The organism is Nonomuraea sp. NPDC005692, assembly GCF_040631115.1.
GTDB lineage: Bacteria > Actinomycetota > Actinomycetes > Streptosporangiales > Streptosporangiaceae > Nonomuraea.
Map to the genome: position 1 here is coordinate 114889 of NZ_JBEXYU010000020.1, position 57671 is coordinate 172559.

At 74.1% G+C, this 57671-nt stretch carries 38 protein-coding genes and 1 pseudogene (2 of these 39 only partly in view); 19 read left to right on the forward strand and 20 right to left on the reverse strand.

Annotated features, from left to right (window positions below; genetic code table 11):
- Window positions 1-1321, reverse strand: partial view of an amino acid adenylation domain-containing protein gene (locus tag ABZ459_RS33085; protein WP_357978816.1) — the 5' end (the start) only. 10883 nt of this gene lie to the left of the window's left edge; the window shows 1321 of its 12204 coding nt (coding positions 1-1321); it begins with the start codon at window positions 1319-1321; its stop codon lies off the left edge, out of view.
- Window positions 1322-1419: 98 nt separating this feature from the next.
- Here ABZ459_RS33085 and ABZ459_RS33090 point away from each other — a divergent pair, with 98 nt between their 5' ends.
- Window positions 1420-2154, forward strand: coding sequence for an alpha/beta fold hydrolase (locus ABZ459_RS33090; protein WP_357978818.1), 735 nt, complete (start codon window positions 1420-1422; stop codon window positions 2152-2154).
- Here the strand turns inward: ABZ459_RS33090 and fabD are convergent.
- Genes fabD through ABZ459_RS33110 form a run of 4 tightly spaced genes read right to left on the reverse strand, consistent with a single transcriptional unit; the run spans window position 2151 to window position 7183 of the window.
- A complete protein-coding gene (gene fabD, locus ABZ459_RS33095; protein WP_357978820.1) occupies window positions 2151-4400 on the reverse strand; it encodes an ACP S-malonyltransferase in 2250 nt (749 codons plus the stop codon). The genes ABZ459_RS33090 and fabD overlap by 4 nt on opposite strands.
- A 15-nt stretch (window positions 4401-4415) precedes the next feature.
- Window positions 4416-5138, reverse strand: coding sequence for an enoyl-CoA hydratase-related protein (locus ABZ459_RS33100; RefSeq protein ID WP_357978822.1), 723 nt, complete (start codon window positions 5136-5138; stop codon window positions 4416-4418).
- A complete protein-coding gene (locus tag ABZ459_RS33105; RefSeq protein ID WP_357978824.1) occupies window positions 5129-6346 on the reverse strand; it encodes a hydroxymethylglutaryl-CoA synthase in 1218 nt (405 codons plus the stop codon). The genes ABZ459_RS33100 and ABZ459_RS33105 overlap by 10 nt, the downstream gene beginning before the upstream one ends.
- 3 nt (window positions 6347-6349) lie before the next feature.
- On the reverse strand, window positions 6350-7183 hold the full coding sequence (locus ABZ459_RS33110) for a DUF6039 family protein (protein WP_357978826.1): 834 nt from the start codon (window positions 7181-7183) through the stop codon (window positions 6350-6352).
- A 134-nt stretch (window positions 7184-7317) separates the two neighbouring features.
- Here ABZ459_RS33110 and ABZ459_RS33115 point away from each other — a divergent pair, with 134 nt between their 5' ends.
- On the forward strand, window positions 7318-8601 hold the full coding sequence (locus ABZ459_RS33115) for a cation:proton antiporter (RefSeq protein ID WP_357978828.1): 1284 nt from the start codon (window positions 7318-7320) through the stop codon (window positions 8599-8601).
- Window positions 8602-8603: 2 nt separating this feature from the next.
- On the opposite strand, the gene ABZ459_RS33120 is transcribed toward ABZ459_RS33115, so the two are convergent.
- Both ABZ459_RS33120 and ABZ459_RS33125 read right to left on the reverse strand, forming a co-directional pair.
- Entirely contained in the window at window positions 8604-9242 is a 639-nt protein-coding gene (locus ABZ459_RS33120) for a 4'-phosphopantetheinyl transferase superfamily protein (RefSeq protein ID WP_357978830.1), read from the reverse strand.
- 59 nt (window positions 9243-9301) lie between these two features.
- On the reverse strand, window positions 9302-10222 hold the full coding sequence (locus ABZ459_RS33125; RefSeq protein WP_357978832.1) for a nitroreductase/quinone reductase family protein: 921 nt from the start codon (window positions 10220-10222) through the stop codon (window positions 9302-9304).
- A 168-nt stretch (window positions 10223-10390) separates the two neighbouring features.
- Here ABZ459_RS33125 and ABZ459_RS33130 point away from each other — a divergent pair, with 168 nt between their 5' ends.
- The 3 genes from ABZ459_RS33130 (at window position 10391) to ABZ459_RS33140 (ending at window position 14149) form a co-directional block, all read left to right on the forward strand.
- Complete coding sequence (locus ABZ459_RS33130) at window positions 10391-11797, forward strand: MFS transporter (protein WP_357978834.1); 1407 nt, start codon at window positions 10391-10393, stop codon at window positions 11795-11797.
- A gap of 39 nt (window positions 11798-11836) precedes the next feature.
- Window positions 11837-12901: an alkene reductase gene (locus tag ABZ459_RS33135; RefSeq protein WP_357978836.1), complete on the forward strand. Its 1065-nt coding sequence runs from the start codon at window positions 11837-11839 to the stop codon at window positions 12899-12901.
- Window positions 12902-13414: 513 nt separating this feature from the next.
- The gene (locus ABZ459_RS33140; protein ID WP_357978838.1) at window positions 13415-14149 is read left to right on the forward strand and encodes a glyoxalase; all 735 of its coding nucleotides are present in this window, start codon (window positions 13415-13417) and stop codon (window positions 14147-14149) included.
- Window positions 14150-14179: 30 nt separating this feature from the next.
- Here the strand turns inward: ABZ459_RS33140 and ABZ459_RS33145 are convergent, their stop codons facing one another.
- From ABZ459_RS33145 to ABZ459_RS33165, 5 genes are read right to left on the reverse strand one after another with little or no spacing between them, the layout of a single operon-like run.
- A complete protein-coding gene (locus tag ABZ459_RS33145; RefSeq protein ID WP_357978840.1) occupies window positions 14180-15478 on the reverse strand; it encodes a hypothetical protein in 1299 nt (432 codons plus the stop codon).
- The gene (locus ABZ459_RS33150; protein ID WP_357978842.1) at window positions 15475-16686 is read right to left on the reverse strand and encodes a hypothetical protein; all 1212 of its coding nucleotides are present in this window, start codon (window positions 16684-16686) and stop codon (window positions 15475-15477) included. The genes ABZ459_RS33145 and ABZ459_RS33150 overlap by 4 nt, the downstream gene beginning before the upstream one ends.
- A complete protein-coding gene (locus tag ABZ459_RS33155; protein WP_357978844.1) occupies window positions 16683-17966 on the reverse strand; it encodes a hypothetical protein in 1284 nt (427 codons plus the stop codon). The genes ABZ459_RS33150 and ABZ459_RS33155 overlap by 4 nt, the downstream gene beginning before the upstream one ends.
- The gene (locus tag ABZ459_RS33160) at window positions 17963-19165 is read right to left on the reverse strand and encodes an ATP-grasp domain-containing protein (protein ID WP_357978846.1); all 1203 of its coding nucleotides are present in this window, start codon (window positions 19163-19165) and stop codon (window positions 17963-17965) included. The genes ABZ459_RS33155 and ABZ459_RS33160 overlap by 4 nt, the downstream gene beginning before the upstream one ends.
- A complete protein-coding gene (locus ABZ459_RS33165) occupies window positions 19162-20103 on the reverse strand; it encodes a glycosyltransferase family 2 protein (RefSeq protein WP_357978848.1) in 942 nt (313 codons plus the stop codon). The genes ABZ459_RS33160 and ABZ459_RS33165 overlap by 4 nt, the downstream gene beginning before the upstream one ends.
- Window positions 20104-20302: 199 nt before the next feature.
- Here ABZ459_RS33165 and ABZ459_RS33170 point away from each other — a divergent pair, with 199 nt between their 5' ends.
- From ABZ459_RS33170 to ABZ459_RS33190, 5 genes are all read left to right on the forward strand, one after another.
- Entirely contained in the window at window positions 20303-22099 is a 1797-nt protein-coding gene (locus ABZ459_RS33170; protein WP_357978850.1) for a carbamoyltransferase C-terminal domain-containing protein, read from the forward strand.
- Complete coding sequence (locus ABZ459_RS33175) at window positions 22096-22734, forward strand: hypothetical protein (RefSeq protein WP_357978852.1); 639 nt, start codon at window positions 22096-22098, stop codon at window positions 22732-22734. The genes ABZ459_RS33170 and ABZ459_RS33175 overlap by 4 nt, the downstream gene beginning before the upstream one ends.
- Window positions 22731-23879 (forward strand): UDP-galactopyranose mutase, encoded by a 1149-nt coding sequence (gene glf / locus ABZ459_RS33180; protein ID WP_357978854.1) that lies wholly within the window; start codon window positions 22731-22733, stop codon window positions 23877-23879. Before ABZ459_RS33175 ends, glf begins: the two co-directional genes overlap by 4 nt.
- A 67-nt stretch (window positions 23880-23946) precedes the next feature.
- Window positions 23947-24321 carry a hypothetical protein gene (locus ABZ459_RS33185; RefSeq protein ID WP_357978856.1) on the forward strand — a complete coding sequence of 125 codons (375 nt, stop codon included), beginning with the start codon at window positions 23947-23949 and terminating at the stop codon, window positions 24319-24321.
- A complete protein-coding gene (locus tag ABZ459_RS33190) occupies window positions 24318-26534 on the forward strand; it encodes an Hsp70 family protein (RefSeq protein WP_357978858.1) in 2217 nt (738 codons plus the stop codon). Before ABZ459_RS33185 ends, ABZ459_RS33190 begins: the two co-directional genes overlap by 4 nt.
- Before the next feature lie 44 nt (window positions 26535-26578).
- Here ABZ459_RS33190 and ABZ459_RS33195 read toward each other — a convergent pair whose 3' ends face one another.
- Genes ABZ459_RS33195 through ABZ459_RS33215 form a run of 5 tightly spaced genes read right to left on the reverse strand, consistent with a single transcriptional unit; the run spans window position 26579 to window position 39062 of the window.
- Window positions 26579-28591: a hypothetical protein gene (locus ABZ459_RS33195; RefSeq protein ID WP_357978860.1), complete on the reverse strand. Its 2013-nt coding sequence runs from the start codon at window positions 28589-28591 to the stop codon at window positions 26579-26581.
- The gene (locus ABZ459_RS33200) at window positions 28588-32130 is read right to left on the reverse strand and encodes a DUF5682 family protein (protein ID WP_357978862.1); all 3543 of its coding nucleotides are present in this window, start codon (window positions 32128-32130) and stop codon (window positions 28588-28590) included. The genes ABZ459_RS33195 and ABZ459_RS33200 overlap by 4 nt, the downstream gene beginning before the upstream one ends.
- On the reverse strand, window positions 32127-33278 hold the full coding sequence (locus ABZ459_RS33205; RefSeq protein WP_357978864.1) for an AAA family ATPase: 1152 nt from the start codon (window positions 33276-33278) through the stop codon (window positions 32127-32129). The genes ABZ459_RS33200 and ABZ459_RS33205 overlap by 4 nt, the downstream gene beginning before the upstream one ends.
- Before the next feature lie 34 nt (window positions 33279-33312).
- Complete coding sequence (locus ABZ459_RS33210) at window positions 33313-38169, reverse strand: DNA-binding protein (RefSeq protein ID WP_357978866.1); 4857 nt, start codon at window positions 38167-38169, stop codon at window positions 33313-33315.
- A complete protein-coding gene (locus tag ABZ459_RS33215; protein WP_357978868.1) occupies window positions 38166-39062 on the reverse strand; it encodes a DUF4132 domain-containing protein in 897 nt (298 codons plus the stop codon). Before ABZ459_RS33215 ends, ABZ459_RS33210 begins: the two co-directional genes overlap by 4 nt.
- Before the next feature lie 308 nt (window positions 39063-39370).
- On the opposite strand from ABZ459_RS33215, the gene ABZ459_RS33220 reads away from it, so the two are divergent.
- The 5 genes from ABZ459_RS33220 (at window position 39371) to ABZ459_RS33240 (ending at window position 49604) form a co-directional block, all read left to right on the forward strand.
- The gene (locus tag ABZ459_RS33220) at window positions 39371-40966 is read left to right on the forward strand and encodes an FAD-dependent oxidoreductase (protein ID WP_357978870.1); all 1596 of its coding nucleotides are present in this window, start codon (window positions 39371-39373) and stop codon (window positions 40964-40966) included.
- Between the two features lie 31 nt (window positions 40967-40997).
- Complete coding sequence (locus ABZ459_RS33225; protein WP_357978872.1) at window positions 40998-42209, forward strand: cytochrome P450; 1212 nt, start codon at window positions 40998-41000, stop codon at window positions 42207-42209.
- 217 nt (window positions 42210-42426) lie between these two features.
- Complete coding sequence (locus ABZ459_RS33230) at window positions 42427-45258, forward strand: AAA family ATPase (RefSeq protein WP_357978874.1); 2832 nt, start codon at window positions 42427-42429, stop codon at window positions 45256-45258.
- A gap of 72 nt (window positions 45259-45330) precedes the next feature.
- Window positions 45331-45453: a hypothetical protein gene (locus ABZ459_RS33235; RefSeq protein WP_357978876.1), complete on the forward strand. Its 123-nt coding sequence runs from the start codon at window positions 45331-45333 to the stop codon at window positions 45451-45453.
- A 110-nt stretch (window positions 45454-45563) separates the two neighbouring features.
- On the forward strand, window positions 45564-49604 hold the full coding sequence (locus ABZ459_RS33240) for a S8 family serine peptidase (protein WP_357978878.1): 4041 nt from the start codon (window positions 45564-45566) through the stop codon (window positions 49602-49604).
- A 135-nt stretch (window positions 49605-49739) separates the two neighbouring features.
- On the opposite strand, the pseudogene ABZ459_RS33245 reads toward ABZ459_RS33240, so the two are convergent.
- Window positions 49740-49919, reverse strand: a pseudogene (locus ABZ459_RS33245) (NUDIX hydrolase); the annotation flags it as partial.
- 82 nt (window positions 49920-50001) lie between these two features.
- On the opposite strand from ABZ459_RS33245, the gene ABZ459_RS33250 reads away from it, so the two are divergent.
- Both ABZ459_RS33250 and kstD read left to right on the forward strand, forming a co-directional pair.
- A complete protein-coding gene (locus ABZ459_RS33250) occupies window positions 50002-50892 on the forward strand; it encodes a YihY/virulence factor BrkB family protein (protein WP_357978880.1) in 891 nt (296 codons plus the stop codon).
- Between the two features lie 74 nt (window positions 50893-50966).
- Window positions 50967-52724, forward strand: a complete 1758-nt coding sequence (kstD, locus tag ABZ459_RS33255; protein WP_357978882.1) for a 3-oxosteroid 1-dehydrogenase — start codon at window positions 50967-50969, stop codon at window positions 52722-52724.
- Window positions 52725-52727: 3 nt separating this feature from the next.
- On the opposite strand, the gene ABZ459_RS33260 is transcribed toward kstD, so the two are convergent.
- Window positions 52728-53357 (reverse strand): hypothetical protein, encoded by a 630-nt coding sequence (locus tag ABZ459_RS33260; RefSeq protein ID WP_357978883.1) that lies wholly within the window; start codon window positions 53355-53357, stop codon window positions 52728-52730.
- 292 nt (window positions 53358-53649) lie between these two features.
- Between ABZ459_RS33260 and ABZ459_RS33265 the strand changes: the two genes are divergently transcribed.
- Both ABZ459_RS33265 and ABZ459_RS33270 read left to right on the forward strand, forming a co-directional pair.
- On the forward strand, window positions 53650-55050 hold the full coding sequence (locus tag ABZ459_RS33265; RefSeq protein ID WP_357978885.1) for an APC family permease: 1401 nt from the start codon (window positions 53650-53652) through the stop codon (window positions 55048-55050).
- Between the two features lie 76 nt (window positions 55051-55126).
- A complete protein-coding gene (locus tag ABZ459_RS33270; protein WP_357978887.1) occupies window positions 55127-55690 on the forward strand; it encodes a dihydrofolate reductase family protein in 564 nt (187 codons plus the stop codon).
- A gap of 165 nt (window positions 55691-55855) precedes the next feature.
- On the opposite strand, the gene ABZ459_RS33275 is transcribed toward ABZ459_RS33270, so the two are convergent.
- Window positions 55856-57671 carry the 3' portion of an ABC transporter ATP-binding protein gene (locus tag ABZ459_RS33275; RefSeq protein WP_357978889.1) on the reverse strand. The gene runs 137 nt beyond the window's last position, so 1816 of the gene's 1953 nt are visible here — the last part of the coding sequence; the start codon falls outside the window, past its right edge — the gene reads right to left on this strand; its stop codon occupies window positions 55856-55858.

Here is a 57671-nt window from a genome sequence, read left to right on the forward strand (position 1 = left end):
CGGAGGTCTGGCTCAGCGCGTACGTCACCGGCGGCACGGCCTCGTCGGGCCGGGCGTCCAGCAGGCTGGTGAAGACGACGGGCAGCGCCGTGCGCTCGCGCAGCTCCCGCATGACGGTCACGCCGGGGACGCCCGCGTGGCCGAGGTCGCGCCACAGCCGCCGGTGCACCTCCTGGACCGCCTCCGGGAGCGGCTCGCCGAGCGTGCTCTCGGCGGCGAACACGGCGGTGCCGGTGAACGGCCCGACCACCTCGTCCACCTCACGCGGCAGCCAGGCGCGGCCGGTCGTGGTCACGGCCAGGGAGCAGTCCTCCCCCCTGCCGACCGTCTCGGCGAACAGGGTCAGCACCAGGGCGGTCGGCGAGACGTCCAGCTCGGCGGCCCTGGTGCGCAGGGCGCCCCACTGGGCGGCGGTCAGCGAACCGGTCAGCGCGGAGCGCGGCGACCCGTCCGGCACGCCGGCGGCGGGGCCGGGCGGCAGGTCGGCCAGGCGTTCCCGCCAGTAGTCCAGGTCCTCCTGGTGGCGGGGGCCGCGCCGCTGGGCGTCCAGCGCCAGCAGGCAGTCGCGGACGGACAGGTCGCTGTCCTCCAGCACGTGGCCGGGGTCGCGGTAACAGCGCCACCAGTCGCGCAGCAGCACGTCGAGCCCGCGGCCGTCGGTCACGCTCGCGTCGATGCCGAAGTGCACGGTCCCGGGCGTGGTGACCTCGACGGCGAACGGCGGCCAGACGCCCGGCTCGTAACGCCGGTGCGCGAGGCGTTCGCGGGCGCCGGGCTCGTCCACCGGCAGGTCCCAGGAGGGGGCCCGCTCCAGGATCCGCTGGGTGCCGTCCTCGCCCAGCTCCAGGCGCAGGGCGTCGTGGTGGTCGACGACGCGTTGCCAGGCCGCGCGCAGGCGGGCGGGGTCCACGCCGGGCACCTCGAACTCGCGGTACACCTGGCAGCCGACCGGGTCGGGGGTGGCGTCCTCGTCCGCGCCCATGACGTACGCCTGTTGCAGGGGCGTCAGGGGGAACGGCTCGTGCCGCTCGCCGGGGGCCGGGCTGATCGCCGCCCCGGTCGCGGGGGTGTCGTGCTCCGCCGTCCCGGCCAGCTCGGCGATCCGCGCGGCCAGCTCGGCCGGCGTGGCGCAGCCGCCCAGCCGCTCGACGGGGAAGTCCAGCGAGAACTCCCGCTGGATCTCGAACCACACCCGTACCGCGGAGATCGAGTCGAGTCCGCTGTCCTTGAGTGAAGCGTCGGGGGTCAGCTCCGCACCGCCGGGCAGCACCTCGGCCAGCAGGCGGATGACCGTCTCCGTCACGCGCTCGTCGTGCTCCATGGGCCTCCTCCCTCACTGCGACGCTAGTGAGGACGGCGCGCGCTGCCTGCTCAAGACTGAGCAGGCAGCGCAAGGCGATCGGCCGTAACTTTCTGACCATGCCTGGTTCCTGGATAGCGGGCGGCGAGCCCAGACCCGACGCCCGCATCAGACTGTTCTGCTTCGCGCACGCGGGAGGCGGGTCGGCGCTGTTCCGCAAATGGGACGACCACCTGTCGCCGGACGTCGACGTCTGCCCGGTGGTGCTGCCGGGGCGCGAGTCACGCCTGCGCGAGCGGCCCTACAACCGCATGGAGCAGCTCGTGGGGCCGCTGTCGGAGGCCATCGAGCCGTACACCGACCGGCCGTTCGCGCTGTTCGGGCACAGCATGGGGGCCGTGGTGGCCTGGGAGACGGCCCGCCGCTTTTCGCCCGCGGTGCTGTTCGTGTCCGGACGCCGCGCGCCGCACCTGCCGACCCGCCGCCGCCGCTTCAGCGACCTGTCGGAGGACGAGCTGCTGAGCGAGATGGGCAAGCTGAACGGCACGCCGTCGGAGGTGATGGACCAGCGCAGCCTGCTGGAGGTGTTCCTGCCGGGCCTGCGCGCCGACTTCGAGCTGAACGAGTCGTACACGCCGCTGCCCGGCCCGCGTCCTGACTGCCCGATCTCGGCGCTGACCGGCGACGCCGACCCGGAGGTCGACCCGGACGAGATCAGCGCCTGGGCCGACGCCACCGGCGGCGGTTTCACGCTGCGCGTGTTCGGCGGCGACCACTTCTACCTCAAGGGCCCGCGGCCCGAGGTGCTGACGGCGGTCCAGGAGGACCTGAACCGCCATCTGCTCAACGTCTAACCGTCCTTGGACAGGTCGCGCAGCCGGGCTTCGAGCAGCCCGGCGGCGGCCTCCATCAGCCGGTCGGCGATGACGTCCACGTGCCTGGCCCGCCAGTCGGCCAGCTCCGTGCCCGCCACCCACCGGTTGAACGCGCCCATCGCCGGCCCGCAGTGGACCTGGTAGTCCACCTGCCGCCCGGCCTCGCCGCGCAGCGCCAGCCTGATCGTGTGCACGAAGTACCAGCGGAAGACGAGCGCCATCCGGTGCTTGGGGTCGCGCTCGGCGCGGGCCAGCTCGGCCGGCCGGCGCGCGGCCAGGAACGCCCGCGTCTCCTCCCACACCTCCTCGAAGGAGCGGCGGAAGAACTTGTCCTGGATCGTCCGCCTGGTCCGCTCGTCGATCTCCTCCAGCGAGCCGTACTGGCGGTAGAGCTGGTAGAGCTTGTTGGCGCGGGCCGGGAACAGCGTGCCCTTCCTGGCGACCTGCACCTGCGCGCCCATCTCGAACATGTCGCCGGCCGGGGCGTAGGCGGTGTCCTGCACGTCGAGCCCGGCGAGCAGGTCCTTGACGGCGTCGGACGTGCCGGCCTCAGGAGTGCACTGGTTGACGCTGCCGGTGACGATGAAGTCGGCGCCGAGCACGAACGCGGCGGCGGCCGCCTCCGGGGCGCCGATGCCGCCGGACGCGCCGACCCTGATGCGCCGGGCGTAGCCGTGGGCGGCCATCTCCTCGTCGCGCAGCCGCAGGATCGCCGGCATCAGCGCGTACGGCGAGCGCCCGTCGGTGTGCCCGGCCGAGTCGGCCTCGACGCAGACGTCCGCGCTGACCGGCAGCTCCGCGGCGACCTCCGCCTCGGCCGCGGTCAGCGCCCCCTCCCGGACGAGCCGGTCCAGGACGGCCTGCGGGGCGGGCCGCATGAAGGCGGCGGCGACCTCGGGCCTGGAGACCTTGGCCACCACGTGCCGGACGGCGACCGGCCGCCCGGCCGGGTCGCGGTGCGCGCCGCTGCAGCGGTAGCGGACGAGGGGCGCGGTGATGTGCGGGTAGGCGGCTGCCTCGACGTACCGCACGTCGCGGCGGAGCAGCAGGTCGACCGTCTCGCGCTCCAGGCCCTCCTCGTCGAAGCCGTAGAGCAGGTTCACGCCGTAGGCGCCGTCCGGGCCGAGGGCGGACTGGACGGTGTCGAGCGCGTCGGCGATCTGGTCCAGGGTGAGGCCGCCGGCGCCGAGGAAGCCCATCAGCCCGGCCCGGCCCATCCTGATCACGAGCTCGGGCGAGGCGATGCCCTTGAACATCGACCCGGCCAGGTAGGCGTGGCGGACGCGGTAGTCGGCGCGGAACTCGGCCGAGCCGAGCACGATCCCGGCCTCCCGGACAGCGGGCGCCTCGACCGGCTCCCGGACGGCGGGCATCTCGGCCGGTTCCCGGACGGCAGGGGGCTCGGGCGGGTGGCGGCGGGTGACCGTCCACAGCTTGGTGAGCACGTCGCCGGGGCCGATCTCCGCCAGCTCGGACACGCCCTGGTCCATCAGGTAGCGCAGGCCGTCCACCCACCGCACCGGGTTGCAGATCTGGCGGCGCAGCAGCTCGGCCGCCTCGCCGGCCCGGTACGGGCGTCCGGTCACGTTGGAGATGACGGGCACCCGCGGCTCCTCGATGCGGACGCCGTCCAGCACCTCGGCGAAGGCGTCGGCGGCCGGTTCCATGTAGCGCGAGTGCGAGGGCACGCTCACGCTCAGCGGCACCCACTTGCCGGGGCCGCCGCGGCTGAGCGCGTCCAGCTCGTCCTTGGGCCCGGCCAGGACGACCTGTTCCGGGGAGTTGTAGTTGGCGATGTCGACGCCGGTGCCCGCCAGCAGCTCCTCCAGCCGTTCCGGGTCGGCGCCGAGCACCGCCGCCATGGCGCCGCCGCCCGCCTCGGACATCAGCTCGCCGCGCCGCTTGACCAGGCCGAGCGCGGTCTCGAAGTCGAAGCAGCCGGCCGCGAACAGCGCCGCGTACTCGCCCAGGCTGTGCCCGGCCAGGTAGTCGGGCCGGCCGCCCTCGTCCTGCCGGGCGAGGAAGCTCAGCGCGTTGACCGTGAACAGGGCGGGCTGCACGTAGCGGGTCTCACGCAGCCGCCTGGGGTCGTCGCACAGCTCGGCGACGGAGTAGCCGAGGATCTCGTCGGCGCGGGCGCACAGGTCGGGGTACCGCTCCAGGACGCCCGCGCCCATGCCCTTGCGCTGCGACCCCTGCCCGGGGAAAACCCACACGACGGACATCAGGCGCGTTCCTCTCTAGCGTTCCCAGGGGAATCTCTTCTCGGTCGCGTAGTCGACGAGCCTGCGGCGCACCTCGAGGCTGGACATGAGCCGGCCGAACTCCTTGACCGCCACCTGCTCGGTCTCGTCCGACAGGATCCACAGCTCGCGGAAGTAGCGCTTCATGTCCGTGACGATCGACCGGTCCAGCTTGGTCAGCCGGTAGGCCAGCCGCCGCACGAGCGCCTCCGGGTCGTCCGACACCTCGTCCACCAGGTGGAAGGCGGCGGCCTCCGCGGCGCTCACCGGCTGGGTGCTCAGCGTCATCGCGTACGCCTTCTGGAAGCCCGTGCGCCGGATCAGGAACGGCAGCACGCAGCACGGCAGCAGCCCCCACAGCGCCTCGGGCAGGCTGAAGGTGCTGCGCTCGCTGGCGAAGACGAAGTCGCTGGCCGCGGCCAGGCCGACGCCGCCGCCGGCCACCCGGCCGTCCACCCGGGCCACCACCGTCACGGGCGTCTCGGTGAAGCGGCGCAGCAGGCCGTAGAACGCCCGGCCGCCGTCGGCGACGTCACTGCCGGCCGCCTCCTCCAGGTCCATGCCGGTGCAGAAGACGCCGTCGCCGCCCTCCAGCAGCAGGATGCGGCAGCCGGGCGCGCGCTCGGCCTCGTCCAGGGCGGCGCCCAGCTCGTCGATGGCGCGGTCGTCGATCGTGCGGCTGCGCAGCCGGTGCCGCAGGGTCGCCGAGGTCAGCTCCATCTGTACTCCCGGTGGAAGTCCGCGATGCGGTCCAGCACCAGCAGGCCGCGACCGCCGAAGGCGTCCTCGTACAGGTCGCCGTACGGTTTGGGGTCCAGCACCGCGTCCCGCACGCCGAAGGCGCGGTCGGCGCTCAGCTCGGTCAGCGCGTCCAGCTCCGCGACGCCGATCTCGCGCCGCTCGTCCAGCGCCCGGCCGATGCCGCTGCGCCCCTGTGCCGGGATCACGCCGCTGTAGAACTCCGACGCGCAGCCCGACCCGTACGAGAACAGCCCCGCCCGCCTCGGCGCGTCGAACGCGCCGTGGTCGATGAGCGAGCACAGCGCCAGGTAGAGCGCGGCCGAGTAGGTGTTGCCCACCCGCACGCCGTAGGCCAGGGACGGCGCGACCCGCGCCGCGAAGTCGGCCTCGATCTCCGCCGCCCCCATGCCCTTGAGCTTGCGCAGCAACATCCGGTGCGCGCCCTTCACCATCCCGGCGAACGGCGTGTGCAGCGCCAGGTAGTCGAAGGTGTCCACGATGTCGGCGCCGGCCACCCGCCGCCCGTAGGCCGCGAAGCACTCCTCGGCGCAGCGCATGTAGGCCAGCAGCGACAGGTCGGGATCGACCGCGTCGGTGTCGTGGCGCGGCCGGGCCGTGTCCATCACCTCGAAGGTGTGGTAGCCGCTGGCGCCCGGGTCGAGCCGCAGCACCCGCGCGTCCTCGCCGACCAGCATGGCCACCGCACCGGCGCCCTCGGAGGGCTCCCAGTAGGTGGACTTGGCGGTGCCGCTGGCCGCGTCCGTGGCGATGGCCAGCGCCTTCACGCCGGGGATCGGGCTCGCGCCGACGACGGCGGCGGCGCACTGCAGCGCGGCCGTCCCGCCGTAGCAGGCGTGCTTGACCTCGAACGAGCGGCACGCCGGGTTCAGCCCGAGGTGGTGGTGGATGTAGGTGCTGATCGGCTTGCCGAAGTCGAGCCCCGACTCCGTGCCCACGACCAGCAGCTCGATCCGGTCCTTCTCCTCCGGGGTGAGCGCGTCCAGCAGCGGCCGGGCGGCGTTGACCGCGTTGGTGACCGGGTCCTCGCAGGGCAGGTTGACCGAGCGCTGCTCCATCATCAGGTTGCCGAAGCGGTTGACGTCCAGGCCGCGCGCGTCGAACAGCGCGCGGACGTCCGTGTACGCCCTGCCGACGTAAGCGTTGATCGCCTCGATCCCGAGAGCCATGGCCTAGGGCACCATCAGGACGTCGTGGATGCTGGTCGGCACGAACAGCCGGTCCCACTGCCCGCCGCCGTGCCGTTCCGGGACCCGTTCCACGTCGTAGACCTCCTTGCGCATGCCCTCGCCGCGGTCCAGCTCCCGCACGGCCTGGTAGTCGTCCAGCTCGCGCAGGTGGATGAGGGCGTGCAGGCGGTCCTGCCGGCCCCACGTCTGCTCGTAGATGAAGGCGGTGGCGCGGCCCTCGAGGTTGGCGTTGAGGTAGCGGGACCAGTCGTAGAGGAACTGCCGTCCCTCCTCGCGCAGCTCGTAGCGCGCGTCGGCGGTGCGCAGCACGATCGCCCCGGCGGTCGCCGAGTTGAGCTGCTCCCGCTGCGCGGTCTGGTGCGTCGCGGGCGGCACGAACGTGCCGGGCACGTCGTGCACGTCGTCGGTGAACCCGTGCTGCGGGCACATGACGGTCTCCTGGAGACTGCCGTGGACGAACATCTTCTCCCAGTTGCCGCCGCCCTTCTTGGGCAGCCGGTCCTTGAGCGAGATCTGCTGGAACGCCTCGTCGTGGTCCACCATCTCGATGAGCTTGCTGTACTTCTCGGGGGACTTCATGTGCACGAACCAGTGCAGCCGCTCGCGGACGCCGAAGACCTCCTCGTAGCAGAAGGTCGTGGCGACGCCGGCCTGGGCGCGGTTCATGTAGTCGAGCAGGTCCACGCTGAAGTCGCGGCCCTCGCGGGCCATGCCGTACTCCAGCATCCCCACACGGTGGATGATCAGGCCCGCGTTGCCCGAGTGCAGCAACTGGTCGGGGGGCAGGGTGGTCTGATACTGCGCCGGCTTCGTCATGCCCCGAATGTCGCCCACGGGCGCGGGAACCTCCGCTCAATATTGAGCAGGCCCCCCAGGGGCCCGACGCCCGCGGGCTCAATATTGAGCAGCAGGACGACGGCCCGATCGGCCTAGCCTCTCATGTGCCTGACATGCCTCTGGGAGCCCACGAACTGCTGGTCTTCATGCTGCAGCTGGGCCTGCTCCTCGGTCTCGCCGTCCTGCTCGGCCGGCTGGCCGTGCGCCTGCGCATGCCCGCCATCGTCGGCGAGCTGACCGTGGGCGTGCTGCTCGGCCCGTCGCTGCTGAACCACCTCGCCCCCGCCCTGAAGTTCACCCAGCTCCACCTGCTGGACGCGGTGGGCCAGGTCGGCGTGCTGCTGCTGGTCGCCATCACCGGCATCCAGCTCGACTTCGGCCTGGTCCGCCGGCGCGGCGCGACGGCCGTCAAGGTGAGCGTCGCCGGTCTGGTCGTGCCGCTGGGGCTCGGCGTGGCCGCCGGTTTCCTGCTGCCCGCCTCCCTGCTCGTCGAGGGCACCAGCGTGACCGTCTTCGCGCTGTTCCTGGGCGTGGCCACGTGCGTCAGCGCCATCCCGGTGATCGCCAAGACGCTGACGGACATGAAGCTGCTGCACCGCGACGTCGGCCAGCTCTGCCTGACGGCGGGGATGGTGGACGACGCGTTCGGCTGGTTCATGCTCTCGGTCGTCTCGGCCATGGCGACCACGGGCGTGCGCACCGGGCAGATCGTGTTGTCGCTGGTCTACCTGGCCGCGCTGGTGCCGTTCGCGCTCTGGGTGGGCCGGCCGCTGGTCCGCTGGACGATGCGGGCCGCCACCCGCTCGGACGAGCCGGGCCCGGCCGTTGCCGTCGCCGTGGTGCTGGTGCTGCTGGCCGCCGCCGGCACGCACGCGCTCGGCCTGGAGGCCATCCTGGGCGCGTTCGTCTGCGGCGCGCTCATCGGGCGGTCCGGCCACGCCGACGCCGCGTGGCTGGCCCCGTTGCGCACGATCGTCCTCAGCGTGCTCGCTCCCCTGTTCTTCGCGACGGCCGGCCTGCGCATGGACCTCACGCTGCTGGCCAGGCCGGACGTGCTGGCGGCGGCGGGGGCCGTGCTGGGGGTGGCGATCGTCGGCAAGTTCCTGGGCGCCTACCTGGGGGCGCTGCTGAGCCGGTTGAGCGCGTGGGAGGCGTTCGCGCTGGGGGCCGGCATGAACGCGCGCGGCGTCATCGAGGTGATCGTGGCGATGGTCGGCCTGCGCATCGGCATCATCGACACGGCGATGTACACGATCGTGATCGTCGTCGCGATCGTCACCTCGCTCATGGCGCCGCCGATCCTGCGCGTCGCGATGAGACGCGTCGAGCTCACCGCCGAGGAACGCCTGCGCCGGGCCGAGCACGAGCAGCTCGTCGAGCCCGGCCGGCGCGGCTGACCCTATCGGGGGACGACGATCGCCGTGGCCAGCAGCCCGGGGGCGGCCGTCCAGCGGCCCGCGAACTCCGCCAGGGGCGCGTCCGGCGGCAGCAGCCTGGCGCGGAAGCGGCCGTCGAGGGAGAAGGCGAGGGAACCGTCGTGGAACCCCAGCCACTCGCCGGTCAGCGGGAACCACGCCTTGTAGACCGACTCCTTGGCGCTGAACAGCAGCCGGTCCCAGCAGGTGCCGGGACGCAGGTCGCGCAGCTCGCGCACCATCGCGGCCTCCTCGGGCCGGGCCACCATGCGGAAGACGCCTTCGGGGAGGGGTTCGTGCGGTTCGGCGTCGATGCCGATGCTGCGCACGTCGCCGGCGTCGGCCACGGCCGCCGCGCGGAACCCGGCGCAGTGCGTCATGCTGCCCACCGCGCCCGCCGGCCAGCGGGGCGCGCCGCGCCGGCCGGGGACGATGGGCGCGGGCGGGATGCCGAGGGCCGCCAGCGCCTCGCGAGCGCAGTGGCGGACGGTGGCGAACTCGCGCCGGCGTTTGGCGACCGCCTTCCTGACGGCGTGCCGCTCCTCGGGGAAGAGCCGCACGCCGGGCGGGTCGCCGTACGCGGTGGAGACGGCGACGTTGTCCGGGACGAGCGTCTCGATCATCGAGTGTCCCTCCTCCTGGGCCGGCGCGTGCCCCTGCGTCTACCCACAGGCCGCCGTCGTCACCTCTCGCCGGTGAGCGGTTCGAGGACGAAGACCGGGATCCGGCGCTCGGTCCTGGTCTGGTAGTCGGCGTAGTCGGGGTAGGCCGCCACCGCCCGCCGCCACCAGACGTCCTTCTCCTCCCCCGACACCTCGCGCGCCCGGTACACGCCCGTGACCGTGCCGTCCTGGAGCTCGACGACGGGCTCGGCGAGCACGCTGGCGTACCACTGGGGGTTGACCGGGGCGCCGCCCAGGGACGCGACGGCCGCGTAGCGCCCCTCGTGCTCGACCCGCATGACCGGCGTCCTGCGCAGTTTGCCGGTCTTCGCGCCCCGGTAGGTCATCAGCACGACGGGCAGGTCCTTGATCGTGACGCCGTCGGTCGTGCCGGTGCGCATGATCTGCTCGACGTGCTCGCGGACCCAGTCCGACGCGCTGGGCTCGTACTCGCCGGTCGGGGCCTGCGTGGCCTGCCGGGCCGCCTCCGCCGGGCCGTGCCGCCGGCCGGGGCGCCTGTCCACGTTGTCGGTGAGGGTGTTGATCAGGGCGGGCAGCCCGGCCACCGTCTCGGCCGGCAGGCCGGCCACGGTCTCCTCGGCCAGGTCGACCCAGAGCCGCTTGACCTGCTCGGCCAGCGCCCGGCCGCTGTCGGTGAGCTCGACCACGCTGGCCCGCTTGTCGGACGGCGCCGGCGTGCGGCGGATGTGGCCGGAGGCCTCCAGCTTGCGGCTCATGAGCGTCACGCTGGGCGGCTCGCATCCCAGCGCCTCGCTGAGCTGCGCCTGGATCCTCGGCCCGGTGCGGGCGAGTTCGAGCAGCAGCGCCTCCTGCCCGGGATGCAGGCCAAGCGGGGCGAGCAGGGCGGCGGCCCTGGCGCGGTGGCGCAGGCTCAGCAGGCGGATCGCCTGGTTGACGGCGTCGGCTTGCGCGAAGTCCATGATCGCTCCTTGACGAAAATTAGTTATCTGCATAATAGTTATTCGCGTAACCAAATCCTACACGGCCGGGCAGCGCCCGCCGAAGCCGGGATCGCGAAGAGGGCCCCCTGACGCGGCGCCCGCACGCCGCACGTCCGCGACGCGAATCAGACAAGAACGGAACCACTCATGACGAGCATCGGCACCGCCGCCCGGCGGGCCACCCCACGGACCATCCCGTCCTGGCTGGTCCTGGCGCTGGCCTGCGCCGGCCAGTTCATGGTCATCCTGGACGCCTCCATCGTCAACGTCGCCCTCCCCGCGATCCGCGCGGAGCTCGGCTTCACCCCCACCGGGCTCGCCTGGGTGGTGAACGGCTACCTGCTCGCCTTCGCCGGCTTCATGCTGCTGGGCGGCCGGGCCGCCGACCTGTTCGGCCCGCGCCGGACGCTGGTCGCCGGGCTGCTGCTGTTCTCCGCCGCCAGCCTGGCCGCCGGCCTGGCGACCGCGGCGGAGGTCCTGGTCGCGGCCCGCGTGGCGCAGGGCGCCGGGGCCGCCATGATGGCCCCGGCCACGCTGGCCGTGATCAACACGTACTTCACCGAGCCGGGCGCGCGCGCCAGGGCGTTCGGCGCCTGGTCCTCCGCGGGCGGCGTCGGCGGGATGATCGGCGCGGTGGCCGGCGGCGCGATCACCACCGGCCTGTCGTGGCGCTGGGTCTTCCTGATCAACGTGCCGGTCGGCGCGCTGCTGATCGCCGTGGCCCTCTCGGCGCTGGTCACCGTGCGGAGCGCGCGGCGCGAGCCGCTCGACCTGGCCGGCGCGGTCACCGGCACGGCCGGCCTGGCGGCGCTGGTCTACGGGGTCATGCAGAGCGCCGACCACGCCTGGTCGTCCGGACGGGTGCTCGTGCCGGTGCTCGCCGGGCTGCTGCTGCTCGCCGTCTTCGTCGTGGTCGAGGCGCGCTTCGCCGGCCGGCCCATGCTGCCCCTGCGGCTGCTCCGGATCCGGGGGGTGGCCGTCGGGAACGGCATGCTGCTGCTGTTCGGCGGGATCACCATCGCGATGTGGTACTTCACGTCGCTGTTCCTGCAGAACGTCCTGGGCTTCAGCGCGCTGCTCGCCGGGCTCGGGCAGACGCCGGCGGCGGTGACGTTCATGCTGGTCGCCCGGGTGTCCGCGGCCCTGCTGCCGCGGGCCGGGGCGCGTCCGCTGGTGCTCGGCGGCGGCGCGCTCTTCGTGGCCGGGTTCGGCTGGCTGTCCCTGGCCGAGGCCGGCAGCGGTTACCTTCCCGCCGTCCTCGGGCCCACGCTGCTCGTCGCGGCCGGCATCGGGCTGACCTTCCCCACCCTCATGGCCGCGGCGACCGCCGAGGCGCCAGAAGGCGCGGCGGGCGTCGTCGGGGGCCTGGCCAACACCACCAGCCAGGTGGGCTCGTCGATCGGCCTGGCGGTCCTCGCCACGGCCGCCGGCGCCGGCGGCGCCGCGGGCTCCCCTGAAGCCCTCGCCGACGGCTACGGCCTGGTCTTCCTCATCGCGGCCGGGCTCGGCCTGGCCCTCGCGGCGGGCGGCTTCCTGCTGCCGCGCCGCGTCTGATCCACCCGCAACCCCACCCCTTCCAGCAAGGAGACCTCCATGTCCATCGCCTTCGATCCGATCGCCGTGGGCGGCACGAAGCTGGCCAACCGGATCGTCATGGCCCCGATGACCCGCAGCCGCGCCCGCGACGGCCTGGTGACGAGCCTGACCGCGCAGTACTACGCCCAGCGCGCCTCCGCCGGGCTGATCGTCACGGAGGGCGTCCAGCCGTCGGTGATCGGCCAGGGCTATCCCTTCACGCCCGGCCTGCACAGCGCCGCGCAGGTCGCCGCCTGGCGCGAGGTCACCGGCGCGGTGCACGCGGCGGGCGGGAAGATCTTCGCCCAGCTCCTGCACACCGGCCGGATCGGCCATCCGGTGCTGCTGCCCGAGGGGGCGGTCCCCGTCGCGCCGTCGCCGGTGGCCGCGCGCGGGCAGCTCTTCACCCCCGACGGCGTCAAGGAGTTCGTCACCCCGCGCGAGCTGACGGAGCCCGAGATCGAGCGGACCGTCGCCGACTTCGCGGACGCCGCCCGCAACGCCGTCGAGGCCGGCTTCGACGGCGTGGAGGTGCACGGCGCCAACGGCTACCTGATCCACCAGTTCCTCGCCCCCGGCACCAACCGGCGCACCGACGGCTGGGGTGGCTCGGCGGCCGGGCACGCCCGGTTCGCCGTGGCGGTCGTCTCCGCCGTGGCCGGCGCGATCGGCGGCGACCGCACCGCGTTGCGGATCTCGCCCGGGATGCCGAACAACGACATGCACGAGCCCGACCCGCGGCCGGTCTACGAGGAGCTGCTGGGCCGGACGTCCGGGCTGGGGCTGGCGTACCTGCACGTCATGGAGGCCGCCGACCGGGAGCTGACGCGCGCCCTGCGGCGGCTCTTCCCCGGCCCGCTCGTCCTCAACCCGCACACCGGCGACCGCCCGACCGGCCCGGAGGACCTCGCGCTGATCGAGGACGGCACCGCGGACCTGATCGCCTTCGGCCGGCTCTTCCTCGCCAACCCCGACCTGCCCCGCCGTCTGGCGACCGGCGCGCCGCTCAACGCCCCGGACGCGGCCACCTTCTACGGCGGCGACGCCGCGGGCTACACCGACTACCCGGCCCTGCCCGTCTGACCGGCCGGTCGTGGGGGGGGCGGACCTGATCAGGCGACGCCGTCCTTTTTGATCTTCAAGGATGCGTCCGGCCGGAATTTCGGTCGGCCGATAAAGTGGCCTCCATGCGGAGAAGGCCGTCGGAGGCGGTGTCAAGGAAGGTCCGCCCCCCACGCTCCGGCGGCGATTCGCCGGGACATCCGCGAACGGGACTCCACCAGGCTCGATGCGCGCCTCCACCCGCCGGAGTCACCGAAACGTGATCGGCGCTTCTTTTCCCGGAGCGGACCCGCTTATTCTTTGTCCCGCGCATGAACCAAGGGAAACAATTCTTCGGCGAATTCGGGGCGGGCGGACCGCCGGAAATTAACCTCCGCCCGGCCGCTATTCGAATAAGCCGGGAAAAGCGCATTGTTCGGTCAATCCCGCACCGGTATTCAGGCGGGTGGGGTCGCGGAACCGTCGTGGAACGATCCACATGCGAGAGGCCGTCATGGATGCCAGCATCGTCGGATGACCCGAAAGGTGGAATCCATGTCCGAGCCCGCGATCCGTCCCAACGAGACGACGGTTCCGGTGCTGCCCTGCCCCGCTCCCGAGCAGACCCTGGAGTTCTTCGAGGCGCTCGGGTTCACCGTCACCCACCGGCAGACCCGTCCCTACGTCTACCTGGCGATGCGCTGGAGCGGATTCGACCTGCATTTCGGCCCCGCGCCGAAGGGGCTCGACCCCGCCCGGGAGGCGACCGGGGCGTGCCTGGTCCTGGTCGACGCCGTGGCGCCGTACCACGCCGCGCTGGTCGCGGCCATGCGCCGGGCCTACGGCAAGGTGCTGAGCTCGGGCCTGCCGCGGATCACCCGCTACCGGCCCGGCGCGTCCAGGTTCACGCTGATGGACCCGTCCGGGAACTCGATCATGTTCATCCAGCGGGACGAGCCGGCCGAGCTGGAGTACGGCGGCTCCACGAAGCTGACGGGGCTGGCCAAGGCGCTCGACAACGCCCGGATCCTGCGCGAGTTCAAGAACGACGACCTGCAGGCCTACCGGGCGCTCAAGTCGGCCGTGCGCAGGCACGGCCCGCAGGCTCCGGCGGCCGAGCGGGCCATCGCCCTGTGCCACCTGGCCGATCTCGCCACGGCGCTCGGCGAGCCGGCCGAGCCGTGGCTGGCCGACCTGCGCGGCACCGAGCTCACCCCCGACGACAGGCGGCGCGTCGAGTCCGAACTCGGCCACCTCGCCGACCTGCGCGAATGGCTCGGACCGAGCTGACGGCGGAAGACCCGCGGCGAACGGCCGCCGTCAGGAGGCGGGGGTGTTGTGCATGATCTTGACCATCCGCACCTTGCCGTTGGGCTCCGGGGTGATGCTGTCCACCGTGCGCGCGGTCACCTCGAAGTCCGTGGCGACGGCGGCCACGGCGTCGCGGATCCGCCCGGCCAGGTCGGCGGGGGCCGACGGCGAGGGCACCAGCAGGATCTCCACCGCGCCCGGCCGGTACTGGAGCACCTGCACGCCGCGCACGCCCGCCGTCGGCATCACGGCCGGGTTGGTGAGGAAGTTGGCGTGCACCGTGCGCCCGTCGGCGGCCACCACGCGGTCCTCGGTCCGTCCCTGGATCCGGCGGATGATCGGGGTGTGGAAGGCGCGGCACGGGCAGTCGTCCGGCTCGATGAGCACGCGGTCGCCGAGCCGGTAGCGGATCAGCGGCATCGCCTCGGCGTGCAGCCGGGTCACCAGGACCTCGCCCTCGCCGTCGGCCAGCGACACGCTGCCGTCGTCGTGCAGCACCTCCACCACCACGTCGGCCGAGCGCAGGTGCATCGCGCCCTCGGGGCAGGTGCGGCCGATCGTGTACGCCTCCACCGAGGCGTACACTTCGTGGCCGCGCGCCCCGAAGTAGTTCAGCACGTGCTCGCGGGCCTCGGGGGTGAGCGTCTCACCGGCGAAGATGACGGTGTGCACGCCACGGTAGGCGATCTTCCTGCGGCGCAGCTCGTCGACGAGGGTGACGATGCAGCCGGGGAAGCCCCACAGGAACGTCGGCCGTCCGCGCAGGAACGCCTCGACCTGCTCATCCAGGCTCCGGCTGGTGTTGACGTGGACCGTACGGGCCAGGCCGAGCCGCTGCAGCCGGTGCGGCCGGAACTCGCCCACCCGGAAGTAGCCGATCCGGTCCCAGGGACGCAGGCCCGAGGCCAGCAGGTCCTGGAGGTAGGTGGCACGCAGGTAGCCGAGGTCGCCCTCGGAGTAGAAGGGGCGGATGGGCACGCCCGAGGACCCGCTGGTGGGCGCCTCGCGGGTGTTGTCGGGGGTGAACCCGGCGGCCATCAGCTCGGCGGGCGGCAGGTCCCGGAGCGTCGTCCGGTCCAGCATCGGCAGGGCGGCCAGGTCGGCGGCGGTGGACAGCGCCGCCACGGCGTCGGCCGGGAGCACGCGGCGGTAGTACGGCACGTTGGCGTGCGCGTGGCGGACGAGCCCCGTCAGCAGCCGGTCCTGCACGACCTGGAGCCGGGCCGGGTCCATCCGGTCCCGCGAGCGCGCCAGGTACAGGTTCCGCACCACCGGCACCACCGGGATCGTGCTGGGCAAGCCCTTCATGAGGTCTCCTTCTTCAGCGTGGCCAGCATGACGCCGCCCTTGACCACCTCGCCCGCGCAGTACGCCAGCAGCGCGCCGAACGCCGCGGCGGCGGGCACCAGGAACCAACCGGCGGCGGCGACCACCACGAACTGCAGGCACGCGGCCACCGCGGCCAGCCGCCGTCCCCGGTCGTCGGTGTTCTCCACCAGCAGGAACGCGGGCAGCACGGCCACCGTCAGCGCCGCCTCGGCCAGCAGCACGGCGCCGGTCGCCACCATGCCCCGCTGGCCGCCCGCCAGCACCACCCCGAGCACGACCACCGCCAGGGCGCCGGCCGGCACGGCGGGCGCGAGGATGCGCCGCGCCATCCGGCGGGCGCCGGCCTCGCCCGTGCCCTCGATCCAGACCGCCACCCGCGGCTGGAGGATGCGCAGCAGGTAGGACACGCCCATCACGACCACGGACAGCGCCACCGACCACACGTAGAAGACGCTGGTCTTCTGCGCGTCGTCCAGGTGCGCGAAGTACGCGAACGTCACCGAGGTGGCCGCGACGGCGGTCACCTCGCCGACGCTGAGCAGCGCCGCCGCGCGTACGGCCGGCCGGTAGGCGCCCTTGTCCGCCTTGCCGGAGCGCCCGCGGATCAGCCCGGCCGCCAGCACGGCGTTCAGCACGACCAGCACGCCGACGTGCAGGGCCAGCAGCGCGTTGGCCCGCATCCCGGTCAGGGCCACCAGCCCGACGCCGGACGCCTGCGCGACGGCGAGCGTCAGGTAGGCGAACACGTCGGCCCGCGCCCGCCCGCGCAGCCGGTTCAGCGCCGCCATGACCGCGCAGCAGCCCAGCCCGCAGGCGTAGGCGGCGGCCGCCGCGTACCGGGCGGGCGCGCCGCCGGGGTCGGCCGCCGCCAGGGCCAGCCACACGGGCACGGCCAGCGCGAACGGCGTGGCCGCCAGCAGCATGAACAGCGGCCGCAGCGTCTGCCCGCCGCGCCGCGGCACCAGCGCGAGCGCCGCCTTCTCGATGCCGCTGGACGTCAGCGCCAGCAGCCAGCCCGACACGCCGTTGGCGGTGGCGTACAGGGCGAACTCGTCGGCGCCCCAGAGGCCGAGCAGCACCAGGTTGGCGGTCCACAGGGCGGCGCGGAACGCGCCGCGCCCGGCGAACAGGGCCGCCGTCACCGCCACGAGGCGTGGCGGCGGCCTGCGGCGCAGGCTCACGGTCACGGGCCGGCCTGGGCCGACTCGACGAACCTGCCCTTGCCGCCGGGGGTGAGCGTGACCCGTTCGGCCTGCTCGAAGCGCACCTCGACCGGGCCGCCCACCTGCTTGGCCAGGCCGTTCCGGTAGGCCGCGGCCACTTCGTCGAAGTCCCGGCCCGCCTCGGGGACCAGGTGGACGGTGACGTTGCCGTCGGCGTCCTGGCGGACCATGCTCTCGGCCACGCCGGGCGTCCACATGGCCAGCGACAGGAACGTGGCCGTGTAGACGCGGTGGCCGCCGGGGAAGGTGATGTAGTCGTCGGACCGGCCGCCGGTCACCCGCATGCGCACGAACCGGTTGCCGCAGCCGCACTCCCCCGGCACGATCATGCCGCGGTCGCCCAGGCGGTAGCGGATCAGCGGCATCGCCCGTTCCCTGAAGTGGGTCACCACGACCGCGCCGTCCTGGCCGTCGGGCACGGGCGCGCCGTCGTCGTCCACGATCTCCAGGCGGACGCGGTCCTCGTCCACGTGCATCGCGCCCCGGTCGCACTGGGTGGAGACGGTCAGCACCTCGTAGGCCGAGTACTCGTCGTACACCGGGACGCCGAAGCCGTTCGTCAGCAGCTCGCGCACCTCGTCGGTGAGCAGTTCGGAATCGGTCATGACCATGCGCAGCGTGCGCCGCAGCCGGGCCACGTCGGCGGGGGAGGCGGCGCGCAGCAGCCCGCGCAGCACCACCGGATAGCCCATGATCAGGTGCGGGCGCACCTTCAGCACGTCGGCCAGGATCTTCGCGTCGCCCTGCCCGGCGCCGATGACCGTGCGCGGGAACAGGCCGAGCCGCTGGAACCAGCGCAGCGGGCGGGGGAACGGCTTGATGTGCGCGATCCGCCACCACGGCCGGTAACCCGACAGCAGGAAGCGGCGGAAGATGGTCGCGCCGTGGTAGCCGTAGGCGGCCACGTCGTGCCGGACCTCCAGGACGCGGCCCGTGGTCCCGCTCGTACGGTCCAGCCGGTAGTCCTTGGCGCCCAGGCCGGGCGTGTGGAAGCGGGACAGGTCGCCGTCCAGCACGGTGGCCTTGTCCAGGATCGGCAGCTCGGCCAGGTCGGCCAGGCTGCGCAGGGGCACGTCGTAGCGCGGGTCGGCGTAGTGCGGCACGTGCGCGCGGGCGAAGGCGAGCAGGTCGCGCAGGCCGTCGAGGGTGAGCCGGTCGGTCTCGGCGCGCGGGCGGCGGATGGCGCGGAAGGCGTCCACGACGTGCCGCACCTCCCGCACGGCGACGCCCAGTCCATGGCTCACAGGCCGTCCCCGATCTCGAAGCGGAGCAGCCCGGTGGCCTCGGCCAGCACGCCGGCCAGGGCGTCCCGGCCGGAGGCGGCGGCGGTCAGGTAGCCGAGCTTGGCGCCCGCCCGCGTGTAGCGCTCCACGTGGTCGCCGGGGGCGGCGGCCAGCACCAGGTCGACGACGCCGGGCAGCGCCCTGACCTGCTCCTCGCCGTGCACCCGGACCAGCTTCCCGTCGCGTTCCGCGCCGAGCACGCGGACCGCGCCGTACCGGGTCGCCGCCGGGGTCAGGGACGGCGTCTCGCCCATGGCCGCCAACACGTACTGCTCGACCACGTCCACGCCGTGGACCAGGCCCAGCAGCTCGGCCAGGCCGTTGCCGCCCAGGCGGGCGCCCATCTCGACGAGCACGACCTCGCCCGTCCCGGTGACCAGCACGTCGGCGCTGAGCGGCCCTTCGCGCAGCCCGGTCTCGGCGCAGACCGCGTCGAGCATCGGGCGCACGGCGTCGGTGACGTGGTCCGGGCCCGGCATGGTGTGCTGGACGGTGATGAACAGCGGCGGCGGGGTCAGCTCCCGCTCGGCCAGGCCGATCAGCGCCACCTTGCCGCCGATCACGAACGCCTCGGCCGTGTAGTGGGCGCCCTCCAGGAACTCCTCGGCCACGACGCGGCCGGACAGCGACCACTCCCTGGCCAGCCCCACGGCCTCGGGCAGCTCGTCCGGCGCGCGGCACAGCGACACGCCGCGGCTGCCGGAGGAGTCCACCGGCTTGACCATGAGCGGGAAGCCCAGTTCAGGGGCATCGCGCAGCACGTCCTCCGCGGCGCCGCTCACGTGGCGGGGGCCGGGCAGGCCGAGCCGGGCGCACATCGCGCGGAACCAGCCCTTGTCGACCGAGCCGCGCACCGCGCCCTCCGACAGCCCGCACGGCAGGCCGAGCCGGGCGGCCAGGGCGAGCTGCGAGGGCAGGTTGACGTCGCTGGCCGGGGAGACCACGCCGGCCAGGTCGTCGCGCTCGGCCAGGGCCCGCGCGACCCGCGGCACGTCGCGGGTGCTGAGGTCGAGGAACTCGTCGGCGTGCGCGACGCCGGGGGCGTCGGCCCGCATGTCCACGCAGATCGTGCGCACGCCGAGGCGGGCCGCGGCGCGGATGGTGCTGATGGCGCCGTCCGCGCCGCCGAGGACCGCGATGGTGCGGCGGGCGCCGGTCACGTGAGCCTCCCGGCGAGCAGGTCAGCGGAATCGACCGGCACGTTGGCCTCCCGTACGAGGAACAGCGGCGGACGGGCCTGACCGCGAGAGATGTGCAGAAGCGTGCGGGCCATCATGGTCAGCCCGAACAGGGCGGCGGCCAGCGCCAGCCCGAACAGCAGCGCGCTGCCGGTGATCCCGGCCAGCAGCGCCACGGGCAGGCCGATCAGGCCCGCCCACACCGCGGCCGAGATGGGCCGCGACGAGAAGCCGAAGAAGAGGTCCAGCGAGTGCCTGGCCAGCCCGCGCACGGTCACCTTGGACGAGCCGTGCACCCGCGGCCGGTGCGCGGTCGGCACGGTCGTCCAGGCGCGCGTCAGGCGCGGCAGCGTGGCCAGGAAGTACGGCGTGCCGAGCCGCAGGTCCACGATCCGGCGCGCGATCTCCGTACGGACCAGGCGGAACGTCGTGGCGCGCGGCGGGATCTCGATGCCCAGCAGCCGCCGCGCCAGCCAGTCGTGCACGATCGACGCGGTCCGCCGCGGCCAGGGGTCCTTGCGGTCCACGCGGATGCCGAACACCGCGTCGTACCCGTCGGCCGCCCGCTCGATCAGCCGCTTGGCCTCGGTGGGCGGGAACTGCAGGTCGGCGTCCAGATGCAGCACCCACGGGTTGCGGGCATACCGATAACCGGCCGAGAAGGCGGCCTCGACGCCGAAATTCCTGGACAACGATATGAACGACACACGATTGTCACTCTCGGCGATCACGCGAATGCGCGCGAGCGTGTCGTCCGTACTGCCGTCGTCGACGAAGAGTATTTCGAGTTCGCCCTGGTCACCCAGCGCGTCTGCGATTTCGCGATAGGTGTCAGGGATGTTGTCGGCCTCGTTCAGGCACGGAACGACCACGGTGAGTGCCAGGCCGTCCGGCGGAACCGGAAGCGGATGTTCATTCATGGAACGGTCTTCACCACGTGTATCAACCCCGGTTCACCCCGTGACAGGGCCCGGGCATTCCCACCCGGCTACGACCCCGGTTGCGGAATATATCGGCACGTGTCAGAAAAAAGATAGGTATTGATTTCTTTCCGGCCGGTTTGTTAGGAAGTTCTCCGACGCGGGGCCGCTGGGTCATGCGCATTGTCAGGGGGCATTCATGTTTGTGCTCGGCATCAGCCAGGTCCACGACTCGGCGGCGGCCCTGGTGGCCGACGGGAAGATCGTGGCCTTCGCCGAGGAGGAGCGGTTCACCAGGGTCAAGCACGACGGCCGGTTTCCCGCGCAGGCCGTGCGCTACTGCCTGGAGGAGGCCGGCATCACGCTGGCCGACGTCGACCACGTCGCCTACTACTGGCAGGCGCCCCGTGAGACGTTGCACGCGCTCACCCACTTCGCCCGGCACCTGCCTCAGACCCTGGCCGTCTTCCGCAACGACGCCGGCGACTACGGCGACAAGGCCAGCGGCCTGCTGGAGACGCTGTCCGACCAGAAGGGCCAGGCCCACCCGGACGACTACAACGTGGGCGGCGCGCTGCTGCTGCACCTGCGGCGCGGGTTCACGCTGGAGAAGATCCTGCGCGAGTCGCAGAACTTCCGGGGCCGGACCAAGTTCAAGGTCCACCTGATGGACCACCACCGCGCCCACGCCGCCAGCGCCTTCTTCATCTCGCCGTACCAGGAGTCGGCGATCATCACCTGGGACGGCATCGGCAGCGACGGCACCTCCACCTACCTCGGGCTGGGCAAGGGCGGCCGGATCCACGACATCCGCCGGATCAAGTTCCCGCACTCGCTGGGCGCCATGTACGCCGGCGTCACCGGCTACCTCGGCTTCAACCCCACCCGGGACGAGGGCAAGGTCATGGGCCTGGCCGCGTACGGCACCGACCGCTACGTGGACGACTTCGCCGACCTGGTCCGACTGGGCCCCGACGGCCACTTCGAGCTGGACCTGAGCTGGTTCCGGCACCACGCCACCGGCAAGCACCAGATGTCGTCGAAGTTCCTGGCGCGCTTCGGCCCGGCCAGGCCGCGCGAGCGCGCCATCCCCAACCAGCACTACGCCGACGTCGCGTACGCGCTGCAGGCCACGCTGGAGCGCACCGGCCTGCACGTGGCGCGCTGGCTGCAGGCCAAGACCGGGCAGACCCGCCTGGTCACCGCCGGCGGCGTCGCGCTGAACAGCGTCATGAACGGCCGCATCCTGCTGGAGACGCCGTTCGAGGACTTCTTCGCCCAGCCCGCCGCCGCCGACGACGGCTCGGCACTGGGTGCGGCGCTGCTGCTGGGCGTGGAGAAGTACGGCATGCGCCGCCCGCGCGACGAGGAGTACATCTTCCTCGGCCCGCAGTTCGGCGAGGAGGAGATGGAGCGGGCGCTCCAGGACGCCGGCCTCGACTACCGGCGTACCGAGGACATCAACGACACGACGGCGCAGGCGCTGGCCGACGGCAAGATCGTCGGCTGGTTCCAGGGCCGCATGGAGTGCGGGCCGCGCGCGCTCGGCAACCGCTCGATCCTGGCCGACCCGCGCCGCGCCGACGCCAAGGACCGGCTCAACGAGAAGGTCAAGCACCGCGAGCCGTTCCGTCCCTTCGCGCCCTCCTGCCTGGCCGAGCACGCCGGCGAGTACTTCGCCAGCGGCTACCCCTCGCCCGTCATGCTGCTCGTGTTCGACGTGCTGGAGCACCAGCGTGACAAGGTGCCGGCGATCACGCACGAGGACGGCACCGCCCGCGTCCAGACGGTCTCGGCGGCCGACAACCCGCGCTACCACGCGATGATCTCCCGCTTCGCCGAGCTGACCGGCGTGCCCATGGTGGTCAACACCTCGTTCAACGACAACGAGGAGCCCATCGTGTGCACCCCTGAGGACGCCGTGCGCTGCTACCTCAAGACCGACATGGACGCCCTGGCCCTGGGACCGTTCTTCACGGAGAAGGTCGTTCATTGAGGCGTTGGTTGTGGCTGGCGCCCGCGGTTCTGGGCGCCGGGGCGGCCACCCTGATCATGGTGATCCTGCCGCCCGACCGTACTCTGGACAACCCGCTCGAAGCCCTGTGGAAGGTCAGCCCGCTGGTGTTCGCGGTGCTGGCCGTGGCCGGGTTCCCCCGGCGTCCTGGGCTGGGGATGGCGCTGATGTGCGCGCTGGTCGTGGGGTACATGGGCGTGCTGGACACGGTCAACGTGCTGCACATCTTCTCGTACGCCGAGTCCGCCGACCAGAAGGCCGCCTTCCCGGAGCTCTACCAGTTCATGCTCTTCATGAACTCCTTCACCGTGCTGGCCGTGCTGTTCGCCTACCGGCTGGGCGGGGCGCGCTCCGACCGCGTGGTGAAGGTCGGGCTCGCCAGTGTCCTGATCGTGATCTCCGGGCTGAACGACCTGTCGATGTGGCTGCTCGGTGACTGGCCGCAGGGCCGGCCCGGCACGCTGACGTGGGCCTCCCACATCGCGGTGTTCGTCGGCGGGCCGCCCAGCGTCGCCGTGGCGGTGATCTTCTTCCTCGTCCACCTCGCCCTGGCCGGGGTCGTGCTGGCGCTGCCCGTGCGGCGATGGCTCGACCGGCTCGTCCCCGCGGCCGCATGAACGCCGACTTAGTCGTCGTGGGCTCCGGCCTGTTCGGGCTGACCGTGGCCGAGCGGTGCGCGACCGAGCTGGGGCTGCGCGTGCTGGTGCTGGAGCGCAGGGACCACGTCGGCGGCAACTCCTACAGCGAGCGCGAGCCGCAGACCGGCATCGAGGTCCACCGGTACGGGTCGCACCTGTTCCACACGTCCAACGCGCGCGTGTGGGAGTACGCCCAGAGGTTCACGTCGTTCACGCCGTACGAGCACCGGGTCTACTCGGTGCACAAGGGGCAGGTCTACCCGATGCCCATCAACCTGGGCACGATCTGCGCCTTCTTCGGCCGCCACCTCAGCCCCGACGAGGCCCGCGACCTGGTCGCCCGGCAGGCCGCCGAGGTGACCAGCGCCGGCAACCTGGAGGAGAAGGCGATCTCGCTGATCGGCCGGCCGCTGTACGAGGCGTTCATCCGGGGCTACACCGCCAAGCAGTGGCAGACGGCCCCGGCCGAGCTGCCCGCCGAGATCATCGGCCGGCTGCCGGTGCGGTACACCTTCGACGGGCGCTACTTCGACGACCTCTACCAGGGCCTGCCCACCGACGGGTACGCCGCCTGGCTGGAACGCATGGCAGACCATCCCAACATCGAGATCCGGCTCGGCGCCGACTTCTTCGACCTGCGGGAGAGCCTGGCCGGTGCGGTGCCCGTCGTCTACACCGGGCCGCTGGACCGCTACTTCGGCTACGCCGAGGGCGAGCTGGGCTGGCGGACGCTCGACTTCGAGACGTCCGTGCTGCCGACCGGCGACTTCCAGGGCACGTCGGTGATCAACTACGCCGACGAGGACCTGCCGTGGACGCGCGTCCACGAGTTCCGCCACCTGCATCCCGAACGCACCTGGTACCCGTCCGACGCCACCGTGATCATGCGTGAGTACTCGCGGTTCGCCGGCCGGGCCGACGAGCCGTACTACCCGATCAACACGCCGCAGGACCGTGCCCGGCTGCGCCGGTACCGCGACCTGACCAAGGGCGAGCGGGACGTCTGGTTCGGCGGGCGCCTGGGCACCTACCAGTACCTCGACATGCACATGGCCATCGCCGCCGCCCTCACCCTGTACGAGAACCGCCTGCGCCCCCGCTTCACCGCCCACACCCCCGAGTAGGGGCGCCCTCCGGCGGATCGGCGGCCGGACGGTTGTGCCGGACCGGAGTGCGGGCCACACTTCTGCCATGCAGGTAATCGTGCGCCTCGACGGCGAGACGCCGACCGCCCCCGCCCTCTCCTCCCTGGAGCGCCAGCTCCGCGGCGACGGCGCCTTCCGGGGGATGGAGATCCGGCCGCTCCTCGGCCCGCCCGAGCCCGGGGCGATGAACGGCACCGCCGACGCCCTCCTGCTGGCGGTCTCGGCCGCGTCCGGGGGGCTGGGCGTCTCGATCGTCCAGGCGCTGGCCGGGTGGCTCAGGACGCGGCGCCACAGCTTCACGATCAAGGTCAGCCACGGCGAGCGCACGCTGGAGCTGACCGTGGAGGCGGCCAGGGACCCGGCCAAGGTGATGGAGGTGGCCCGGCAACTGGCCGAGATGCTGGAGCCTCCCGCCCCATGAGCGCCTGGCCCGACCCGGCCCGCTGCCGGGCCGTCCTCGTCGGCACGACGACGTACACCGACCAGGTCATGTGGCCGGCCCTGCCGGCGGTGCGGGCCAACGTCACGGACCTGGCCGAGGTGCTCACCGGCCCGCGCTCGTGGGGCCTGCGGGGCGACCACTGCGCGCAGCTCATCGACCCGGCCAGCTCCGACCACGTCCTCGACCTCATCCACGACGCGGCGACCGAGGCCGCCGACACCGTCTTCATCTACTACTCCGGCCACGGCGAGAAGACCGAGAACGACCTGCTGCTGCCGATCGCCACCACCCGGCCCGACCGGCTGCGGATCGGCGGCGTGCGGTTCTCGGTCATCCGGGAGATCATCCGCGAGCGCCGCGCGCCCCGCGCAGTGGTCGTGCTCGACTGCTGCTACAGCGGCATGGCGCACGGGATGAGCGGGCCGGCCCTGCGCGGGCTGATCGACACGACCAGCGCGTACGTCCTGACCTCCTCGGCCAGGGACACCCTGTCGCTCGCGCCGCCCGGCGAGCGCCACACCGCCTTCACCGGCGAGCTGCTCAAGATCCTCCAGGACGGCGTCCCCGCCGGGCCCGCCGACCTGTCCATCGGGGACGTCACCCGCGCGCTGCGCTACCGGCTGCTCGACCGGCGGCTGCCGCTGCCCGAGTACAGCCAGGCCGGCGCGGCCGACGAGCTGCCGCTCGTGCGGAACAGGCCGGAGCCGCCCCGCACGCCGCCCCGGAGCCCCCGGGCCGCCCCCGCCCCGCCGCCGGGGATCCGCCTGGCCGGGGCCGCCCGCCGGACGGGCCGGGCGGTCGGCATCTGCTTCGGCGCGGCCAACTCCGTCGTCACCGTCGTCGAGGACGGCGAGCCCGTCGTCATCCCCGGCCCCGAGGGCGCGCGGGCCACACCGTCCGTGGTGACCTTCGCCAAGGACGGCGAGGTCATCATCGGGCAGGTCGCCAAGCGGCAGGCCGTCACCAACCCGGAACGGACCGTGCGCTCGATCGTCATGGAGCTGGGCACCGACTGGTCGGTGGCCATCGACGGCTCAAGGTACTCCGCGCCCCGGGTCGGCGCGCTCGTGCTGGGCCGGCTGAAGCAGGACGCCGAGGCTTACCTGGGCGAGCGGGTCACCGACGCGGTGATCACGGTCCCGGCCTACTTCGACGACGCCCGGCGCCAGGCCGTCACCGAGGCCGGCACGCTGGCCGGGCTCAACGTGCTGCGCCTGATCAACGAGCCGACCGCGGCGGTGCTGGCGTACAGGCTCGACGCGGAGCAGAACCGGTCGATCCTGGTCTTCGACCTCGGCGGCCGCACCTACGACGTGTCCGTGCTGCACATCGGGGACGGCTACGTCGAGGTGCTGGCCACCCACGGCGACAACCGGCTCGGCGGCGACGACTGGGACCAGCGGATCGCGGACGAGCTGGCCAGACGGTTCAGGGAGACCAACGGCGTCGACCTGACCGGCGACAGGATGGCGCTCCAGCGGCTGCGCGAGGCCGCGGAGCGGGTGAAGATCGAGCTGAGCGCCGCACAGAGGGCGGAGGTCAACCTGCCCTACCTCGCCTCGGGCCGGCAGGGCCCGCTCCACCTGGACGCGACCGTGACCCGGCGGGAGTTCCAGAGCCTGACCGCCGACCTGCTCGTCCGGCTGCGGGGGCCGTTCCGGGGGGCGCTCCAGGACTCCGGGCTCAAGGTGACCGACCTCGCGCACGTGGTGCTGGCCGGCGGCGCGAGCCGGATGCCCGCCGTGACGGCGCTGGTCACCGAGCTGTCCGGCGGCATGACCCCGCTCATGGGGCTGAGCCCCGCGGAGGTCGCCTCCATCGGCGCGGCGCGGCAGGCGAGCGTGCTCAAGGCCGACCTGACCCCGGTGACGCTCGGCCTGCGGGGCAAGGGCGGCGTGCTGCGGAAGGTCATCGAGCGCGACAGCCCGGTCCCGGTCGAGCGGATGGTCACGTTCACCACGACCGCCGACGACCAGTCGTCCCTGCGGGTCGAGGTCTACGAGGGCGAGCAGGCCACGGCCGCGCTCAACGCGGTGCTGGGGACGTACATGGTGGGCGGCATCCCCGCCGCCCGGCGCGGGGAGCCGCGGATCGAGGTGACGTTCGGCGTGGACGCCCACCTGACCTTCACCGTCACGGCCCGGGAGGCGGCGACCGGCATCCCCCTCCCGGTGACCCGCCACCCCGGCTGACCGACCGGCCCGCGCCCTGAGGGAGCGGGCCGGTCGCCGGTTCTTCAGGGGGTGGCCTGCCAGGAGGTGCGGACGAGGGCGCGTTCGGTGGCGGCCAGGTGTGTCGCCGCCGCGAGCCAGGCCCGTGCGTACCCGTCCGGTTCGGCCTCGGACAGCCTGCCGAACACGTCACGTTCACGCCGGTCGGCCTCGTCGGCGAGCGCGACGGCCAGGTCGGCGGCCGTGCGGAACCCGGCGCGGCGCAGGGACGCGGCCTGCCCCCGTGCGTCGCCGCCGCGCGCGGACTCGGCGACCGCCCGGCGTCCGCCGGACACGGCCAGCTCGACCAGCCGACGCACCCGCCAGAGCGGCGCGCCGTCCAGCGGGTCCACCTCGGCGTACGCGTCCTGGCCGGGCGGGGGGCAGGCGTCGGCGGGCGGCAGGTGCGAGCCCTGGAGGCGGTCGTAGCCGAGGTCGGCCCGCCCCTGCCACTCGGCGGGCAGCCTCAGCGTCGCCTCCTCCCCCGCGACCGGCCCCACGGCGAGCGGGACGAGCGTCGCCGCCCGGCCCGGCTCGACCCTGGCCACCACGCGCACCCGCAGGCCGGGCCGCGAGGCGAGCCGTCGCAGGTTCTCGACGTACCCGAGATCGGGATGACGGTTCGCCGGAACCAGCCGGACCACCGGCCCCTCACCGCCCATCGCCTCTCCCCCGGCCTCCACCGCTCCCCCGGCTTCCGCCGGTTGCGGCGGGCCGGTGGGCGGGAGGTGGCGGGCCAGGACGTGGTCGCCCGCCGCGCCGACGATCACCAGGTCGCAGCCGACCGGCTCCCGTACCTGCTCGGCCGACTCCTCCTCGCTCCACGCCCCCGCCGCCAGCCGGTCCCCCACCGCTTCGGACAGCGGCCTGGCGAACAGCGCGCCGAGCGGCCCGTCCGTCCAGGCCAGGCCGGTGACCGGGGTGGCCCGTACGCCCTTGCCGGCGCCGAGGCGGCCGTCCGGGGAGACGGTGGCCCCGGCGATCAGCAGTCCGCCGCGGGCCAGTTGCGCGTGGCTCATCATGGCCGCCCCGATGGCGACGGTCGCGGTGGCCGCGCCACGGGCACGGGCGGGGCCACCGGGCTTGACGTCGGCCACCGAGAACCAGCGTCCGTCGTCGGTGACGAGGTGGGTGACCACCCCGCCGTAGCCGGTGCTGCTGATCACGGGCTCGCGGAAGACGCCGTACACCTTCAGGCCGCCGTTCGGACGGTAGCCGCGCCGTACGGTGCCGACCAGCGCCGGGTCGGGATCGGACGCGGCCAGCCGGCCCGCGGTGAGCAGCAGCTCCCGCAGGGCGGAGACCAGGTCGGCGAGCCGGTGGCCGTCGTACCGGGCGCGGGCGGCGCGCAGCCCGCGCACCACCCGCAGCGTGGCGGCCTCGGCCTTGGGCAGCCCGGCCAGGCGGGCGGTGTGGGCGGCTCTGAGCAGCTCCGCCTGCGGCACCGCGCCCGCGCCCGGCACACCCGCCGACAGCACGGCGGCCGCCGCCCGCCACAACCCCGCGGCCGCCGCCACCTGCGCCGCGCCCGGAACGACCGCCTCCCCCGAGTCCCGTCCAGATCCGGCGCCCACATGTCCGGCCCCTGAGCCGGACGCGGCACCCGCCTGGTCGGCGTCCGGTCTCCGGGCGGGTTCCGCGGTTGCCCGGGTGGGATGTCCGTCAGCGGAGGGCGTGTCCGGTCGGCCGGGCGGTGACGGGGGCGTGTCCGTCTCGTCGTCCGGGGGCAGGGTGTCGGCCGGGTCGGCCAGGGGGCAGGCGGTGAGGAGGGCGGCGCGGTGGAGGCAGCGGGGCGCGAGGAGGCAGGAGCAGCGGGCCTGCCCCTCCTCCGCGATCACCCCCGACGGCCCCGGCGACAGCGTGACCACCGCGTCCTCGCCGCACGTGACCACCACGTCGGCGCCGTCGGCCACCCGGTCGAGGGCGGCGTACTGGCCGACGGCCGCGTCCAGCTTCTTGCGCAACCTGCTGGTCAGGCCGTCGACGGCGGCGGCCACCAGGTGCGGCGCGGCGGGCGGGAGCGTTGCAGAGGTGTTCACCGGACTTCTCCCCGGAGGCGGTCCCCCACCCAGCGGGCGAGGGCGAGCGGGCTGAGCGCGGCGACCGGCATGCCGGCCGCGACGAGCTGCTGGGCGATGGGCAGCGAGTATCGGGGCACGCCCTGGTCGTCGAGCGCCGCGCAGCCCATCAGGTGGACGCCGGACCCGGCCAGCGAGCGCACCTCCGCGAGCAGGCCGCCCACCGGGTAGCCCTCCTCGAAGTCGCTGACGACGACCACGAGCGTACGGCTCGGCACGGTGACCAGGGTCCGGGCGTGCGCGAGCCCGGCGGCGATGTGCGTGCCGCCGCCGACCCGCACTTCGAGCAGCAGGGACAGCGGGTCCTCCACCCGGTCGGTCAGGTCGATCACCTGGGTGGAGAACGTCAGGAAGTGCGTCGAGAGCGTCGGCACGCCCGCGAGGACGGCGGCGGTCAGCGCGGACCACACGACCGAGGCCTCCATCGACCCCGACACGTCGACCACGAGGATCAGCCGCCAGTCGGCCTCCTTCCTGGCCCGCGTGCTGAACACCGGCCGTTCCGGCACCACCACGAGCCGCCCGTCGTCGAGGCGGCGGGTGTGGGCCAGGTTGGCGCGCAGTGTGCGCGGCAGGTCGAGCCGGCCGCCGGGCCTTCTGGTCGGGCGCGGGTTGGCCAGGCCGGTCAGCGCGGGTCTCAGCCGGGTCGCCAGCTCGCGGGTCAGCTCGGCGACCAGGCGGCGGACGAGCGGCCTGAGCTTGGCGACCTGCTGCTCGGGCAGCCCGCCGGCCAGGGACAGCACGGACGTCAGCAGCTCGACGGACGGCCGCACCGCGGCGGGGTCCAGCTCGGCCAGCACGTCGTGCCGTCCGGCGTCGGCGGCCCTGGCCAGCACTTCCTCGCGTACGTCGCCGCCGAACAGGGACTCCAGTTCGTCGGCCCATTCGCGGGCCGTGGGGAACGGGTCGCCCTGGCCTCCGGTGTCGCCCTGCCGCTCGAAGTCGTCGGCGCCCTCGCCGCGGCCGGCGCCGTAGAGCTCGTCCAGGGCGCGGGCGTACGGGCGGGCGCCGGCGGGAAGCCGTTCGCGTTCCCGTCCGAGCAGCAGCCGCCACCGGTCGGCGGGGCCGATCCGCGGCCCGCCCTCCGCCCGGCGCCCGCCCTCCTCCCGGCGCCCGGACACCGACGGCACCGGCGGGACCGGACCGTCATACGAGGCCGGGGCGTCGTGCGGGGTGAGGAGGCCGAGGGTGCGCAGGGCCGTCAGGCCGGCCAGGTCGGCGGCGGTCCAGGCGGCCAGCAGGTCGGGCGGCGCGTCGAGCGTGAGGTCCGGACGGTCCCCGAGCCGCTCGGACACCGCCGCCAGCAGCCGGCCGCGCGCCGCCGGGGCGAGCGTGTCGAACCCTCCGCGCAGGGCGGGCAGCCGGTCGAGGAACTCCTTGTCCGCCAGCTCGTCCACCCGGTCCATCAGCGGGCCGAGCGCGGCGGGCGCCGCCTGGAGCAGCGGCCCGGCGGCCGTGAGCACGCCGGTCAGCAGCAGGCTCAGCCGGCGGCGGCCGTCGGGGGTGGTGGCGGTGTCGATCCAGCCGGCCGCCCGCGCGCCCAGGAGCTCGGGGCCGTCCAGGTCGAGCAGCAGGCGGGCGGCCAGCGCGGCCCCCTGGACGCGCGGCGCCCCGGTGCTCGCCAGCGCGCCCAGCGCGTCGTCCAGCCGCAGGCCCAGCCGGTCCTCCCCGGCCCGCGTGGCGAGCGCGACCAGCGCGACCGCGTCCTCGGGCCGGTCGCTGCCCGCGAGTCCGGGCAACGACCGGACCGCGGCCTCCAGCAGCGTGACGGCCAGCTCGCCCGCCTGCTCGCGCCCCTCCGGCGTGGTGCCGGGAAGGTGCTCGCGGCGCAGCGCCTCCAGCAGGTCGAGGGCGTCGAGCAGCTCGGGGAGGGTGGCCGTGGCGGGCAGCGTGCCGGCGGCGTCGGCCAGCCGCTGCCCGACCAGCTCCGGCAGGTCGCAGCGGGCGGCGGCGCGCAGCCCGTCGAGGATGGTGCGGCAGGTGGGCCCGCCGTCCGCGGACTCGCGCCGGTAGGTCTCGCGCAGCGTGCCCGCCGCCGCCTGGGCCGCGGTCACGCCCCGGACGCCGGCCAGGTCCAGCAGCGCGGGGACGGCGGGCGTCCAGGACAGGCGCCATTTGGTGCTGAGCGCGGTGGCGTCGCCGGTGCCCGCGACCTGGATCGGCTCGCCGTAGCCGACGCCGCAGACGTGCAGCCGCCGCAGCAGCACCTCCCGGCGCGCGTCCAGATCGGAGCGGAGCGGGTCGAGGCGTACCTCGCGCGGCTCGGGGTCGTCCGGGCAGGGCAGCCTGAGCGCGGCCAGCTCCTCCTCGACGGCCGGGCCGAGGCCCGAGCGGGGGGTGCCGGGGGCGGTGCGGCCCCTGGCCGTCCCGACGAACACCGTGTCGAGCGCCTTGGCCAGCGCGCGTCCGCGGCCCAGGGGTTCGCCCTGGCCGAGGACGGTCGTCACCGCCTCCAGCAGCTCGCCACGGCCGGGGGCGGGCAGGCCGCGCAGGCGGGCGAGGTCGCACGCCAGGCGCAGCGTCTCGACGGCCTCGCCGGTGCCCGCCGTGTGCCCGGCGGCCCGCAGCTCCCTGCACAGGTCGGTGATCGCGCGGGCGGCGCCGTCCCTGACCCGGTCCGGTACGCCGTCCGCCTCGAACACCGCCTGCTGCCAGCGCGGGTCGCGGATCCCGGCCGGGTAGCCGGACCGGGAGTCGAGCAGGTCGAAGGCGTACGGCACCAGGGAGGTGACGGCCGGCGGCCCGGCGGAGGGGGCCGCGGCGGCGGCGGGCTCGATGGACTCGGCGGCGAGGAGCAGGGCGGGGGCGTGGAAGGCGCCCACGACCGCGGCGACCCGGCGTCCACCGGCCGCGGCGGCGGACACCACGCGCCGCATGTGCGCCTCCCGTGCCAGGTCCCTGGCCTGGACGCCGCCGCCCGCCGCCGCGTCGCGCCGCAGCGCCCAGCCGACGCCGAGCGCGGCCCGGCGGACGGCCTCCGGCTCGCAACCCGGCGCCAGGACCTCGACGGCCCGGTCCCACATGTCGTCGCCCGCCCGCCCGGTGCCCGAGGCGGCCAGCGCGTCGGCGAAGCGGGGCGCGCCGTCGGCCTCGGCCTCGGGCCCGGCGGCCAGCCGGCCCGGGTCCGACAGCGGGAGATCGCAGCACAGCACCTCCACGCCACGCTTGACCGCCCACCGGATCGCCACCAGCTCAGGGGAGAAGTCGGCGAACGGGTAGAAGCCGAGCCCGTCCGCGCCGTTCCCGGCCAGGGCGACCGGGGCGACGGTGGCCGGGTCGGCCAGGTGGGGCAGCCACTGCTGGAAGTCGGCGGGCAGCTCGACGCACACCGTCTCCGGGTCGGCCGCCTCCAGCAGCTCGGGCAGCACCACGGCGAGGGACGGGCTGTGGTGCCGCACCCCCACCAGGTACGGCCGGGTCGCGGCGGCCAGCCCGGCCACCGCCACCCGCGGATCGGCCGAATCGGCCGGGTCGATCGGGCCCGGCGTATGGAGGATCAACGGAGGTTCTCCCGCAGGTCCCAGAGGCGGCGCCACATGGCCGAGCCGTCCTCGGCGCGCCGCCGCACCGGCCCGTCCCAGTAGCCGAGCAGCCGTCCGTGGTCGGCGGGGTCGTCCTTGCGCACGACGCCCAGCAGGTGGCCCGGCACCAGGTCGAGGACGTCCCCGCCCGGCAGGTACGCGGCCGCGACGCCGAGCGAGGCCGCCACCTGCACCGCCTCGGCGGTGGACATCACGGTGCCCGGCCGCTCCACGTCCCAGCCCTCGCCGGACCGTCCGGTACGCAGGTCGCGGAAGACCGTGACCAGCGCCTCCAGCACGGCGTCGTCCACGGCGAACCCGGCGCCGGCGCGCTGGACGACCGCCGTGGCCTGCCGCCGCACCAGGGACGTCTCGGCCGCGGCGTCGGAGATGGGATCGACGGTCTCGAAGTTGAAGCGCCGCTTGAGCGCGGCCGACATCTCCGACACGCCGCGGTCGCGGAGGTTGGCCGTGGCGATCACCGTGAACCCGGGGACGGCGACCACCTGCGCGTCGCCGGTGCCGGCCAGCTCGGGGACGCTGACCCGCCGGTCGGACAGGATGGACACCAGCGCGTCCTGCACCTCGGGCAGGCAGCGGGTGATCTCCTCGACCCTGGCCACCCGCCCCGATCGCATGGCGGTCAGCACCGGGGAGTCCACCAGCGCGCCCCGGCTCGGCCCCTGGGCCAGCAGCAGCGCGTAGTTCCAGCCGTAGCGGAAGGCGTCCTCGGTGGTGCCGGCGGTGCCCTGGACGGTGAGCGCGCTGGTGCCGCAGACCGCCGCGGCCAGCAGCTCCGACAACATCGACTTGGCCGTGCCGGGCTCGCCGACCAGCAGCAGGCCGCGCTCGCCGGCGAGCGTCACGACGCAGCGCTCGACCAGCGCGCGTTCGCCGACGAACTTGGCCGCCACCTTGAGCCTGGACGGCAGGCCGTCGCGGGCGGGCAGGGAGAGCGTCTCCTCGCCGCTGCCGCAGATGAAGGTCACGACGGCGCGCGGCGTCAGCAGCCAGCCGGGCGGGCGGGGGCCGTCGTCGTGGGCGGCGAGGAAGGCCAGTTCGGTGGCGTACCGCTGCTCGGCGGAGACCACCTGTGTGGCGGGGGTCGCCTCGTCGGTGAGGGTCATGGGGTTTCGTGTCCTTCGTGTGGTGATGACAGGGTCAGCGGCGGCGGCCGCGTTTGACGTCGAGCTGCTCGAACCGGGGCACGTCGCCGTCCTGGACGCGCCGCCAGGCCCTGGCGTACAGGTCGGCCGCGGGCTCGCCGGGCACGAGGAGGCCGTCGAGGCCCGCGTTCGGCTGGAACATGGGGAGCTTCCACTGCTCCAGCGGGAGCCGCGGCGTGCGCTCCTCCGACCAGCCGCCGGTCAGGAACAACGAGCGTCCCGCGCGGGCGCGCACGGCCTGGACGACCAGGTCGGTGCGGGCCAGTTCGGCCCGCGCGGCCTTGAGCCGGGCCGGCTTCCAGCCGGTCCACCGGGCGGTGTTGCGGTCGGTGGGGTCGGGCATGGCCAGCAGCATCAGGTAGACGGCGGCGGCGTCCTCGCCGAGCCCGTGCGCCTTGGCGGCGTCCACCACCAGGTCGGGCACCGAGCGGGTGGGGTCCTGCGGCCACCAGGTGCCGTCGGCGTCCCGGTCGCCCTGGGCGGGGTCGCCGGGGTCGGCCAGCAGCGCCGCGAAGCGCGGGTCGAGGGCGGTGCGCAGCGCGGACACGGCGGGGAACGAGCCGTTGAGCCCGATCAGGGCCCGCAGGTAGGGGTCGTCGCCGGCCGCGTCGAGCAGGTGGGGGCGGATGGCGGGCGAGGGCTGGCTGTCGTAGGTGGCCATGACGACGGCGCCGTACCGCTCGTAGCCGTCGCCGACCTCGGTCGGCGTGCCCGCGACCTTCTTGAACGCGGGCAGGCCGACGTACTCGTCGAGGTCGATCAGCAGCCCGGGGTTGGCGAGCCGGTCGCGGACCGCCGACAGCGCGGCGGGCAGGCCGGCGCGCAGCGGATGCCCGGCCGGCAGCCGGTGGGCCAGCCAGGCGGCCGTGGTGACGGCCGCCACCAGCGACCGCCCGCCGAACCCGGTGCCCTGGCCGACGGGGTGGACGCGGTCGCCGCGCACCTCCCACTCCAGGTCCACGCTCAGCTCGGGAGCGGCGGCGGGGTCGAGCATCGTGCGCAGCGCGTGCGCCGGGTCGCCCTCGACGGTGCGCAGCGTGCGGGCGGCCTCGCCGAGCAGCCATTCGGGCAGCGCGAGCCGCTGCCCGACGTGCTCGTTCCAGACCCGCGCGGCGGCGGCCGCGTCGGGGCCGTCGGTCCACAGGCGGGCCGGGTCGGCGGGCAGCAGCGCCGCGGTGACGGCCTGCCGCACGCCGGGGCCGAGGGCGCGCAGCTCGTCCTTGGCGACGGCGGCCTCGGCCACCTTCACGCCGACGGTCGCGCGGGCCTCCTTGTCGAGGAAGGTCCGCTCGTAGGTGTCCACCTGCGGGAACCCGGCCACGACCAGCCGCGCGGCGGTCCGGGAGACCCCGGTGAGCCGGGCGAACTCCTCGGCGGCGGCGTCGTGCCAGGGGGCCGGGCCGCGCGCGGCCAGCTCGGTGAGGAACGCCGCGAGCCAGCCCGTCTCCCGGTCCCCGCCGACGGGCGAGGTGTCGCGGACCGTGTAGGGCGCGGGCACCTCGAACGCCCCGGCGGGGTCGTGGCACAGCGCCGTCCATTCGAGCCCGTCGACGTCCGTCTCCCGCAGGTCGAGGAAGGCGACGAACGCGCCGCCGCCCAGCGGCAGCACGCCCGAGAGCGAGCCCTCCGCCGGAGCGCCGTCCGCGCCTGTCAGGTGCTCGCGCCTGAGCGTCACCGTCATGCGGCGCCAGCGGGACGAGCCGGCCGCGACCGGCAGGCCGCCGTCGCGCAGCTCGCCCAGCAACACGCCCAGCGCGTCCCGGTGCTCGGCCGGGGTGGTCGGCGCCGCGCACCGGTACGCCACGGCGGCGCAGCGGTCGAGCAGGCGCTCCCACCGCAGGCCGGAGGCCGGCAGTCCGGGCAGGCGGAGGTGGTTGGCCACCTGCGGGCGGTCCTGCCCGTCGGTCACGGCCCGGCCCACCGCGCGGATCTGCTGGAAGGCGGCGTCGGCGTTGTGACGGTGGTAGCCGCGGCCGTCGCCGATGCCGTTGAGCGCCTCGTCCAGCAGCGCGTCGGTCGGCCCGGACGGGCCCCGCTCCGCGGCCGGGTCGCCGGCCAGCGCGCGGTTGAGGTTGGCCACGACGGTGCGCACCGCGTCCTGCTGGGTGGCGGCGAAGCCGACGATCCCGGCCACGCCCTGCACCAGCGCCTCGTGGGTGATGCCCGGCAGCAGCGCGCGGACGGCCGCCGCCAGGTCGGCGCCGTGCGGCGCGGCCGCTTCGAGCAGGGCCGCGGCGGTCTCGCGGTCCGCGCGGCGCAGCGCCGCGGAGCCTTCGAGGTCGCGGGGGCGCAGGCAGTACCAGTAGCGCTCGGGCGGCAGGATGGGCGTGCCCGCGCCGAAGGCGCCCGGCTTGAAGTCGGTCCGGTACTCGGCCAGGACGACGCCGTCGCCGTCCACGAGGCTGATCCGGTAGCTGGAGCGCACGACGGCGCAGGCCCGCTCCGCGCCCGGGAACGTCAGCACGCGCACCGGCACGCCGGCGTCCGGCGGCAGCGTCACCGAGATCCCGGACAGGTCCTCGGCGCGGTGGGAGCCGTCGGGCAGCCTGGCCACGCGCAGGCCGTACAGGCCGGCCACGGGGGCGCCGACGGGGGTGGGCTCGGTGGAGGGGGCGGGCAGCAGCCAGCCCTCGCCGGGCCGGACGTCCGGGGTGCCGCTGAGGAAGCCGGGCAGCGACTTCCTGCCGACGCCGCCGCCGGCGGGGTCGAACTCGTACCAGCCGCTGTCGTGCTCCGACCAGATCCACGTCCAGAACGACGTGCCGTCGGTGAGCAGGTGCCGCTCGTCGGGGACGGCCGTGTCACCGGCGTGCAGCACGCCGTACCCGGTGGTGCGGCCGCCGCCGGGCACGGCCAGGCTGACCGGGTCGTCGCCCTGGTAATAGTCCAGCCGCGTGCCCCGGCTCCGGTCGGTCCCGTCCAGGTCGCGCACCCGGTCGGCGGAGGTGTGCCAGTAGCCGCGCAGGCCGTTGGCGCGGTCGCGGGAGTCCCAGTAGACGAGCAGCTCGCCGTCCACGTAGTGGAAGCCGGGATCGCTCCAGGTGTCGTCCCTGGGGACGCGCAGGTCGTGGGTGAGCAGGACGCCGTCGGCCGAGAGCACCCGGGCCTGCGCGGTGCCCGCGACGACCAGGTTGGGCCAGGCGTCGCAGACGACGAGGTCGTCGATGTCCTTCTCCGGCACGAGCTGGGCGGCGGCCTGCTCGAAGGCGGGCCAGCCCAGCTCGTCGATGATGCCGGACCGCAGGGCGCGGGCCAGCACCCCGGCCACGTCGGCGTCGGTCACCGCCCGGCGCACCTCGTCCTCGGCCAGGGCCAGGGCCTCGCCGGGCAGCCAGGACAGGCGGCGCAGGGCGTCGGGCAGGTTGGGCAGGCCAGCGACGGCCGAACGGCGGGCGACCAGGCGTACCCACTCGGCCAGCAGCGGACGCCCGCCCGGGGAGGCGGCCAGGGCCCGGACGGTGGCCCTGCCCTCGTCGTCGGCGTCGAGGTGGTCGGCGCCGCGCCGGAAGGCGGTGTGGAAGCGGCCGTCGGCGGCCAGGGCGAGCAGGTCGCGCCGGTCGTCGTGCCCCGCCCAGTGCGCCAGCCGGAGCCGGGCGCCGTCGCCGGGGTCGGCCACGGGGATGCCGCGGGCCAGCAGCAGGTCGATCAGGTCGGCCTCGTCGTCGACCGCGATCGTCGCGCCGGTCGCGGCCAGCTCGGCGCGCAGCCGGTCGGCCATACGCTCGATCAGGGCGTGCAGCGCGGGCAGGTGCGGCGCGACGCCCCAGGCCCGTTGCCGCGCGGCGAGGAACCTGCGCAGCCAGCCGGCGGCGCCGTCGGCCGAGCGTTCCGCCTCGGGCACGTCGGTGTGCAGGCCGGCGGTCGCGCCCGCGCTCTCCAGGATGTCGAGCCAGATGCCCGGCAGCTCCCGGTCGTGGCTGTCGGGGATGACGTTCAGCAGCGTGCCCCGCAGCTCGGGCCGCTGCCTGGCCAGCGCCGCGACGGCCGTGGCGTGGGACTTCCACCAGCCGGTCGGGGCCTGCATGGCGGCCGGCAGCGCCAGCACCTCGGCCAGGTAGTCCTGCTCGGCCGCCTCGGCGTCCACGCCGGCGGCCCTGGCGAGCCTGCGGATGTCGGCGGCCATCTGCGCCGAGGGGGCTAGGCCGCCGGCGGTCCTGCGCACGCACAGCCGCGCGTACCTGGTCAGCGCCTCACCGGCGGGCAGGCGGGCGGTCAGCTCCTTGGCGTACCCGGACAGCACCTTGACCGGCAGCGCCCCGGCCAGCGCGAACTCCAGGAACACCGCGTCGAGCCGGTCGTCGTCCACGGCGAGGCCGTGCTGGGCCTCGGCCCGGCGGGCGGCGGCGAAGAGCTGCCCGGCGTACTGGGCGTTGTCGGCCGCGGCGAACACGCGGGCGGCCTGCTCGTAGAAGGTCGGCAGGAAGTGCGGGACGGACGCGGCGAGCTGCCCGGCCAGGCGCTGGTAGGCGTCGAGCGCCATCTTGGGCTTGGTCCTGGCCTGCCGGGCGACGCGCTCCAGCTCGGGAACGACGGCCAGGGCGTGGTGCCCGTCCCGCGGGTGGTGGACCAGCACCCATTCGGGGAAGCCGAGCGAGCGCCGCAGGCCCAGGCCGACCACCGCGGCCTCGCCCTCGGGCACCAGGCCGAGGAAGCCGCCCACCGCGTCCTCGGCGGCGCTCAGCTCCTCGGTGACCAGGCGCACGATCACCCGGTCGTCGAGGCCGGGGTGCCGGTAGGCGCGGGCGACCAGCGGCACGGCCCGCTCCCCCGCGCCCTCGGTGCCGGCCGGCAGCACCGCGCCGGCGTCGAGCAGCTCCCGCGCCTCGGCGTTCTGCGAGATGTTGCCGGTCATGCGCTCTTCCCCTCTTCGACCTGCCGGCCGGCGTGCAGCGCGGCGGCCATCCTCATGCCTTCCGACCAGGCGACCGGGCCGACCTCGCGCAGCGTGAGCGTCCGGCCGTCCTGGTCGCGCCAGGTGAGATCGCCCGTGGACGTCTCGCTGTCCCAGTAGGGCTCGCCGATCCAGACGGCGGCCTCGGTGAGCCGGCCGGCGTCGCGCACCTGACAGGTGGCGAAGCCGCCGGATACGCGGTAGCCGAGCTGGGTGGCGCGGGCCGCCACGCCGAACCTGGAGGCGTACGTGCCGCCCGCGAAGTCCTTCACCTGGCGCACCCCTTCGCCCTGGTCGGCGGGTTTGCGCCAGATGGCCCGGTGGATCTGCTCGACCTTCTGCGTGATGCCCAGCTCGGCGGCGAACTCGCGCAGGTCGTCGAGGTCGGGCAGGAGCACCGGGTGCGGCAGCGTCACCGTGCGCGGGGCGAGCCTGACGGTCTCGCCGTCGAGGTTGACCATGCGCAGCTCGCCGGAGGAGGTCGCGTCGCGCAGGAAGCCCACCTCGTCGGGGTCGTCGCCGACGACCGCCACGTCACGCAGCGCCGTCCGCCACGCCTCGTCCGGCCACACCCGGGCGATCAGCTCGGTCGGCACGGGCAGCGAGGACACCATCCAGGCGTCCACGTGCGCCACGCAGGACGCGGCGTGCCGGTCGAGCCATTCGGCGAAGCGGCGCAGCCGGTCCGCCTCGGGGTGCTCGCGCACCGCCTTCGGCAGCGTCTTCAGCTGCCGCCCGGCCGAGCGGCCGGCCGTGGCCCTGGCCGTGACCCGGCCTTCTATCAGGGCGACCTCGTACGCGTCGCCCGCCGCCAGCCAACCCAATTGCCGCCGCCTCTCGTGCAGCCATGGCATGAAGCCATGCCGTCAAGCCATGGGAATGTGTCGCGGCGCGGATCTCCCGCCGCCACGTTGCGCGGAACGTTATCGGCGATCACTGACAAATGCCTACCGACTGCTCGACGGCCCGGTTACGGCACCGGGTCCCCTCGGCGAGCGGGGCGGTCCGGGACGGACGGTCTTCAGGCGGTCGGTACCGCCTAAAGAGCAGGGCAGGATCGCCGCGCGCAGGCTACGGGCGCGGACGGCGGGGGTAGGCCAGTCCGGGCCGGGCGCGCCGACCGGGGAGCGGGCGCGCGGCTCGCTCGACGGGGGGATGGCCGGTGAAAGTCGTCGTCGATCTGACGCGTTGCCAGGGGTACGGGCAGTGTGCCTTCCTCGCGCCCGACGTCTTCACCATGCGCGAGGAGTCCCTCCTGTACGACCTCGACCCCGGCGACGAGCGGCGCGAGCACGTGCTGCGCGCGGCGGCGGCCTGCCCCGTCCAGGCCATCCACCTCGACTGGACGGCCACCCGGCTCACGCCCGAGCCGCCCGGCCCGCCGGCGCGCGGGATGACCGACGGGCGCATCGTCATCGTCGGCGCGTCCCTGGCCGGGGCGCGGGCCGCCGGCGTGCTCAGGCGGGAGGGCTTCACCGGATCGCTGACGGTGATCGGCGACGAGCCCGCCGAGCCGTACGACCGGCCGCCGCTGTCCAAGCAGGTGCTCATGGGGCAGGTGGCGCCCGACCACGTCATGCTGCCCCACCTGCGCGAGGTCGAGGCCGAATGGTTGTGGGGCACCCGGGCGACCGGCCTGGACGTGGCCGGCAAGCGCGTCCTGCTGGCCGACGGCCGCGAGGTGGGCTTCGACCGGGTGCTGCTGGCCACCGGCACCCGCGCCCGGCCCTGGCCGCACGAGGAGGAGGCCCGGCTGGCGGGCGTCCACACGCTGCGCTCGATGCGGGACGCCGCCGGCCTGCGGAAGGCGCTGGCCGCCCGCCCCAACCGGGTGCTCATCCTGGGCGCCGGGTTCACCGGCAGCGAGATCGCCTCGGTCTGCCGCGAGCTGGACCTGCCCGTGACGGTCGTCGAACGCGGCCCGGCCCCGCTGGTCAACGCCCTCGGCGGCGTGATCGGCGACGTCGCCGCCCAGCTCCACCGCGAGCACGGCGTGGACCTGCGGTGCGACACCACGGTCACCTCGCTGGAGGGCGACGGGCACGGGCGGCTGCGCGGCGCCCGTCTGTCGGACGGCAGCACGGTCGAGGCCGAGGTCGCCGTCGTCGCGCTCGGCTCGGTGCGCAACGTCGAATGGCTGCTCGACTCGGGGCTGGCCGCCGGCGTGTGGGGCGTGGCCTGCGACGCCGGCTGCCGCGCCGTGGACACCAACGGCCTGGTGACCGACGACGTCTTCGTCGCCGGCGACATCGCCCGCTTCCCGCACCCGCTGTACCAGTACCAGTTCATGACGCTGGAGCACTGGGGGAACGCCGTCACCCAGGCCGAGATCGCGGCCCACAACATGGTCAGCGACCAGACCCACCGCTGGCCGCACCTGTCGGTGCCGGTGTTCTGGTCCAGCCAGTTCGGGGTCAACATCAAGTCGGTGGGCGTGCCCACCTTCGCCGACGAGCTCGTCGTCACCCAGGGCTCGACGGACGAGCGCCGCTTCGTCGCCGTCTACGGCTACAAGGGCCGGATCACCGCCGCGGTCACCTTCGACCAGGGCATGTGGCTGGAGTTCTACCAGCGGCTGATCGAGCGGGCCACGCCCTTCCCGCCCGCCTTCCGGCACATGGACATGCGGGGGGAGGCGCGGCCCGTACCGGCCCGGGTGCCCGAGCGGCTGGTCGCGGCCGAGGGGGCGACGGTCGTGGTGACCGGCCACGACCCGGCCGAGCGGCGCGCCTCGCTGCTGCACGCGCCGCAGAGCTGACCCGGGAAGAACCCAGACAGGAGTGCAGGACATGACCTCGGACGCCGCCATGCAGCGCATCCTCGACCCGGCCGGCCGCGCCGACCCCTACCCGTTCCTCGGGGAGCTGCGCCGCAACCCGGTGACGCGGCTGGCGGACGGCTCGTACGTCGTCAGCACGTACCGGGAGATCGTCGAGCTGCTGCACGACCCGCGGCTCAGCTCCGACCGGCGCAACCTGGCGAACGCGCCGGAGGAGCCCGAGCACGCGCCCGCCTTCATCAGGCTCGACCCGCCGGAGCACGACCGGCTGCGCCGCCTGACCATGCGCCACTTCGGCCCGCCGCACTCGCCGGGCGTGGTGGACGGGCTGCGCCCGATGATGCTGGCCACCACCACCGAGCTGATCGACGCCCTGGCCGGCAAGAACCGGGCCGACGTCGTGGACGAGGTCGCCTACCCGCTGCCGATCGCCGTCATCTGCCGGCTGCTCGGCGTGCCGGCCGAGGACGAGCAGCAGTTCCACGCCTGGGCGGACCAGATCGTCGAGACGCTCGGGCCGGGCGAGGAGGACCGCGCCGAGCGGGCCCGCGAGCGCCAGGCGGTGTCGCAGAACCTGGAACGCTACCTCGCCGGGCTGGCCGAGGCGCGGCGGCGGGAGCCGGGCGACGACATGTTGTCCGGGTTCGTCACCTACGAGGGCCCGGACGGCCGCATGACGCCGGAGGAGGTCGTCGCCACGTCCCTGCTGCTGCTCATCGCCGGACACGAGACCACCATCAACCTCATCGCCAACGGCATGCTCACCCTGCTGCGCGACCCCATCCTGCTGGAACGCCTGCGCGCCGACCCCGACCTCGTCATCACCACGGTCGAGGAGCTGCTGCGCTTCGAGCCGCCCGTGCAGCTCGTCTCCTCGCGGGTCACCCTCGACGACGTGGTCGTCGGCGGCGTGACCATCCCGGCCGGCTCGCCCGTCGTGCTGGCGCTGGCGGCGGGCAGCCGCGACCCGGCCCACGTGCGCGAGCCCGACCGGTTCGACCCGTGCCGCCGGCCCAACGAGCACCTGGGGTTCGGCGGCGGCGTCCACTACTGCTTCGGCGCGCCGCTGGCCCGGCTGGAGGCACAGGTCGTGCTGGGTGAGCTGGTGCGCCGGGTGCGCAATCCGCGGCTGGTCGCCGACCCGCCGCCGTACCGCCCCAGCCCGGTGCTCCGCGGCCCCCGCCACCTCCTGATCGACTACGACGCCATCACCCCCGCCTGACCACACCCGGCGCCCCCACCAAGCCCGAAACCCAAGGCCCCCGCCACCTCCCCCCGGGACCAGAAGTTCAGGGCCCGCCGCCACCTCCTCCCTCCTGGGACCGGGAGAACAGGGCCCGCCGCCACCTCCTCCCCTTCCCGGTACGAACGTGCCGCGGGGGTGTGACGTTGATCTGTGACTTCGTGTGCAGTTGAATGAGCGGGTGCGTGCTGGGCGGGTGGTGTCTCCTGTTCTGGTTGGGCGGGAGAAGGAGCTCGCCCGGCTCGTCGCGCTGGTCGCCGGGGCGCCCGCCGTGGCCGTCGTCGAGGGCGAGGCCGGCATCGGCAAGTCCAGGCTGACGGCCGAGCTGCTCGGCGGTCCCGCGGTGGCGGGCCTGCGGGTGCTGAGCGGGGCCTGCGTGCAGATCAGGGAACCGTTCCCGCTGGGGCCCGTCGTCGAGGCGTTACGCGGGCGGGCGTCCGAGCTGGCCGGCGCGGCGCTGTCGCCGGTCGCGGGGGCGCTGCGCGAGCTGCTGCCCGAGCTGGCCGGGGTGCTGCCGGAGACGCCGCCGCCGCTCGACGACCGGGCGGCCGAGCGGCACCGGGTCTTCCGCGGGCTCGCCGAGGTGCTGACCGCGCTCGGCCCCGCCGTCCTGGCCGTGGAGGACCTCCACTGGGCCGACGGGCAGACGGTCGAGTTCCTGACGTACCTGATGTCCGTGCTGCCCGGCACGTTGCGGGTGGTGCTGACGTACCGGAGCGAGGAGGCGTCCGGGGCGGTACGGGCGATCACCGCCCGCGCCCCCGACACGATCACGGCCGAGCACCTGGTGCTGCCGCCGCTCGACGCCGCCCAGACCCGGGTGATGGCCTCGGCGATCCTCGGGGCCGAGGAGGTGACGGCCGAGTTCGCCGAGCACCTGTGCGGGCGGGCGTCCGGGCTGCCGCTGGCCGTGCAGGAGCTGCTGGCGCTGCTGCGCGACCGCGGCACGCTGATCCGGTGGGAGGGCGGCTGGGCGCGGCGGGCTCTGGAGGAGCTCGACGTGCCGAGCGGCGTGCGCGCCTCGGTGCAGGAACGGGTGGCCCGGCTCTCCCCCGGCGCCAAGGAGGTGGCCGAGCGCGCCGCCGTGCTGCAGCTCCCGGTGCCCGTCGCCCTGCTGTCGGGCCCCGACGTCGGGGCGATCGACGAGGTGCTCGGCTCCGGGCTGTTCGCCGACACCGGCGGCCTGGTCGGGTTCCGGCACGTGCTGGCGGCGCAGGCGGTCTACGAGGCGATTCCGCTCGGCCGCCGGCAGGCCCTGCACGCCGCCGCCGCCGACACCGTACGCGAGCTGCGCCCGGTGCCGCTGGGCCGCCTGGCCCACCACCTGCGCCAGGCCGGCCGGGCCGGGCAGTGGGTGCAGGCCGCGATCGAGGCGGCCGAGCAGGCGTCCCGGCTGGGTGACGACGCCGAGGCCGCCCGCCTGCTGGAGGACGTCCTGCGCGGCACCGACCTGCCCGCCGCCCGGCGGGCCGAGCTGACGGTGAAGCTGGGCTGGGCCGCGCTGGAGCTGCTGCGCCCGCCGCCGGTCGCCGACCTGGTCACCGGCGCGCTGGAGCAGGACGTGCCGCCGCCGTTCCGCGGCCACCTGCGCCTGCTGCTCGCGCTGCACCTGGAGCGCACCCGCACCGACGGCGCCCGCATCGGCGAGGCCTTCGCGCGGGCCGCCGACGACCTGGCCGGCGAGCCGGGCCTGGCGGCGTGGGCCATGGCCGGGGTCGGCCGCCCGCCCAGCGGCCTGCCGCCGGAGGAGAGCAGGTCGTGGCTGGAGCGGGCGCTCGCGACCCTGCCCGCGGTCGCCGATCCGGCCATGCGGATGCTGGTGCTCGGCAAGATCGCGATGATCTTCGTGGTGATGGGCGACCCACGCTGGGCCGCGCTCGCCGACGACCTGCTGCGGGAGACCGGCGGACGGCGGCTGCTGCGCCGCGAGGTCAACGCCTACCGCTCCATCGGGGGCGCCGCCCTGTTCAGCGGGCACCACCAGAGGGGCCGCCGCCTGCTGACCGCGGCGGTCGAGGACGGCGCCGAGCCCGACCTGCGCGAGCGGCTGGAACTGCGCTGCCTGGTGAACCTGGCCGCGGCCGACTACTTCGAGGGCTCCTGGCAGGGGCTGCCGGCCAGGCTCCAGGAGCTGCGCGACCACTTCGGCGACGAGCCGCACGAGCGCATCCTCCTCGACATCGTGACCGCCTGCCTGGCCGCGGTGCAGGGCCGTCAGGAGGCCGCGCTGCCGTCGCTGCTCGACGCCGCCGCCGAGGCCCGTACCCGGGGGCAGTACGACGACCTCGTGCTGCCGTTGGCGATGTCGCTCAGGCTGAGCGCCGCGCGGGGCGAGCCGGACCGGGCGATCGAGGCGGCCGTCGAGGCGGGCCGCCACTGGGAGGCGAGCGAGTTGTGGCCCGTGGCGGTCCGCGCGCTGCCCGCGCTGACCGAGGCGCTGCTCGTCGCGGGCCGTCCCGAGGAGGCCGCCGACGTCGTCGCGCGGCACGCCGCCCGGCTGGCCGGGCGCGACGCGCCGCTGGCCGGGCCCGCGCTCGCGCAGGCCCGTGGCCTGCTGGCGGCCGCCGGCGAGCAGTGGGCGCGGGCCGCGGCCGAGTTCACCGCCGCCGCCGACGCCTTCGAGACGGTCCCGGCACGGTACGAGGCCGCCCAGGCGAGCGAACAGGCCGCCGCCTGCCTGTTCGCCCTCGACGACCCCGAGGCCGCCGTCCGTCTCGGCCGGGCCGTCACGGTGTACGCCGATCTCGGGGCGCGCTGGGACCTCGACCGGGCGACCGGGCTGGGGCGCAGGTGGGGCGTCCGCCCGGCGGCGCAGAGCGCGCCCGCGCAGGCGGGGAACGACCACGCCCTGTCGGCCCGGCAGGAGCAGGTGGCCCGGCTGGCGGCCGAGGGGCTGACCAACCAGGAGATCGCCAGGGAGCTGTTCCTGTCGCCGAAGACGGTGGACAAGCACGTGAGTGCGGCCATGCGCAAGGTGGGGGCGCGGTCGCGGACGGAGCTGGCCCGCCACCTCCTCCCCAGCGACTGACCCCAAAATGGGGATTTTTCCCCATAGGGCACCCCATACCCCTCCCCATACGTCTGCCGCGACACTTTCGGCATGTCCGACACCATCCAAGACCCCGACCGGCCGGACCCGGACGACCCGGCCCCCGACGTCCCCTCCCCGCACGAGGAGACCCCGGAGCCCCCCCGCCCGCCGGACGGCTTCGAACCCGTCTGACCCCTTCAGGACGGCCACGAGCCCGTCCGCACCCTCACGGACGGTTCCCTCCCTTCCGGGCCACGAGCCCACCGCCGCCGTCCGAACCCCTCCCCGCCAGAAAGGCCACCATGGCACTGCCCCGCCCCCCGCTGGCGCGCCGGACAGGCGTCCTGCTGACCGCGGTCACCGCGCTCGCCGGCGTGCTGACCGCCGGACCGGCGACCGCCGCGACACCGGACACCCCCGCCCCCGGCTCCCCCGCCGCTCCCACGGCACCCGCCGCCCCCGCGCAGGCCGCCAAGGACGTCACCCTGTCCGGGGTGCGCGCCCAGAAGGTCGTCGTCACGCTGATCACGGGTGACAAGGTCCAGCTCACCCGGTCCGCCGCCGGCCGGTACCGCGTGGAGCCGGCCCCCGGCACGCGCCAGGACGGCCGCCGGATCAACCTGTTCACCCAGTTCACCCCGGACGGCGTCTTCGTGCTGCCGGACGACGCGATCTCCGCCGTCCAGGCGGGGCTGGTGGACAGGCGGCTGTTCGACGTCAAGTACCTGGCCGAGAACGGCTACTCCGACGACGTGGCCAAGCGGCTGCCGGTCATCGTGCAGTACCCGGGCGACCAGGCCGAGGCCGCGGTCAAGCGCTCGGCCGCCGCCGTCCCCGCCAGCGAGCCCACCCGGACGCTGGAGAGCATCCACGCCTCCGCCCTCGACGTCACCAAGGCCGAGGCGGGCGCGTTCTGGGACGCGGTGCGCGGCGGGCGGCCCGCCGGCGAGGGCCTGGCCAAGTCACCCGGCACGCTGCGCGGCGGCATCGCCAAGCTGTGGCTGGACGCCAAGGTCAAGGCCGACCTGGACGTGAGCGTCCCGCAGATCGGCGCCCCCAAGGCGTGGGAACGCGGCCAGGACGGGACCGGCGTGAAGATCGCCGTCCTGGACACCGGCGCCGACACCGGCCACCCCGACCTGGCCGGGAGGATCGCCGACAGCAAGTCGTTCGTCCCCGACCAGCCCGTCCAGGACGGGCACGGGCACGGCACCCACGTCGCCTCGACCATCGCAGGCACCGGCGCGGCCTCGGGCGGCAAGCTCAAGGGCGTCGCCCCGGGCGCGCAGCTCGTCGTCGGCAAGGTGCTCGACAACACCGGCTCCGGCCAGGAGTCGTGGATCATCGAGGGCATGGAGTGGGCCGCGCGCAGCGGCGCGAAGGCCGTCAGCATGAGCCTCGGCGGCCCGCCCAGCGACGGCACCGACCCGCTCAGCCAGGCCGTGAACGACCTGACCGCCGAGACCGGCACGCTGTTCGTGGTCGCCGCGGGCAATCTGTACGAGGCCGAGACGATCAGCATGCCCGGCGCTGCCGACGCCGCGCTGACCGTGGCCGCGGTGGACAAGAGCGACAAGCTCGCCGCGTTCTCCAGCCGCGGGCCGCGCCCCGGCGGCGGGCTCAAGCCCGACATCGCCGCGCCCGGCGTGGACATCGTGGCCGCGCGGGCGGCCGGCACCGCCATGGGCTCCCCCGTGGACGACCACTACACCGGCGCCTCCGGCACCTCCATGGCCACGCCGCACGTGGCCGGCGCGGTCGCGATCATGGCGCAGCAGCACCCGGACTGGACGGCCCAGCAGCTCAAGGCCGCCCTGATGTCCACCTCCAAGGACGACGGCTTCACCGTCTACGAGCAGGGCGCCGGCCGGGTGGACCTGGACCGCGCGACCAGGCAGCAGGTGTTCGCGACGAGCGGCGGCGTGGACTTCGGCCTGCTGGAGACCGGCAGCGCGCCGAAGACCGGCGAGATCTCCTACCGCAACCTGGGCGACCAGCCCGTCACGCTCACGCTGAAGGCGGCGATGGGCGCCGCGAAGCCGGTACTCGCCGACGCGACGCTGACCGTCCCCGCCGGCGGCACCGCCGCCACCACCGTCACCCTCGACCCGGCCGAGCTGCCCGTCGGCACCTACAGCGGGGCCGTGACGGCCGAGGCGGACGGCGTCCGGCTCAGCACGCCGCTCGGCGCGGTGCGGGACGTCCCCAAGTACGACCTGACCATCCACACCATCGACCGGGACGGCAAGCCGCGCACCCCGTCGGCCATGAGCGTCCTGGACGTCGACGGCAACAAGGGCGAGCTCGGCCCCAACCGCATCGACGACGTGGGCCTGGTCGTGAGCCGCGTCCCGGCCGGCACCGTCAGCCTGCTGCAGGTGCTCGACTGGGTGGACGCCGACGACCGCGCCAACCGGGCCTGGCTGTTCGAGCCCGAGCTGACCGTCACCGGCGACATGGAGATCACTCTCGACGCCCGCAAGGCCACCGAGGTCAGCTTCAGCGCGCCGAAGACCGCGCAGCCGCTGAACAACACCTACGACGTCTTCTTCCAGCGCTCCCTGCCCAACGGCAAGGTCTTCGGCGGCACGCTGCTGTCCGGCCGCCCGCTCGGCGGCTGGGAGAAGGTGTGGGCGCTGCCGACGAAGAAGGTCACCAAGGGCGGCTTCCGCTTCGCCGGCCAGTGGGAGCTGGGCGTGCCCGAGGTCACCATGACCATGCGCACGCCGAAGCGCACGACCCTGCACCCGGTCACCCGGGTCCGCACGATCGACTCCGGCGAGATCCACCCCGGGTACGTCCCGTTCGAGGGCACCAAGGACCTGCGGGTGGTCGACGCCGGCAAGGGCCGTCCCGAGGACCTCGTGGGCAAGGACCTGCGCGGCGCGCTCGTGCTGATCGACGCCGAGCCCGCCGAGGGCATCTTCGGAGTGGCGTGCGGCCTGCAGATCGAGCGGGTGGGCCCGATCAGGGACGCGGGCGCCGCCGGCGTCCTGGCCTTCAACGAGAAGGCCGCCACCTGCCCGATCCCGCTGCCCATCTCGCAGAAGCCGTTCAGCGGCCCGTTCCAGCCGGTCAACATCCCCGTCGCCTACGTCTCCAACGCCGAGGGCCTGAAGATCCGCGAGGAGGCCGGCCGGGGCAAGGTGACCGTCCGGGTCGAGGGCACGCCGAACACGCCGTACTCGTACGTGTTCCGGCCGTCCGCCGACGGGCGCGTCCCTGACTCGATGCGGTACAAGGTGACCGAGCGCCAGCTCCACCGGGTCGACCTCGACGTGCACGCCGGGCCGTACACGAAGTACATGAACTGGCGGGCCTCGTGGCGGACCGACGACATCTCCTACACGACGACCAACACCAACATCCTGCAGTGGTCGGTCCCGCTGCCCGAGCGCAGGACGCAGTGGATCTGGCCGCTCGACCCCGAGGTCGTGAGCGAGGCGGGCCTGTCGGCGCTCGCCTCCTCCGCGCCCGGCGAAGAGGTCCAGGAGACCCGCTACCGGCACGAGGTGTTCGACCGGCCGGGCACCACCGTCCAGAAGTGGTTCGCCACCCCGAGCACGCCGGGCGCCTCGACGGCCTCCGACAAGCTGTACGCGCTCGGCGGCCCCGCGGACGCGCCCCCGCTCAAGCAGCTCGTGATCGGCGTGCCGTGCGCGATCTGCGTGCACGACGGCAACCTGTGGGTGACACCGTCCATGGTCAACGGGGTCGGGGACCGGCGTGACGACGGCGTCTCGTTCGGCGACCTGGTGCCCCAGTACGAGCTGCACCTGTACCGCGACGGCAAGGAGCTGCCGAACGCCCCCCTGCCGGGCTTCGACACGCTGCCGCGTTACCCGCTGCCCAAGGAGCCGGGCACCTACCGGCTGACGGCCAGGAACGCCCTGTCGGACATCGAGTGGACGTTCACCGCTCCGCCGTCCAAGGAGCAGCTCAGGCCGGGCGCCAACTGCTACGCCTGGTTCGTCGACGGGCTGGTCGAGCAGTGCCGCACCACCCCCGCGGTCTACGTCAGCTACGACCTCGGTGACACCCTGTCCGCCGGCAACACGGTCGCGGCCGGGCGCAGGCACACGTTCGAGCTGGAGGCCTACCACGGGCCGTCGGCGGCGAAGATGCCGGCGATCGCGGGCGTGCGGCTGTGGACCAGCACCGACGACGGCGCCACCTGGCAGCCCGCCGACCTCAGGCGAGGCCGGGACGGCGGCTACACCGCCGGTGCGAAGTACCCGGCCTACCGCGCCACCAAGGGCGCGGTGAGCCTGAAGGTGGAGGCGTGGGACGCGGCGGGCAACCGCCTCAGGCAGACCACCCTGCGCGCGTTCAACCTCCGCTGACCGCGTCGGCCGCGGCCGCCCGCCGGGCGGGAGCCACACCCCTCCCGGCGGGAAGACCCGCTCGGCGGTGCGGCCGAGCTCGGCCGCCGTCCACCACCGGTGCCCGAGCCCGTCGTCAGCGGGCTCGGGCAGCTCCGTCCCCGGGACCCGGGCGAAGAAGTACGTGTGCACGGTGTGGAACCGGTGTCCCTGCACCGACCACTCCCCCGAGTTGACGGCCACCGGCCCGGCCAGGTCCGGGGCGGCGAGCGCGAACCCGGTCTCCTCGCGGACCTCCCGGCAGGCCGCCTCCGCCGCCGTCTCCCCCGGCTCCACCGCGCCGCCGGGCCGGTGGGCGGTACGGTGAGCACCCGGCGGCGTACGGCCACCGGGACGTCAGCGAAGGGAACCCCGCACCATGAACGCCACCGGACCGGACAAGGGCCCGGCGGCGGCCTGGCGGCGGGCCCGCGACCGGCACGGCTGGCTCGACCACCTGTCCCGCGCCGTGCTGCGCTACGACAAGGCCGACGGCGGCCGGTTGTCGGCGGCCCTCACCTACTACTCCTTCTTCGCCACCTTCGCCCTGGCCCTGCTGGCGTTCGGCATCCTCGGTCACGTCATGGACGACCCGACGGTCCTCGCCACTGTCCAGCACTACCTGAGCGAGAACTTCCCGCGCCTCGACGTCCAGGCGTTACGGGAGGCCGGGGGCACGGCCGGCGCGGTGGCCTTCGTCGCGCTGCCGATGACCGGGCTGTTCTGGATGGACACCCTGCGCTCGGCCACCAGGGCGATCTGGGGGCTGGATGAGTATCCGGGGCGCTTCTTCCTGCGCCAGCTCATCGACCTGGGCGTGATGGCCGGGCTCGGGCTGCTGCTCGCCCTGTCGCTCGCCGTCGCCTTCGCCGCCGAGCGGCTGCTGACGTGGCTGGCCGTGCTCACCGTGGGCGTGGCGGCCCTTCCGGCCCAGTGGGTGCTCACCGCGGCCGGGATCGCGCTCGGCCTCGGCGTGAACACGCTGCTGGCCATGGCGCTGCTGACCGCGCCGCCCCGGTTGCGGGTGCCGCTGCGCCGCGTGATCGGCCCGGCGCTGGTCATCACCGCCGGGCTGGAGATCCTCAAGACGATCGGCCAGGTCTACGTCAACCTCACCGCCGCCAACCCCGCCTACCGGGTGGTCGCGGGCGCGGCGGGCATGCTGCTGTTCCTGAAGGTGCTCAACCAGCTCATCCTGTTCGCCACCGCCCTGACGGCGACCGGCACGTCGGGCCACGTCAAGGATCTGGCCGTGCGGCGGGCCCGTTGACAGGGTAACCAACCAAGCGCATGCTCGTTTCGGCGAGGGGGGCGACCGGCTCTCCCCTGTCGAAGGGATCATCGATGCGACCAGCCTCACCGGCCTCCGACGCCCTCACCCCCCGCGGGCGCAGCCGCCGTACCCTGCTCATCGCGGGCGGGATCCTGGTCACCGGCGCGGCGCTCGGCCAGGACCCGGCCTACGCCGACGCCGACTACGACGTGGTGGTGGTCGGCTCGGGGGCCGCCGGGATGACCGCCGCCCTCACCGCCGCCAAGCGCGGCCTGAGCACCGTCGTGCTGGAGAAGGCGCCGACGTTCGGCGGGTCGGCGGCGCGGTCGGGGGCGGGCATCTGGATCCCGTGCAACGAGGTGATCCTGGCCGCCGGGGTGCCGGACACGCCCGCCAAGGCCGCCGCGTACCTGGCCCGCGTGGTGGGCGACACCGTCCCGGCCGCGCGGCAGCAGGCGTTCCTGAACGCGGGGCCGCAGATGATCTCGTTCGTGACGCGCAACAGCCCGCTGCGCTTCCGGTTCATGGAGGGGTACTCCGACTACTACCCCGAGTTCCCCGGCGGGATGCCGGGCGGGCGGTCCATCGAACCCGACCAGTTCGACGGCAACCTCCTCGGCCCGGAGCTGGCCCGGCTCAACCCGCCGTACATGGCGACCCCGGCGGGCATGGTCGTCTTCAGCGCCGACTACAAGTGGCTGACGCTCGCCCTGGTCAACCCGAAGGGCGCGGAGGTGTCGGCGGCCTGCCTGCTGCGGGGCACGCAGGCGGCGTTGCGCGGCGAGAAGCCGCTGACGATGGGCCAGGCGCTGGCCGCCGGGCTGCGCGCCGGGCTGCTGGCCGCCGGGGTGCCGGTGTGGCTGAACACCCCGCTGCTCGGCCTGCACGTCGAGGGCGGCCGGGTCGCGGGCGTCGTCACCCCGGCCGGGGTGGTCAGGGCCAGGCGCGGGGTGATCGTCGGCTCGGGCGGGTTCGAGCACAGCGCGGCGATGCGGGCCGAGTTCCAGCGCCAGCCCATCGGGACGAGCTGGACGGTCGGCGCCAAGGAGAACACCGGCGACGGCATCGAGGCCGGTGAGCAGGCCGGCGGCGCGCTGGACCTGATGGACGACGCCTGGTGGGGGCCGGTGATCCCGCTGCCCGGCGAGCCGTACTTCTGCCTGGCCGAGCGGACCCTGCCGGGCTGCGTCATCGTCAACGGCGCCGGCCGGCGCTTCGTCAACGAGGCCGCGCCCTACAGCGACGTCGTGCACGTCATGTACGACCGCAACACCCCGTCCGACCCGCACATCCCCGCCTGGCTGATCATCGACCAGCAGTACCGCAACAAGTACCTGTTCAAGGACATCGCCCCGCTGCTGCCCTTCCCCGACTCCTGGTACGACAGCGGCGCCGTGTTCAAGGCCCCGACGATCGAGCAGCTCGCCCGCAGGATCGGGGTGCCGGAGGCCGCCCTGCGCGCCACGGTCACCCGCTTCAACGGCTTCGCCCTGGCCGGGCGGGACGCCGACTTCCACCGCGGCGACAGCGCCTACGACCACTACTACGCCGACCCGTACGTCCGGCCGAACCCGTGCCTGGCGCCGCTCTGGCTGCCGCCGTTCTACGCCTTCAAGATCGTCCCTGGCGACCTGGGCACCAAGGGCGGCCTGCGCACCGACGCCCGCGCCCGCGTCCTGCGCGCCGACGGCTCGGTGATCCCCGGCCTGTACGCCGCCGGCAACGCCAGCGGCGCCGTCATGGGCCACAGCTACGCGGGCTCGGGCTCGACCATCGGACCGGCCATGACCTTCGGCTACGTGGCCGCGAACGACCTGGCCGGCGGCTGACCGTCAGTCGGCCGTGTAGCTGATCGACCGGACGTCGTAGCCCCTCGCCTCGGAGCCGCGGACGTGCATGAACATCGCGCCGCCCTCGTAGGACCAGGCGCACGCGTAGCCCTTCGGCTCCTTGGCGCAGCCCTGGAAGTGGTGGGTGACGCCGCGCGGGTCGTACCTGACCCGGAACAGCGTCCGCACCGCGTCCTGCGCGCCGACCTCCAGGGCGGCGTACCGGTCGCCGCGCTTCCAGGCGGTGAACAGGTGCCCGGCCGCGGCGGACGGCCGCACGACGTGCCGGGACAGGTAGACCTTGGTGACCTTGGAGCCGGTCACGGCCATCGCGATGCCGTTGAGGCCGCCGGGCACGCGCACGCTGGTGTGCACGTACCGGCACACGCCGCGCGAGCAGCCGTCGAATCGGTCGGGCGCGCGGTAGGCGTAGCCGAAGATCGTGCGCACCGCGGCGGGGGTGGCGACCCCGGCCGCGGCGGCGCGGTCGCCGGCCAGCCACGCGCGGAACAGCTTGCCCGCCACCTTGCCGGGCGCGGGGGCGGCGGCGAGCGCGGGGGCGGTGGGAACGCCGAGCGTCAGCGTGGCGGCCGCTGCGAGGACGGCGCCGCCGAGAAACAGTCGTCTGGACACGCCCCGACGCTAGGACCTGTCCCTTGCGCAGGGATTGCTCCCGACTTGCAACCCTTACCCCCGCACACCGGCGGCACATTGACGGCGCGGCGGCCGGACGGCCGTCGGGCCGTTCGCGTACCGGGACGGATGCTCAGCGTGACGACCTGTTCACGGATGACAAGCGGGGATCGTACAGTGTCAGGATGACGGTCGAGATCACGTGGTCGCGGCGGCGCGTGGCGACCGGCCGGGGCTCGCCGTCGCGCACATGACGTAGCCGTCATCCTCACGGACGAGAAGGACCACCCCCATGGCTCAGATCAGTCCCCCCAGCCCGCCCGAGGCCGGCAGCGGCCAACCCAGCCTGAAGCGGGTGATGGGCCCCGGCCTGTTGCTGCTGTTCATCGTCGGCGACATCCTCGGCACCGGCATCTACGCCCTGACCGGCCAGGTCGCCGGCGAGGTGGGCGGCGCGGCCTGGCTGCCCTTCACGATCGCCTTCGTCGTCGCGCTGATCACCGCCTGCTCCTACCTGGAGCTGGTCACCAAGTATCCGGAGGCCGCGGGCGCCGCCCTCTACGTGCACAAGGCGTTCGGCAAGCACGCGCTGACGTTCCTGGTGTGCTTCGCGGTGATGTGCTCGGGCATCACGTCGGCGTCGGCGGCCTCGCGGGCCTTCGCCGCCAACCTCGCCACCGGGTTCGGCCTCGACGCGGGCAACGGCGTCATCCTGTTGATCGCCGTGGGGTTCATGCTGCTGATCCTGGCCGTCAACCTGCGCGGCGTCGGCGAGAGCGTCAAGCTCAACGTCGTGCTCACCGCGGTCGAGCTGTCGGGGCTGCTGATGGTCATCGTGCTCAGCGGGTACTTCATCTCCGGCGGCCACGCCGACTTCTCCCGCGTCGTCGCCTTCGAGACGCCCGCCGACAAGGGCGTGTTCCTGGCCGTCAGCGCCGCGACCTCGCTGGCCTTCTTCGCCATGGTCGGCTTCGAGGACTCCGTCAACATGGCCGAGGAGACCAAGGACCCGACCCGGATCTTCCCGCGCATGATGTTCGCGGGCATCGGCATCACCGGGGTGATCTACGTGCTCGTGTCGATCTGCGCGGTCGCCGTGGTCCCGGTCGGGCAGCTCGCCGCCAGCGAGACGCCGCTGGTCACGGTGGTGCAGACGGCGGCTCCTGGCGTGCCGATCGCCTCGCTGCTGCCGTTCATCTCGATGTTCGCGGTCGCGAACTCGGCACTGATCAACATGCTGATGGCCAGCCGGCTGCTGTACGGCATGAGCAAGCAGGGCGTGCTGCCGCCGTTCCTGTCGGCGGTGCACGCCACCCGGCGCACGCCGCACGCCGCGATCCTGTTCACCACGGTGATCGCCGTCGGCCTCATCACGTTCGTCTCGCTGGTCCCCGACAGCCCGGTCGTGGCGCTGCTGGGCGGCACGACCTCACTGCTGCTGCTCGCCGTCTTCGCGGCGGTCAACGTGGCGGTCCTCGTCCTGCGCCGGGACGTCACCGGCACCGAGCACTTCAACGCGGGCCGCGTGCTGCCCGTGCTGGGCACGGTCACCTGCCTCTACCTGGTGCTGCCGTGGTCCTCCGGGCGTCCGGCGGGCCAGTACGAGATCGCCGGGATCCTGCTGGTGATCGGCGTGATCCTGTGGGGGGCGTCCTGGTTGTCGGCCAGGCGGCGAGCCGTCGGGCGACCTTAAGCCCGGCGGAAGCAGACCGTAAGTAAGCTCCGGCACGCTGGGAACCACACAGAGCGGAACCGGAAGGACATATCAAATGCGCAAGGTCAAGCTGCAGCTCCAGATCACCACGGACGGCTTCGTGGGCGGCCCCGACGGCGAGATGGACTGGGTCAAGTTCCCCTGGACCGACGACATCAACGCCCACGTCGCGGCGCTGTGGGAGCCGGTCGACACCATCGTGCTGGGCCGCAAGCTGGCCGAGGGCTTCATCCCGGCCTGGGAGTCGCGGCCGGCGGGCGAGACCGAGGAGGGCATCGACAAGATGATCAACACGCCGAAGGTCGTCATCTCCCGCAGCCTGGCCGAGTCGCCCTGGAAGAACGCCGTCGTGGCGGGCGGCGACCCGGCCGAGACCGTCGAGGAGCTGAAGGCGAAGCCCGGCGGCGACGTGATGGTGGCCGGCGGCGCCTCGATCGGCCGGCAGCTGATCTCGCGGGGGCTGATCGACGAGCTGCACCTGTTCGTCAACCCGGTCGCGATCGGGGCCGGGCTGCCGCTGTTCCCGGCGGGCGAGGGCTACCACCGGCTGCGCCTGGTCGGCGCGCGCGCGTTCGACTGCGGCGTGGTGGGCCTGCACTACGAGCCGGAACGTTCCTGAGAGGTCCGCCCTTCACCGTGGCGGGCCGTGAAACGCGGAGAACGAACGAGAGCACGTGCCCGGGAATGGCCTCCCGGGCACTTCGCTTTTTGGTCAGAACGCCGCTGACCAGGAGATAGTCCGGCCGTCAATGACGGCAAAAGCGAAGGCCCGGGAGAATGGCGGTCAGTCCACCTCGACGGCGGCCTGGGCGAACTGGGCGGAGTAGAGGCGGGCGTAGGCGCCGTCCGCCTCGAGGAGGGCTTCGTGGGTGCCCTGCTCGACGATACGGCCCTCCTCCATGACCAGAATGAGGCTGGCGTCGCGGATCGTGGACAGGCGGTGGGCGATCACGAAGCTGGTCCGGCCCTCGCGCAGCGAGCTCATCGCCCGCTGGATGAGCACCTCGGTACGGGTGTCGACCGAGCTGGTGGCCTCGTCCAGGATGAGGATCGCCGGCTCGGACAGGAACGCGCGGGCGATCGTGATGAGCTGCTTCTCACCCGCGCTGACCGTGGCGCCCTCCTCGTCGATCACCGTGTCGTAGCCGTCGGGCAGCGTGTGGGCGATGCGGTCGACGTGGGCGGCGCGGGCGGCGGCCTCGATGCGCTCACGGGTGGCGCCCTCGGCCCCGTAGCCGATGTTCTCGGCGATCGTGCCGCCGAACAGCCAGGTGTCCTGGAGCACCATGCCGATGTCGGCGCGCAGCTCCTCCCTGGACATCTGGGCCGTGTCGACGCCGTCGAGGGTGATGCGGCCGCCGGTCACCTCGTAGAAGCGCATGATGAGGTTGACCAGGGTCGTCTTGCCCGCTCCCGTGGGGCCGACGATGGCCACGGTCTGGCCGGGCTCCACGGTCAGCGACAGGTCCTCGATCAGCGGCCGGTCGGGGGCGTAGCGGAAGGAGACGTTCTCGAACGCCACGCGCCCCCGCAGCTCGGCGGGACGGGCGGGCTCGGCCGGCTCGGCCGACTGCTCGGGCGCCTCCAGCAGCTCGAAGACCCGCTCGGCCGAGGCGATGCCCGACTGGACGAGGTTCGCCATGCCGGCCACCTGGGTCAGCGGCTGGCTGAACTGCCGGGAGTACTGGATGAACGCCTGCACGTCGCCCAGCGAGATCGAGCCCGACGCCACCTTGAACCCGCCCACGACGGCGACCAGCACGTAGTTGACGTTGCCGATGAACATCATCGCCGGCTGGATGACGCCGGAGATGAACTGGGCGCGGAAGCTGGAGGCGTACAGGGCCTGGTTGTGCTCCTCGAAGGTGGCGGCGGCCTCCTGCTGGCGGCCGAAGACCTTGACCAGGGTGTGGCCGCCGTACATCTCCTCGATGTGGCCGTTGAGCTTGCCGGTGGACGACCACTGCTTGACGAACTGCGGCTGCGACCGCTTGCCGACGACGGTGGTGACGTAGACCGACACGGGCACCGTTACCAGGGCGATGAGCGCCAGGATCGGCGAGATCCAGAACATCACCACCAGCACGCCCACGACGGTCAGCACCGAGGAGATGAGCTGGCTCATGGTCTGCTGGAGGGTCTGGGCGATGTTGTCGGTGTCGTTGGTGGCGCGGCTGAGGATCTCGCCGCGCGGCTGGCCGTCGAAGTAGCTGAGCGGCAGCCGCGCCAGCTTGGCCTCGATCCGCTCGCGCAGCCGCGACGCCGCCCGCTGGACGATGGTCGTCGTGAGCCGGAACTGCGCGATGCCGAGCAGCGCCGCCACCACGTAGATGGCCAGCACCCAGCCCAGGACGTGGGCCAGGCCGGTGAAGTCGATGCCCCGGCCGGGCACGACGGTCATCGAGGCCACCATGTCGGCGAAGTTGTCCTCGCCCCTGGCGCGCAGGCCCGCCACGGCCTGCTCCTTGGTGAGCCCGGCGGGCAGCCGGGCGCCGATGATGCCGGAGAAGATCAGGTCGGTGGCGTGGCCGAGGATCTTGGGCCCGGTGACGGTGAGCGCGACGCTGGCCGTGCCGAGCGCCAGCACGACGCCGAGCATC

Excerpts from the sequence above, each read along its gene's own strand:
- ABZ459_RS33090 (WP_357978818.1), top strand. The coding sequence starts at position 1,420 with ATGCCTGGTTCCTGGATAGCGGGCGGCGAGCCCAGACCCGACGCCCGC.
- fabD (WP_357978820.1), bottom strand. The coding sequence starts at position 4,400 with ATGTCCGTCGTGTGGGTTTTCCCCGGGCAGGGGTCGCAGCGCAAGGGC.
- ABZ459_RS33100 (WP_357978822.1), bottom strand. The coding sequence starts at position 5,138 with ATGGAGCTGACCTCGGCGACCCTGCGGCACCGGCTGCGCAGCCGCACG.
- ABZ459_RS33105 (WP_357978824.1), bottom strand. The coding sequence starts at position 6,346 with ATGGCTCTCGGGATCGAGGCGATCAACGCTTACGTCGGCAGGGCGTAC.
- ABZ459_RS33110 (WP_357978826.1), bottom strand. The coding sequence starts at position 7,183 with ATGACGAAGCCGGCGCAGTATCAGACCACCCTGCCCCCCGACCAGTTG.
- ABZ459_RS33115 (WP_357978828.1), top strand. The coding sequence starts at position 7,318 with ATGCCTCTGGGAGCCCACGAACTGCTGGTCTTCATGCTGCAGCTGGGC.
- ABZ459_RS33120 (WP_357978830.1), bottom strand. The coding sequence starts at position 9,242 with ATGATCGAGACGCTCGTCCCGGACAACGTCGCCGTCTCCACCGCGTAC.
- ABZ459_RS33125 (WP_357978832.1), bottom strand. The coding sequence starts at position 10,222 with ATGGACTTCGCGCAAGCCGACGCCGTCAACCAGGCGATCCGCCTGCTG.
- ABZ459_RS33130 (WP_357978834.1), top strand. The coding sequence starts at position 10,391 with ATGACGAGCATCGGCACCGCCGCCCGGCGGGCCACCCCACGGACCATC.
- ABZ459_RS33135 (WP_357978836.1), top strand. The coding sequence starts at position 11,837 with ATGTCCATCGCCTTCGATCCGATCGCCGTGGGCGGCACGAAGCTGGCC.
- ABZ459_RS33140 (WP_357978838.1), top strand. The coding sequence starts at position 13,415 with ATGTCCGAGCCCGCGATCCGTCCCAACGAGACGACGGTTCCGGTGCTG.
- ABZ459_RS33145 (WP_357978840.1), bottom strand. The coding sequence starts at position 15,478 with ATGAAGGGCTTGCCCAGCACGATCCCGGTGGTGCCGGTGGTGCGGAAC.
- ABZ459_RS33165 (WP_357978848.1), bottom strand. The coding sequence starts at position 20,103 with ATGAATGAACATCCGCTTCCGGTTCCGCCGGACGGCCTGGCACTCACC.
- ABZ459_RS33170 (WP_357978850.1), top strand. The coding sequence starts at position 20,303 with ATGTTTGTGCTCGGCATCAGCCAGGTCCACGACTCGGCGGCGGCCCTG.
- glf (WP_357978854.1), top strand. The coding sequence starts at position 22,731 with ATGAACGCCGACTTAGTCGTCGTGGGCTCCGGCCTGTTCGGGCTGACC.
- ABZ459_RS33185 (WP_357978856.1), top strand. The coding sequence starts at position 23,947 with ATGCAGGTAATCGTGCGCCTCGACGGCGAGACGCCGACCGCCCCCGCC.
- ABZ459_RS33190 (WP_357978858.1), top strand. The coding sequence starts at position 24,318 with ATGAGCGCCTGGCCCGACCCGGCCCGCTGCCGGGCCGTCCTCGTCGGC.
- ABZ459_RS33205 (WP_357978864.1), bottom strand. The coding sequence starts at position 33,278 with ATGACCCTCACCGACGAGGCGACCCCCGCCACACAGGTGGTCTCCGCC.
- ABZ459_RS33210 (WP_357978866.1), bottom strand. The coding sequence starts at position 38,169 with ATGACCGGCAACATCTCGCAGAACGCCGAGGCGCGGGAGCTGCTCGAC.
- ABZ459_RS33215 (WP_357978868.1), bottom strand. The coding sequence starts at position 39,062 with ATGCCATGGCTGCACGAGAGGCGGCGGCAATTGGGTTGGCTGGCGGCG.
- ABZ459_RS33225 (WP_357978872.1), top strand. The coding sequence starts at position 40,998 with ATGACCTCGGACGCCGCCATGCAGCGCATCCTCGACCCGGCCGGCCGC.
- ABZ459_RS33235 (WP_357978876.1), top strand. The coding sequence starts at position 45,331 with ATGTCCGACACCATCCAAGACCCCGACCGGCCGGACCCGGACGACCCG.
- ABZ459_RS33240 (WP_357978878.1), top strand. The coding sequence starts at position 45,564 with ATGGCACTGCCCCGCCCCCCGCTGGCGCGCCGGACAGGCGTCCTGCTG.
- ABZ459_RS33250 (WP_357978880.1), top strand. The coding sequence starts at position 50,002 with ATGAACGCCACCGGACCGGACAAGGGCCCGGCGGCGGCCTGGCGGCGG.
- kstD (WP_357978882.1), top strand. The coding sequence starts at position 50,967 with ATGCGACCAGCCTCACCGGCCTCCGACGCCCTCACCCCCCGCGGGCGC.
- ABZ459_RS33265 (WP_357978885.1), top strand. The coding sequence starts at position 53,650 with ATGGCTCAGATCAGTCCCCCCAGCCCGCCCGAGGCCGGCAGCGGCCAA.
- ABZ459_RS33270 (WP_357978887.1), top strand. The coding sequence starts at position 55,127 with ATGCGCAAGGTCAAGCTGCAGCTCCAGATCACCACGGACGGCTTCGTG.